Consider the following 57671-nt stretch of genomic DNA (forward strand, 5'->3'; position numbering starts at 1 on the left):
GACATCCTCGATCCCCGGCAGCGCGGCTGATGGCGAAACAATCCGATCTCGTGCTCGAAGTGAAGAACCTGAAGACGGTGTTCTTCACGAACTCCGGCCTGTTCAGGGCGGTGGACGACCTCTCCTTCACGGTGAAGCGCGGCGAGACGCTGGCGATCGTCGGCGAATCCGGCTGCGGCAAGAGCGTCACCGCGCTCTCCCTGATGCGGCTCGTGCCCGATCCACCGGGCCGCATCGTCGGTGGCTCTGTTACGCTCGAGGGTACCGATCTACTGGCGCTGGACGAAGCGCAGATGCGCGCGATCAGGGGAAACCGCATCTCCATGATCTTCCAGGAGCCGATGACCTCGCTGAATCCAGTGATCCGGATCGGAGACCAGATCGTCGAGGCGGTACGGCTGCATCGGAACCTGTCGAGCAAGGAAGCCGGCGATGTCGCGGTCGAGATGCTGCGTCTGGTGCGCATTCCCGAGCCGGCGCGGCGCGCGCGCGAATATCCGCACCAGCTGTCCGGCGGCATGCGCCAGCGCGCGATGATCGCGATGGCGCTGGCGTGCCGGCCGGCGCTGCTGATCGCGGACGAGCCGACCACTGCGCTCGACGTCACCATCCAGGCACAGATTTTGGCGCTGATCCTCGATCTCCAGAAGGAGCTCGGCACCGGGCTCGTGCTGATCACGCACGATCTCGGCGTCGTCGCGCAGACCGCGCAGCGGGTGATCGTGATGTATGCCGGGCGAAAGGTCGAGGAGGCCAGTGTCGAGGCGCTGTTCGCTTCGCCGAAGCATCCCTATACGCGCGGGCTGATGGCCTCGATCCCTGCGGTGCCGGCCTCGGGCGTCGCGGTGCAGGAGCGGCTGAACGAAATTCCCGGCACGGTGCCGTCGCTGGTGCGGCTGCCGAAGGGCTGCGCTTTCGCGCCGCGCTGCAAGCTCGCGGTGAAACGCTGCGAGGCCGAATATCCGCCGCTGACCGATTGGGGCGGCGGCCATCTCGCCGCCTGCTGGCGCGCGGCTGAAGTGGCGGAGGTGGCATGACCGAAGCCCTGCTCGAGGTCACCGACCTCAAGAAACATTATCCGGTGCGCGCCGGCGTTCTGCGCCGGCAGGTCGGCACCGTGCATGCGGTCGACGGCGTCTCGTTCTCGCTTGGCGCCGGCGAGACGCTCGGCCTGGTCGGCGAATCCGGCTGCGGCAAGTCGACGGTGGCGCGCAGCGTGCTGCGGCTGGTGGAGCCGACCTCGGGCCAGATTCGCCTCGAAGGCGAGGACATCACGCGCCTGTCCAAGACGGCGCTGCGGCCGCATCGCCGCTCGATGCAGATCGTGTTCCAGGATCCGTTCGCCTCGCTCAATCCGCGCATGACTGCAGGCGACATCGTCGGTGAGCCGCTGGCCGTGCACGGGCTCGCGACCGGCAAGGCGCTGGAGGCGCGTGTCGCAAAGCTGTTCGAGCAGGTGGGCTTGCGGCCCGACCAGATGCGCAATTTCCCGCATCAATTTTCAGGCGGCCAGCGCCAGCGCATCTGCATCGCGCGAGCGCTGGCGCTGGAGCCGCGGCTGATCGTTTGCGACGAGCCGGTCTCGGCGCTCGACGTCTCGATCCAGGCGCAGGTGATCAACCTCCTGATCGACCTGCAGCGCCAGCACGGCTTCTCCTATCTCTTCATTGCGCACGACCTCGCCGTGGTCGCCCATATCAGCCACCGCGTCGCCGTGATGTATCTCGGCCGCATCGTCGAGATCGCCGACAAGGACGAGCTGTTCCGCAACCCGCGCCACCCCTACACGCAAGCCCTGCTCGCCTCCGTGCCGATCGCCAATCCGCTGGCGAAACGGCTCGCGCCGCTGGTGGACGGCGACGTGCCGAGCCCGGTGAACCCGCCCTCCGGCTGCGCGTTTCACACCCGCTGCCGGTTTGCGATGGAGCGATGCAAGACGGAGCGGCCGGCGCTGGTGGACGCGGGCGACGGGCACCAGGTGGCGTGCTTGCTCAACGAGGGGACGGGGCGAGGCCAGTAGGCCGTAGCGCCCGGATCACCGGCCATGCCGCCAGCGCGGCGGAGAGGTGCTTGAGCGTGTGGCCCGAGACGAGGTGCCCTGTCGCTTCGTAAATGGTGGCGTCGCCGAGCTCGAAAAGCTTTGCGAGCACGTAGAAGACGATCACGCCGCCAAGCGGCACGCCGAGCGCACCGAGCCGAGGCTTCGTCAACGCCAGGCCCACGGCGAGCGCCATGCCGCCGAACTGCACGACCACCCATGGCGTGAGATTTTCGCGTGCCACCCAGGCCGCGAGCAGGCCCGCAACCATCATCAGCACCAGCACCGCCTCACCCGCGCGCACGCTGATGCGCTCGCTGGCCGCGATGCCGAGAAAGCCCGCGAACGCCACCGCCATGCCGAGGCGATCGGCGATGAGCCGTTGCGGCATGTCGGGGTCCAGATGATAGAACCCGGAGCCCAGGCAGGTGAGGATTAGTCCGACGAAAAGCCAGCTTGCACCCACCGGCGCATCCTTGCGGGCGCGCAGCCGCTCCGAACCCCAGACGCCCATCGCGAGGAAGGCGAGATTGCTCAGCACGTCGCCGGCGTTGGGCACCCCCAGCCAGCCACGGGTGTCGACGAAATGCGGGATGTGCCAACCGGCGGCCGGCAGCGCGGGCGCGAGAAGCGCCGCCATTGCGAGGACAAGGAGCGCGCCGAGCAGGTATTTTTCGTGGGCTTGCAGCGGCACAAAAGAGAGTCGGCGGGGCGCTGACAGAAGCGTGGCAGCCGTCGCTTGGGTGTGCTCATCGGTGCGAAACATGCGTGCCTCTAGATGAATTGAACAATGTTCAGTACATATACATCACAAATGAACAATGTTCAATAGAGATTATTCGCGCGGCGTTACGGTCTGTTTTCTTATTGAAATTACTTGTGTTTTTGACCACGCACGAGGTGCCGCAGGGTGGGCAAAGCGAAGCGTGCCCACCACCCTTCAATCATGGAGAGACGGAGGGCGGCGCTTCGCGCCTTTGCCCGCCCTACGAGACTGCGTTCGCCGCGCTAGCCGGCCCCGATCTCCGCGACGATCCTGCCTGTCGTGACCTGCTCGCCCTCAGCGACGTCGATCGCGGCGACCACGCCGTCGATGCCGGCCTTGTGGACGTGCTCCATCTTCATCGCTTCCAGCGTCATCACCGGCTGACCGGCGGTGACGCGGTCGCCCGGCTTGACCAGGACCGCGACGACGCGGCCGTTCATGGCGGCGCGGACCTTGCCGTCGCCGCCGTTGCTTGCGGCAGCCTTCGGCGCAGCGAGCGTGAGATCGATTACCGCGAGCGGGATGCCGCGATGCTGGACGTACAGGCGATCGCCATCGCGCAGGAACTTTGCGCTGTCCATCACACCGTCATGGCGGAAGCGGATCGCGTCGGGATCGAGCTGCCCGATCTCGAACCTGTCCTGCCGGCCGCCAGTTGCGACGGTAAAGCTGCCATCGCGCTCGCGGGTGATGTCGAGCTCGTGCGCGTGGCCGGCGATCTCGATCTTCGCCGGCAGGGGAAACGTCGCCGACAGGCTCCGGCCACTTTGCCATGACGGCGCGCGCGGATTGGTGACGTAGAGCAGCAGGCCCGCTAGCGCCGTATCGAATGCGGCATTCGCCGACGGCGCCAGCAGTTCATCGCGGTGCGCGCCGATGAACGCCGTGGTCGCCTCGCCCCTGGCAAAGCCGGGATGACGCAGGCACGACATCAGGAACGCCTGGTTGGTGGTCACACCAAGCGCCGTGAGCTGCTCGAGGCCGACGATCAGCCGCCCCCTCGCCTCCTCGCGCGTGGCGCCATGGCTGATCACCTTGGCGATCATGGAATCGTAGAACGGCGGGATCTCCGAGCCCGATTGCAGCGCGTGCTCGACGCGGACGCGGTCAGGCACCTGCCAGCGCGCCATGCGGCCGGACTGCGGCATGAAGTCCTGCGCAGCATCTTCCGAGCAGAGCCGCACCTCGATGGCGTGGCCTGCGAAGCGGATGTCCTGCTGCTTCACCGGCAGCGCCTCGCCGCGCGCGACGCGCAGCTGCAGCTCAACGAGATCGAGCCCGGTGATCGCCTCGGTCACGGGATGCTCGACCTGGAGACGCGTGTTCATCTCCATGAAGTAGAACTCGCCGCCTTGATCGAGCAAGAATTCCAGCGTGCCGGCACCCTCATAACGGAGCGCCTTGACCGCAGCGACCGCGACCTCGCCCATTTTTGCGCGCAACTCCGGAGTCACCGCGGGTGACGGCGCCTCCTCGATCAGCTTCTGGTGTCGCCGCTGCACCGAACAGTCGCGTTCGCCGAGATGAATGGCGTTGCCATGGCTGTCGCCGAACACCTGGATCTCGATGTGGCGGGGATTCTGGATCGCGCGTTCGAGGATGACCGTGGGATCGCCGAACGCCGCTTTCGCTTCGGACCGCGCGCTGCGCAGGGCATCGCCGAAGGAAGCCGCGTCAGTCACGAGCCGCATGCCGCGGCCGCCGCCGCCGGCAACCGCCTTGATCATCACGGGGAAGCCGATCTTCCTGGCTTCCCCGAGCGTCACCTCGTCGCCCTGATCAGTGCCCTGATAGCCAGGCACGCAGGGAACGCCGGCCTTCTTCATGATCTCCTTGGCGCCGGCCTTGTTACCCATCGCCTCGATCGCCTGCGGCGACGGGCCGATGAAGACGAGGCCGGCATCCTTGCAGGCCTGCGCGAAATCCTCGTTCTCGGCGAGGAATCCATAGCCGGGATGAACGGCGTCCGCGCCGCTTGCCTTGGCCGCGGCAATGATCGCGGGAATGTTGAGATAGGACTGCGCCGGCAGGGCTTCGCCGATGCGCACCGCCTGATCGGCCTGCTTGACGTGGAGCGCATCGCGATCCGCATCCGAATAGACCGCGACGACGCCGAGGCCGAGCTGCCGCGCGCTGCGCATCACGCGCAACGCGATCTCGCCGCGATTGGCGACCAAGACCTTGAAGAACGGCCGGTGCGGCACTGATCCGTTCCTCATGGGCGGGCCACCGAGAACTGCATGCGCTGGGGTGTGCGCGAATCCCCCTCGCGGCAGATCGCCAGCACTTCCGAGAGGACCGCGCGGGTGTCGCGCGGATCGATCACGCCGTCGTCGAGCACGCGCGCGCTGGTCGAGAACACGTCCATCTGGCCGTCGAACACGCCGACGATCTGCGCCTTCATGGCCTCTAACTTGTCCTTCTCGATCGGCTTGCCGCGGCGCGCGGCGGCGGCCTCGGTCACGATCGCCATGGTCTCGGCGGCCTGCTCGCCGCCCATCACGGCGGTCTTGGCGTTGGGCCAGGAGAAGCAGAAGCGCGGATCGAAGCCGCGCCCGCACATGCCGTAATTGCCGGCACCGAACGAGGCGCCGCAATAGATGGTGATCTGCGGCACCGTCGCAGACGTCACCGCCTGGATCATCTTCGAGCCGTGCTTGATCATGCCGGCTTCTTCATAGGCTCGGCCCACCATGTAGCCGGTGGTGTTGTTGAGATAGAGAATCGGCGTGCGGGTCTGGCAGCAGGCCTGGATGAAATGCGTCGCCTTGTTGGCGCCGGCGGGATCGAGCGGGCCGTTGTTGGTAATGATGCCGATCGCCTGGCCCTCGATGCGGGCATGGCCGCAGACGGTGGCCGGGCCGTAATTCGGCGCCATCTCGGTGAAATCGGAATCATCGATGATGCGCGCGATCACCTGCTTCATATCCACGGTGCGCTTGTGGTCCATCGGCATGATGCCGAGCAGCTCGTCCTGGTCGTAGCGCGGCGGCTTGAATTCCGGCAACACCCGGCCTGGCCGCTCCCATTCCAGCGCCGCCATGATCTCGCGCGCGATGCGCAGGGCGTCACGATCGTCCTCGGCGAGATAGTCACCGAGGCCGGAGATTTGCGTGTGCATCTCGGCGCCGCCGAGCTCTTCCTCGGTCGCGATCTCGCCGGTCGCAGCCTTCAGCAGGGGCGGCCCGGCGAGGAAGGCGCGGGTGCGGCCGCGTACCATGACGATGTAGTCGGACAACCCCGTCTGATAAGCACCGCCGGCGGTGGACGAGCCGTGCGTGACGGTGACGACCGGCAGGCCCGCCGCGGAGAGCCGCGCGAGATTGCGAAAGATGTTGCCGCCACGGACAAAGTCCTCGACGCGGTAGCGCAGCAGATTGGCGCCGGCGCTTTCCACGAGCTGCACGTAAGGCAGCTTGTTCTCCAGCGCGAGCTCCTGCACCCGCAGCGTCTTGTCGAGGCCGTAGGGCTGCAGCGCGCCGGCATCGATGCCGGCGTCATTGGCGCTGACCATGCAGCGGATACCGGAGACGAAGCCGATGCCGGCGATGACACCGCCGCCGGGCACGCTCTTGGCCGCATCCGGCACGTCGAACATGTAGCCGGCAAGCGTCGACAGCTCGATGAAGGGCGCACCGGGATCGAGCACCAGCGCGACACGCTCGCGCGGCAGCAACTGCCCGCGCTTGTGGAAGCGATCCTTCGCCGCCGCCGACGCCGCCCGCGTGCGCTCTTCCAGCGCGCGCATGCGGTCGATCAGAGCGAGCATGCCGTCACGGTTGGCGTGGTAGGTGGTGCTGCCGAGGGAAATGGTGTTTTCGAGAATGGACATAATTCTACCTTACCCGTCATTGCGAGGAGCGGAGCGACGAAGCAATCCAGACTGCCTCAGCGGAAAGATTCTGGATTGCTTCGCTTCGCTCGCAATGACGGCTGACGCCGCGCTTACCTGTTCGTCCCAAAGATCTTCCGCGCCTCGGCGGGGCTTGCGATCTCGCGGCCGGCGCGACGGGCGCAGGCGGCGATGGCCTCGATCAGCTGTCCGTTCGACGTCACCTTCTTGCCGTCGGCGAGATAGAACGCGTCTTCGAGACCGGTGCGCAAGTGACCGCCGAGTTCGGCGCAGCGCTGGTGCAGCGGCCAGATCTCTTCGCGACCGATGGCGGTGACCTGGAACTGCGCTTCGGGCCGCTTCAGCTTGATCAGGATCGGCAGCAGGTCGGGATCAGCAGGCATGCCGGACGCAACGCCCATCACAAAATTATATTCGAGCGGGCCCTTGTACATGCCGACCTGGTGATACATGCCGACGCAGCGGACGATGCCGACGTCGAAACATTCGAACTCGGGAATGGTGCCGACCGAATTCATGACGTCGAGATAGTCCTTCACCTTCTCGACCGCGTTGTCGAACATCATGGGCGGCCAGGCCCAGGTGTTGTCGGCCTTCACCTTCAGATAATTCAGCGAGCCGGCGTTGCAGGCGGCAATCTCCGGCCTGGTCTCGCGGATGCAGTCCAGCGCGCCGGAGTAGTTCGGCCCGGAGACACCCGAGGTGTGATTGATGATGACGCCGGGGCAGGCCTCGCGGATCGCCTGCTGGATCTCCTTGCTGACGGCGACCTCCCACGAGGGCAGGTGTCCCTTGCCCGGAGCCTGCTGGCGGAGATGGATGTGCATGATCGACGCGCCCGCATCGAACGCAGCCTTGGCCTCGCGCGCCATCTGCTCGGGCGTGACGGGCACGTTGTGCTGCTTGGGGTCGGTGAGCACGCCGTTCAGCGCGCAGGTGATGACGGCCGTGTCGCTCATGCCAAAAATATCTCGCACGTTGAGAATTCAACGCTGGCGATCATGTGATGCGGGAGCGTGCGGCTTCTTGCGCGGAGAAGCTGGGAAAAACGACGAATCGTAGGGTGGGTTAGCCGAAGGCGTAACCCACCACTGTCCTGCTCCGCGGAAGCAGAAGAGGTGGGTTACGCTGCGCTAACCCACCCTACGGGAGCGGGGCTAGCTCGCTTCCGCGAGCTTCACCGTCTCGTTGCTCCGATAGATCGCAAGGTCCCGCGAGCCGACGAAGATCGCGCGCGGCTTCAGGCCGTAGAAGCGGCGGATCGAATGGCTGAAATGGGTGCTGTCGGGATAGCCGATGTCCTGCGCGAGATGAGCGAGGTTAAGATCCTGGTTGGCGAAGTGCAGCAGATGCCGCGCGCGCTTCCAGGCCCGGAAGGAGCGGAACGAGATGCCGGTCTCCTCCTTGAACAGATGCAGGAAGCGCGAGGCGGAGAGGCCCGCTTCGGCCGCGCAGGTGTCGGCCGTCACCGGCTCGCCGGAGAAGCGTTCGATGCGGGCGACGGCGCGCGTCACGCGCGGATCGAGCACGCGGCGGGGCAGCGCCTCGCCAAAGCACATCTCGTCGAACTCGGCGGTGGTGATGTCGCCATAGCGGCGCTGGCGCAGCAGCGCGTAGGCGGCGAGGATTTTTCGGGCATAGACCGCGCGGTCCGGTCCCATCAGCCGCTGGGCCAGGACCTCCAGCACGCCATCCGGCATGCTCTCAGGCTCGAGCGTCACGCTGATCGCGGTGCGGTAGTCGCTGGCAATGGAATGCCGCTGGTTCGGCAGCGTGACGAACAGCTCGGCGGTGGCGAGGACGTCGTCGATGGTCAGGTGCAGGTTGCCCTTCACCGCCACATAAACATGGCAACAGCCCGGGGTCCGCTTGCGGGGCCGTCCGAGCAGGCCGGCATAGAACACCCGCTCCGGCGTGATCAGCATCAGATGGTCGGATTCGCGACCGTTATCTTCCATTGGGATCCTCCTCGCGCGGCTCTCTGGCCGCTGCGGACGGGGGTCACCTTAACGGAAATTTGGGCGCTGTCACGACGGGATAGCGCTGTCATGACGCGCAAAGCGTTGGCATTCCAGGACGGCGATGTGCCAGTCCGGAACTGTCATGAGACTGTAGTCCCAATCCGCAGGGCTTACGCCCTCACACGCGGCGCAACATTCTGCTCGGCACCGGCCTTCTGCTCCGCAGCAACCGCGCGTTTGAAGCCGTCGCGCTGCTGCAACCGCGCCCAATAGGCTGCGACATTTGGCCCGAAATCCTTGGCGAGGCCGATGTTGCTGGCAAGGCGGAGCGCGTAGCCGATGACAATGTCAGCGGCGGTGAAGCGATCCGCGCACAATGTATCGGCGTTCGCCGTCGCTGCCTCCACCGCGCGCAGCCGCCCCAGGAACCATTTTGCATAATCGGTGGCGACCTGTGGATTGCGGCGCTCTTCCGGCTCGAGCTGGGTGTAGCGGAGCACCAGCGTCTGCGGGAAAGTTAACGTGGCGTCGCTGAAATACATCCAGTTCAGGAACGCGCCATAGGCGGGATCCGCGACGTCCACCATCAGCGGCGTCGGGGCGTATTTGGTGCCGAGGTAATGGCAGATGCCGGAGGACTCCGTCATCTTCGTCTCGCCGTCGACCATGAAGGGAATGGTGCCGAGCGGATTGAGCGCAAGATATTCCTTGGCGAAGACGCGCGGCGGGAACGGCAGCATCTTCAGCTCATACGGCAGCCCCATCTCCTCCAGCATCCAGAGCGGACGGAACGAGCGCGCGGCGTCGCAGTGATAGAGCGTGATCATAAGGACTTCCCCCTAGAGCATGATCCGGAAAAGTGTGAAGCGGTTTTCCGACAAGATCATGCTCAAACTTTACGACTCCCGGGCAACGTACCCATCATCTTGCACAGGACCATTAGCATGACCTCGTCGGCGCCGCCGCCGATCGAGGTCAGGCGGCTGTCGCGATAGGCGCGGCTGACCGGCGTCTCGTTGGTAAAGCCCATTCCGCCCCAATATTGCAAGCAGGCGTCGGTGAGCTCGCGGCCGAGCCGACCGGCCTTTAGCTTGGCCATGGTCGCAAGCCGCGTCACGTCCTCGCCGGCGACCAGCTGCTCGGCGGCACGATAGATCAGCGCACGCAGCAGCTCGACCTCGGTCTGCATCTCCGCGAGCTTGAAGTGCACGACCTGGTTATCGAGGATGCTCTGGCCGAAGGCTTTGCGGTTGCGAGTATATTCGATGGTCTGATCGATGATGTACTCGTGCGCCTTGAGACACGCCGCCGCACCCCAGAGCCGCTCCTCCTGGAACTGGATCATCTGGTAGGTAAAGCCCTTGCCTTCCTCGCCGATCCGGTTGCGCTTGGGAACGCGGACATTGTCGAAGAAGATCTGCGCGGTATCCGACGAGCGCATGCCCATCTTGTCGAGCTTGCGCGCAACCGTGACGCCCTTGCACTTCATGGGCACGCAGATCAGCGATTTGTTGCGGTGAACGGGACCATCGCCGGTGTTGGCGAGCAGGCAGATCCAGTCGGCCTGCGTGCCGTTGGTGATCCACATCTTGCCGCCGGTGATGACGTAGTCGTCGCCATCCGAGCGCGCGCTGGTCTTGATCGAGGCGACGTCGGAGCCCGCGCCGGGCTCGGAGACGCCGATGCAGGCGACGTAATCGCCGGAGATCGAGGGGCTGAGAAACTCGCGCCGCACCTCGTCCGAGCCGAACCGCGCCAGCGCCGGCGTCGCCATGTCGGTCTGCACCCCGATCGCCATCGGCACGCCGCCACAGGTGATGGCGCCGAGCTCCTCCGCCATCATCAGCGCGTAGGAATAGTCGAGGCCGGAGCCGCCGAACTCAACGGGCTTGTTCAGCCCGAGGAAGCCGAGATTGCCCATCTTCTTGAACAGCTCATGCGCCGGGAAGATGTCGGCCTTCTCCCATTCATCGACGTGAGGATTGATCTCATTGGCGATGAATTTTTGGAGGGAACGGCGGATGTCGTAGTGGTCGGCGGTGAATAGCATCTCTTCCCTCTCGTCATTCCGGGGCATCGCGAAGCGATGAGCCCGGAATCCATTTCTCTACGGTACGTGCGGCCCGATGGATTCTCAGGTGCGCAATTGCGCACCATAGCTCGCGCTTCGCGCGCCCCGGAATGACGGGCTCACAACCCCATCTGCCTCGACGCCAGATCCTTCATGATCTCCTCGGTGCCGCCGCCGATGGCGTTGACCTTGACCTCGCGGTAGATGCGCTCGGCCTTGATACCGCGCATGAAGCCGGCGCCGCCAAAAATCTGCACGGCTTCCGAGGCGCAGAACGCCATGGTCTGCGTCGCCTGGTTCTTCATCATGCAGATCTCGGCGACCGGGCTCTCGCCCTGCTCCAGCCGCCAGGCCAGCAGCTCCAGCATTGATTGGGACGCAGCGACCTTCTGCGCCATGTCGACGATCTTGTGCCGGATGACCTGGTGCTGGGCGAGCGGCTTGCCGAACGTCTTGCGCTCCTTGGCATAAGTGACCGCCTCGTCGAGACAGACGCGCGCGAAAGCAGTGCAGCTCGCCGCCATACCCATGCGCTCGCTGTTGAAATTCCGCATGATGATCTTGAAGCCCTGGCCCTCCTCGCCGATCAGATTCTCGGCCGGCACGCGACATTCGTCGAAATGCAGCGTCGCGGTGTCGGAGGCCCACCAGCCCATCTTCTTCAGCTTGGTGCGCGACAGGCCCGGCGTGTCGCCCTCAATCAGGAGCAGGCTGACGCCGCCGGCGCCCTCGCCACCGGTACGCACCGCAACGGTCAGATAATCGGCACGCACGCCCGAGGTGATGAAGGTCTTTTCGCCGCTCACGACGTAGTGATTGCCGTCGCGCCGGGCCCGAGTGCGGAGGCCCGCGACGTCCGAGCCGCCGCCGGGCTCGGTGATCGCAAGCGCGGAAATCTTCTCGCCTGAGAGCACCTGCGGCAGCACGCGCGCCTTCACCTCGGGCCGCGCTGCGCGTGCGATCGGCGGCGAACCGATGGTGTGGCTCATCAGGCTGGCGCTGACGCCGCCGGTACCGGCCCGCGCCAGTTCCTGGCTCGCGACGATCTTCATGAACTGGTCGGCGGCGATCCCGCCATATTCCTCGGGAAATCCGAGCCCCAACAGGCCGATCTCGGCCGCCTTGCGATAGAGCGCGCGGGGAAATTCGCCGGCCTCGTCCCATTCATGGGCGAACGGCGCGATCTCCTTGTCCACAAAACGGCGCATCACGTCGCGGAACGCGTCATGCTCGGCGGTATAGAACGGGCTCTTCATCTCAGTCTCGCCCTGTTGGCGGATTCGTCGCATTCACCATGGCCGGAACCCCGGCGGCTCACTTGCGTGGAGTGGCTGACCACGAGCGTCACCCTGCGACGGTCAGGACCTAGCAACTCAACGCAAGACGATTTTCGCCCCTCGCAGGCCAACTCCCGGTCAAAAAAAGACGTGGTGCACAAACTCCGGCTGGCCCCAGGGCCATGCCGGGCCTAGTGCACGGCAAGTGGGACGAGAGGCGGCACAAGACCGCCGAGGGAGGGATTTTTGGCCGTTCGTTACTACGACTGGATCGCCCATCATGGCCGCCGCACGCCCGGCAAGGTCGCGGTTATCGACCTCGCGAGCGAGCGCCGCTTCACCTATTCGCAGCTCGACGCCCGCGTCGCGCGGCTGGCCGGCTTCCTCCGCGACACGCTCAAGGTCTCGCGCGGCGACCGCGTCGCGGTGCTGGCGCTGAACACGACCGATACGCTGGAGGTGCAGTTCGCCTGCGGCCGGTTGGGCGCGATCTTCGTGCCGCTGAACACCCGCCTCACCGTTCCCGAGCTTCAGTTCATCACCGGCGACTGCGCCCCAAAGGTGATGATCCACGACACCGACCTCGCCGAGACCGCCCTCGCCGTCGCAAAGCTCTGCGGCATCGCGACCAGCCTGTTGCTTGGCCCGGGCGGCGCCTATGACGCCGGCATCGCCGCGGCAAAGCCGCTCGACCGTGCCGAAGAGGTCACGCTCGATGACGTCTCGACCATCATGTACACGTCGGGCACCACGGGTCATCCGAAGGGCGCCACCATCACCCATGGCATGACCTTCTGGAACTGCGTCAATCTCGGTGGCCCCGCCTGCATCGGGCCGGCCTCGGTGCTGCTCACCGTGCTGCCGCTGTTCCATACCGGCGGGCTGAATTGCTACACCAACCCGGTGCTGCATGCCGGCGGCACCGTGATGATCATGCGCGCCTTCGATCCCGGCGCGGCGCTCGGCCTGATCAACGATCCCGCCCAGGGCATCAACGTGTTCTTCGGCGTGCCCGCGATCTATCAGTTCATGGCGCAGCATCCGGCCTTCGCGACCGCCGACCTGACCCGGCTGATCGTCGGCGGTGTCGGCGGCGCGCCGATGCCGGTGCCGCTGCTCAAAGTGTGGGAGGCGCGCGGTGTCGCGCTGCAGCAGGGCTACGGCATGACCGAGACCTCGCCGGCCGTGCTGGTGCTCGACCGCGAGGACGCGGCGCGGAAGGCAGGCTCCGCCGGCAAGCCCGTGCTGCACACGGAAGTCCGCATCGTTCGGCCCGATGGCAGCGATGCCGATACCGGCGAGCTCGGTGAGCTCTGGGTCAAGGGCCCGAACATCACGCCCGGCTACTGGAACCGGCCGGAGGCGAACAAGACCTCCTTCACCGACGGCTGGCTGCACACCGGCGATGCGACGCGCGTGGACGAAGAGGGCTTCTACTACATCGTCGACCGCTGGAAGGACATGTACATCTCCGGCGGCGAGAACGTCTATCCGGCCGAGGTCGAGAACGTCCTGCACCAGCTCACCGCGATCGCGGAAGCCGCGGTGATCGGCATTCCCGATCCACAATGGGGCGAGGTGGGCCTTGCCATCGTCGCGGCCAAGCCAGGCCAGCAACTGACCGAGGCGGATGTCTTCGCGCACTGTGCGGCGAATCTCGCGCGCTTCAAATGTCCGCGGCAGGTCCGCTTCGTCGATGCGCTGCCACGCAACGCCACCGGCAAGATCCACAAGCCGACCTTGCGGAAAGAATTCTCGGCAGCGTCCGAAGTCGACAAGAAAGTCGCCAACGCCTGATCAAAGCGCCCCTCGCGGGCGCTTTTGTTTTTCGACGTGCCTGCTCCACTCCAGAAGAAACCCAAAAGAAAACCCAAAGGAATTTTCATGAACAGGAAACTCTCCCTGCTTGCCGCAGCAACAGCAGTGGCGCTGCTTGCAGCCCAATCCGCCTATGCGCAGAAGGCGTACGACACCGGCGTCACCGACACCGAGATCAAGATCGGCAATGTCGAGGCCTATTCCGGTCCCGCCTCCGCCTACGGCATCATCGGCAAGACCGAGGAAGCCTATTTCAAGATGATCAACGACCAGGGCGGCATCAACGGCCGCAAGATCAACTGGATCTCCTATGACGACGGCTATTCGCCGCCGAAGACGGTGGAGCAGATCCGCAAGCTGATCGAGAGCGACGAGGTCTTCCTGGTATTCAACGCGCTGGGCACGCCGACCCAGACCGCCGTGCAGAAATATCACAACGCCAAGAAGGTGCCGCAGCTCTTCCTCGCCACCGGCGCCAGCAAGTGGAACGATCCGAAGAACTTCCCCTGGACCATGGGCTTCCAGCCCAGCTACCGGGTCGAAGCCCAGATCTTTGCGAAGTACATCCTGAAGGAGAAGCCGGACGCCAAGGTGGCGATCTTCTATGCCAATGACGATTTCGGCAAAGACTACGTCGCCGGCATCAAGGACATTTTCGGCGACAAGGCCTCGAAGCTGATCGTGGCCGAAGAGAGCTACGAGACCTCGGAGCCGTCGATCGACGCCCATATCGTCAAGCTCAAGGGCACCGGCGCCGACGTCTTCGTCAATATCTCGACCCCGAAATTCGCAGCTCAAGCCATCAAGAAGATCGCGGAGCTGGAGTGGAAGCCGATGCACCTGATGACCGACGTCTCGGTCTCCATCGGCGCGGTGATGAAGCCGGCCGGCCTCGAAGCCTCCGAAGGCGTGCTGTCCGCCGGTTACCTGAAGGATGCGTCGGACCCGCAGTGGAAGGACGACGAGGGCATGAAGAAGTTCATGACCTTCATCGACAAATACATGCCGGGTGCGAACATCTCGGACGCCAATCTGGTTTACGCCTATGCTGCGGCCCAGACGATGGTGCAGGTGCTGAAGCAGTCGGGCGACAACCTGACCCGTGAGAATGTGATGAAGCAGGCCGCCAGCCTGAAGGACTTCGTCCCCGACACGCTGATCCCGGGAATCAAGATCAACACCTCCGCCACGGACTTCGCGCCGATCGAGCAGCTCAAGATGTGGCGGTTCAAGAAGGGCCAGTGGGAGCTGTTCGGCGACATCATCAGCGCCGAGCCGAGCGGCTAGCTCGGGCTGAAAGTTGCTGATACGCGCGAGAATAGCGGCCGAAAGGCCGCTATTCTTTTGGCTGCTGTCACGTGAGCTCCAGAGCCACCTCGATGCCCACGACAATGGCGCGGGCCGCCGATTCGGACGCGGGTTCAGGCAGGCAGAAACAGCGCAAAAGACTCCTCGACGGTACGCCGAAGGTGATCGCGATACAGCTCGTAGTTCGCGTGGTCGGGCGTGATCCGGCCCACAACGGGATCGGCGATCGTCCGTGCCGGCACATAGGCTATCGGGGCCGCAACCGGCGTCAATTGCGAGCCGGCGCCCGCGCGGAGCGTCGAGATGATGCCGTACATCTCGCCGCTCACCGTCGGCCGCGACACCGTGATCACGCGATGCTGGCCGTGCTTGATGATGACGAGGTAGATGAAGCCCGACTGGTGCGGCACAGCAACCTCGCCAGTGTGCTCATAGGCCGCATCGGTCCGTTCGTCCTCGCGGAACACCAGTGACGAGACTTTCGGCTCCCAGACGATCTCCGTGCGATAGGCGAAGATCGCGTCCTTGGCGCCGAACGACGGCCGCAGCGTGATGTAGACGTCCTCAAGCCAGGTCACGGCGCGGTGCGCATAGGAGCCAAGGCTGTCGGGCGCGACGTCGTTTGCGGCCGGAGGCGTCGCCACGACGACGCTTTTGCGCAAGGAGACGCCCAGCGCCTGCTCCAGCCGGACCGTCGTCGCCAGCGTAAACGGCCGGCGCCCGCCGAGCACCTTCTCCAGCGTCGACAGGCTGAGCTTGGCCTGCTCCGCCAGCGCCTGCCGGGAGATCCGGCGCCTTGCGAGCTCCTCGCGAATGGTCTCCGCGATCTCGCGGCTCTGCTCGTCGGAAAGCTGCTTGTCGCCCTGCGTCTGCATCATCAACCCTGCTTTGGGAGTGCCACTCTAGCAGGGCGGACAAACCAGCACAAAACCGCACAGGGCCGCCCCGGAGGCCGCCCGCCCGGGCCGGCTGCGGCGGAACATTGCCGATCATTCTGCTCGCGACATCAGGCCCTCCCGACCGATGCTGAGGACCAGCAAACATCCTTCGGGAGCAGACCAAATGGATACCTACGACACAGCCGACAGCGACGAGCACCCCTTGCTGGGCCGGCTGATCAAGCTGGGATTGTTTCTTCTGGTGCAGGGCATCGCGGTGATACTGGTCGCCTTCGTCGCCCTGCTGGTGAGCTTCGAGCCGGGATGGTCGGCCACGACGGAGCAGGCCAGCCTGCTCCAGCCCCGCGACGCCAAATCCGGCAGCCTCCTCCTGAAGGAGGACGGCGCCTATACCGAAGCGATCCGCCTCGCGACCGATGTCGACGTCACGGTCTCGGGCCCAACGCTGCGCGCCCGCGTCACCCAGATCTTCCGCAACCCGACCAACGATTGGGTCGAGGCCACCTATGTCTATCCGCTCGCGACCAATAGCGCCGTCGACACGCTGAAGATGGTGGTTGGTGACCGCGTCATCGTCGGCGACATCAAGGAGCGCCAGCAGGCCCGCGTGATCTACGAGCAGGCGCGCGCCGCCGGCCAGAAGGCCGCGCTCACCGAGCAGGAGCGGCCGAACATCTTCACCAACTCGGTCGCCAATATCGGTCCCGGCGAAACCGTGCTGGTGCAGATCGAATATCAGGAGCCGGTGCACCAGGCCGGCAACGAATATTCGCTGCGCCTGCCCTTGGTGGTCGCCCCGCGCTACAATCCGGCGCCGATCGTGCAGAGCGTCGACTTCCGCAACGATGGCTCGGGCTGGGGCGCAACCACATCGAATCCGGTGCCGGATCGCGATCGCATCACGCCGCAGGTGCTCGACCCGGCCAAGAACGCGCCGGTCAACCCGGTCAGCATCACGGTGCGCCTGAAGGCCGGCTTTGCGCTCGGCGAGGTCAAGAGCCACCATCATAACGTCAAGACGGAAAGCCCAGACAGCACGACGCGTGTCGTCACGCTCGCCGACGGTGCCGTTGCCGCCGACCGCGATTTCGAGCTGAGCTGGAAGCCGGCTGCCGAGAAAGCGCCCTCGGTCGGGCTGTTCCGCGAGCGTGTCGGCGATGCCGACTACCTGCTCGCCTTCGTCACCCCGCCCAGCGCCGAGCAGGCGACGCAGAAGCCGCTGCCGCGCGAAGTGGTGTTCGTGATCGACAATTCCGGCTCGATGGGCGGCACCTCGATCGTTCAGGCCAAGGCGAGCCTGCTCTATGCCCTCGGCCGCCTCCAGCCCAATGACCGCTTCAACGTCATCCGTTTCGACGACACCATGGACGTGCTGTTCCCGACCTCCGTACAGGCCGACGCAGCGCATGTCAGGGACGCAACCGCGTTCGTCGACGCATTGCAGGCGCGTGGCGGCACCGAGATGGTGCCGGCGATGCGTGCCGCGCTGACCGACAAGCTCGGCGACACCGGCATGGTTCGCCAGGTCGTGTTCCTCACCGACGGCGCGATTGGCAACGAACAGCAATTGTTCGAGACCATCACGGCGATGCGCGGCCGCTCGCGCGTCTTCATGGTCGGCATCGGCTCCGCCCCCAATACCTATCTGATGACGCGCGCATCCGAGCTTGGCCGCGGCGCCTTCACTCATATCGGCTCGGTCGAGCAGGTCGAGGAGCGCATGCGCGGCCTGTTCGCCAAGCTGGAGAACCCGGCGGTGACCGGCCTCACGGCAAAATTCTCCGACGCGACAGCCGACGTGACGCCGGCGATCATCCCCGACGTCTATCGCGACGAGCCGCTGGTGCTGGCCGCAAAGCTCGACAAGCTCGCGGGCTCGCTCGAGATCAAAGGCCGCGTCGGCGACCGTCCGTGGTCGGTGACGCTGCCGCTGCAAAACGCAGCCGAAGGCAAGGGTCTGTCAAAGCTCTGGGCCAAGCGCAAGATCGGCGATGCCGAGGTCGCGCGCACCATGCGCGAGATGACGCTGGAAGACTCCGACAAGGCGATCCTGGCACTGGCGCTCGACCATCAGATCGTCACGCGGCTGACCAGCCTCGTCGCGATCGACAAGACGCCGAGCCGCCCCGAGGGCACGCCGCTCAGGCTGAGCGAATTGCCGATCAATCTTCCGGCCGGCTGGGACTTCGAAAAAGTGTTTGGCGAACGGCCGCAGCAGGTACCGACGCAGCTTCGCGAACGTCGTGCCGATGCGCGCAGCCAGCCGGCGGCAAGGCGGCCGACACCCGCCGCGCCCGATGCGATCCGCCTGCCCAAGACGGCGACCTCGGCCGAGCTGAAGATGATCGCAGGCCTGATCCTGATCGTGCTCGCCCTGGTCCTGTTCGTGTTCAACCGGCGTCGACCCTTGCTCACCGACGCCGCTTGAGAGAGGAGCCCCCCGAACTCCTCTGTTAGCGCGCGCGGCTGCCCGTCCCACACCAACGGCCGCGCGCGCCTTTTTTTCCTGGTGTCTCAATCGAATTCGTCATTGCGAGCCAACGGGTCCGCGCGAAGCGCGGCCCGATGACAGGCTCCGCGAAGCAATCCAGAGATCCATCCGCTGAGACAGTCTGGATTGCTTCGTCGCTTCGCTCCTCGCAATGACGGGAAATTGACACAATGCCCCGCCTCATCTCTCCCCTCGTTCTCGCGCTGATCGGCACCATCCTGTTCGGCGACGGGGCCTACATCCACGCCAAGGCCTGGCTGGCGCAGTTGCTGCTGGAGCGCGCATTCGACAAGAGCATCGCGACCGGCCAGCCGGTCAAGCCGTGGTCGTGGGCCGACACCTGGCCGGTCGCGCGGATCGAAGTGAGGCGGATCGGCGCCAGCGCGATCGTCCTGGAGGGGACAAGCGGCCAGGCGCTCGCTTTCGGACCCGGCCATATCCACCAAACGGTTGATGCCGGCGAGCGTGGTGTTGCCGTATATGCAGCGCATCGAGACACACATTTCCGCTTCCTGCGGAATGTTGCCATTGGTGATGTCATCGATGTCACGCGCAGTGACGGCAAACACTTTCGCTATCGGGCGGATTGCTCCGCCGTCGTTCGTTTCGATGAGTCCGGCATAGATCCCGCAGGGCAGGATGCCGAACTCGTGCTCGCGACCTGCTGGCCGTTCGACGCTGTCACGTCCGGCGCCGATCGCTACGTCCTGCATGCCACCTTGATTGTGACGGGTGAATAGCGGTTCGCAAATATCCGCCGCGCCTGCTCAACCTGACGACGTTTCCCCCGCGTCTGCGATTCCGGCAAATGCGCCGCGGATCGCAATGGTCACGCCCAGCTACAACCACGCGCAATATCTCGGCACCACGATCGAGAGCATCGTCACCCAGAACTATCCGAACCTGTACTACCACGTGCAGGACGGCGCCTCGATCCGGGATCCTGCAATACTGAACGGCAATGCGCGCCGTGATTCGGCCGATCGGTCAGGCAGTGATCACCAGCGTTTAATCACCCGCTCATTCCATCGCACGGCATACTTCGCAAGGTTGCCACTCCGAAGAACTCGCCATACAACTGCGTGACGCGCCACCAAGAACAACAACAGGTGAGGTCACGCCATGGAAGCCCAGGTACGTGCTGCGTCGGTTTCTTCACGCCCTTGGTCTCCAGCGCCTGACGCGAGCGACATCGTCAAACGCATCCACGCCATGCTGCACCCGCACAACATCGTGCTGGTGGGCGCAACCGACAAGCCCGGCAATTATGCCGAGCGCATTTGGAACAATCTGGTCAAATACGGCTACGAGGGCGGGCTCTATCCGGTCAACGCCAAGCGCGAGACCATCTGGGGCGTTCCCTGCTTCAAGGACTTTGCCAGCCTGCCGGAAAAGCCCGACCACGTGCTAGTGCTGGTGCCGGCGCGCTCTGCGGTGCAGGTGATCCGCGATGCCGCCGCGGCCGGCGCGCGGTCGGCCACCATCGTCACCTCGGGCTTCAGCGAATTGCAGGACGAGGAGAGCCAGCGGCTCGCCGCCGAATTGCAAGCCGCGATCCGCGAGACGGGGCTCGCCGTCACGGGGCCGAACTGCCTCGGCAATTTGAGCGCCGGCGAAAAGCTCTTCACCAATATCGACGACCGCATCGTCACCATGGAGCAGGGTGCGGTAGCGATCGCCGGGCAATCCGGCGCCATCGTGATGGCGATCCGCCAGGCGCTGGAGGATCGCGGCGTCGGCGTCGGCTACATGGTGACGACAGGCAACGAGGCCGGGCTCGAGACGCCGGACCTGATGCGCTATTTCGCCGAGGATCCGAGCATCAACGTGATCGTGGTCTATCTCGAGGGCGTGCGCAACACCAAGGCGTTTCGCGACGCCTGCAAGGCTGCGCGCGCCGCGAGCAAGCCGGTGATCGCGCTCAAGCTCGGCGCATCCGAAGGCGGCCGCGCGGCGGCGATGGCGCATACCGGCGCGCTGGCGGGCTCGATCGAGACCTTCGATGCCATTGCAACGCGCGAGGGCGTGATCCGCGTCAGCGGCCTCGACGAGCTGATCGAGACCACCGAATGCTTCGTCCACTCGGCCGTCCCCAAGGGCGACCGGCTCGCCGCGGTCACGCTATCCGGCGGCAAGCGCGGCATGCTGATCGACGCCTTCTACGCCGAAGGCCTGAATTTTGCGCCACTGAGCCCGCATGTCAGCGCGGAGCTGGCAAAAATGCTCGGACCGGGCTCGATCGTCGGCAATCCGCTCGACGCCGGCTTCGCCGCGGTGGTCGATCCCTCCGTCTACATGAAGTCGATCAAGCTGATGATCGACGACCCCGATATCGACATCGTCATCGTAGATGCCGAGTTTCCAAAAGTGCCGCACGAGCTGCGCGAGCGCAATCTGCGGATCGTCAACGAGATGGCGAGCCAGGCTGCGAAGCCGGTGATCTACATCAGCGCGATGTCGATCGGCTTCACCGAATTCACCAAAGGCTTGCGCAAGTCGCTGCCGCATCTCGCGGTGATGCAGGGCATGGACCGCGCGGTGACCGCGATCAAGTCGCTGCTCGCCTATGCCAGGCTGCGCAAGGAGGTGCCCGACATCGTCTCCAGCTCGAAACCGGCCGCACGCGCGGTGCTGGAGAAGGCGCTGAAAGCCGCGAACGGCGCCGCGCTCGACGAAATCGCCTCGAAGAAGCTGCTGAAGGCCTATGGCATCCCGATCTCGAAGGAGGCGATCGCGCAGACCGCGGCGGAGGCTGCGAAGATCGCCAGGCAGATTGGCTTTCCGGTCGTGGCAAAAGTCGTCAGCGCCGAGATCCTGCATAAATCCGATATCGGCGGCGTGGTGCTGAACCTCAACACCGCCACTGAGGTGAAGAAAGCATTTTCCGACATCACCGCGCGGGTGGCAAAGCTGAAGGGCAAGCCGAAGCTCGACGGCATTTTGATCGCACAGCAGGTCAAGGCCGATCTCGAGCTCGTGGTCGGCGCCTCGCTGGATGCCGAGATGGGGCCGGTCGTGCTGTTCGGCACCGGCGGCATCGACATCGAGCTGATGAAGGACGTCGCGCTCGCGGGCGCGCCGCTCGACGAAGCCGAGGCGCGGCTGCTGATCGGCCGCACCAAGGCCGGCATCAAGATGCGCGGCTATCGCGGCAAGCCGGCCCTGCACGAGAGCTCAGCCGTGAAGGCGCTGGTCGGCCTGTCCAATCTGATCGCGGATGCCGGCGACCGGATCGCCTCGATCGACATCAACCCGTTCCTGATCAACGCCAGGACGGGCGTGGCGGTCGATGCCCTGATCGTGCTGAACAACGCTGCGGCAAAACGCGCTGCAGAGCATTGAGGCGGTAAGGCGGATTAGCGCAGCGTAATCCGCCAATTCCATCCATCCAGGCGCGAGGCGTTGGCGGGTTACACTTCGCTAACCCGCCCTACGTACCATTGCATCCTTTCCACCTCCCCGCTTTGGCCGTAGAATCGCCTGATGGCACGCGCGAGCAATCTTGTGATCGGAACGGCGACGCTGGCGGCGATTGCCGTGGCGTTCGGCGGTATGCTCGGCGTGCAGAAATGGCGCACCATCCAGAGCCGCAGCCAATTGCGCGTGGTGTTCGAGGGCGGTTCCGCCAGCGGCTTGCGGCGCGGCGGGCCAGTCAATTTCGACGGCGTGCCCGCGGGCCAGATCCTGTCGATCAAGCTGGACAATCCGCGCAAGATCGTGGTGCTGGTGATGCTCGACAACACCGCACCGATCCGCGAGGACACCGCCGCAGGCATCGAGTTCCAGGGGCTCACCGGTGTCGCCGCGATTTCGCTGATCGGCGGCGCGCCCTCAGCCCCGCCGGTGCCGCTGGACTCCGACGGCATCCCCGTGCTGACCGCCGATCTCAGCGACGCCGAATCCATCGTCGACACTTTGCACAGTGTCGACCGCTCGATCGTGAGCAACGCCCCTGCGATCAAGGAAGGCCTGCGCACCTTCGAGGACACCACCGGCGACCTCAGGAGCAAGGGCGATGAGATCGATTCCGTCATGGCCAAGGTCGACACCGCCTTTGCGGGCTTCGACAAGGCGGTCACCAAGATCGAGAGCGTGGTGCCCGGTTTCGTCGACGGCAAGGCCGACGAGTTGTTCGAGAAGATCAAGGGATTGCACGAGCTCGCCGACACCATGAAGAAGAAATCGGCGAGCTTCCTCGAGGACACCCGCCGCAGCCTGCTCGACGTCAGCGAGGCCGCCAACAAGATGGCCGGCACGCCCTCTTCGCCTGCGGCAGCCGCCCCGCGCCCGCCGCGCAAGCCTCCGCAGAAGAAGCAGTGATGCACGTCCTTATCCGCCTCTGGAGGCGGAGGGTCGCCCGCCTCACCACGCGTAGCGGACGACGCCCTTGCCGGCGTAGGAGCGGGTGACGTTCGAGAACTCGCCCTCGAAGGTCGCGGACGCGGACCAGCCGTTCATCCAGTTCACCTGCAGCGCCGCCGTGGTCAGCGCAGAATCGCGCGCCTGCGCGGCGCCGTTCACGACGAAGGCCGCGCCCGGCAGCGTCTGGAACACGGCACCGATGGTGCGGTCCGGATTGAAGTCATGCGCCCAGGCGAGACGACCTCGCAGGGTCATCAGGCCGCCGGCCGCGGCGAACGATTTGTCCGCGCGCAGACCGAGCTCGGTGCGGGTGCTGGTCACGTCCTTGGCGGCATAGTTGAGCGCAAAGGCGTTGCTGCCGACCACCGCGAACTCCGAATAGTTCGGCAGGCTGAACAGGGTGGCCTGGGCCGCAGCATAGGGCGTCAGCCCGATCCATTGCGTCGCATAGCGATAACCGCCCTCGACGCGGCCCGAGAACGCGTTGGCGTTGAACTGCGCGCGAAGCCGATCGGTCCCGGCGACGGTGACGATGCGGTTGGTGGTGACATCCTGCCAGCCATAGGCCAGCGCGGCCGTGATATAGGCAGGTCCCGCCGTGTGACGTACGAAGGCGCCGGCCTGGAACAGGTCCGAACGGCCCCAGCCGAGCCCGTTGACGTTGAAGCCGGTGCCGCCGCCGGCGAGCGCGAAGCCGGCGATCGTCGAAGGCGAGAAGCGATAGTCGAGACCAACGGCAGTGCCATAGACGCTGCTGGTGGTGTTGTTCGAACCGATCACGGCGTTGCCGTCGGTGGCCTGCGAGCCGCCATAGCCGGCAGCCCACACATCCCAGCGCTGCTCGAATGCCGGCGGCGGCGCCTTGCGATGGATCGAGGCAAAGGCGCTACGCGCGCTCTTGTCCTGCGCGTTCTTGCCGGTTGCGGCATAGGCATTCGCGCCGGCGTCATCGGCATAAGGCGTCGCGCCGGCCTCGCCGCTCCGCCCCGAGCCGAACACATCGGTCAACAGGCTGAGGAACAGGTTCATCGCGTTGAAGGTCGTTTGTTGCGACCCTGTTCCCGATTCGCCGGAGGCCTGTGTGAGGCCGGCCGGCGAGAGCCCGGCGAAGGTACTGTTGATGCCGCCGTTGGCATTGAAGAAATTGACTAGCGTATTGGCGACGTTCGCCTGGTTGACGTTGAGTGCCGATTTCGCGCCATAGTCGAGCGCGAAGTTCAGGTAAACATTGCCCGCATCATAGCTGAGGCTCGCGGTGTAACTGGCCGCGCCGGGCACATCGACACCGCTGAAGGTGCCATTGCGCCCGCCCGCTGCGGTCAGGATGGTATATTGCTTCGCGAGGGTAGAGCCGGGTGCCACGCTCACTCCGACGGATCCAGACAGCGTCGCGGTCCCGGTCACGTTGGCGAGGCTCGATGTCGTGCCGTTGATGCCAATGAGATAGAGCGCGCCGGACTGGAAGGTCAGATTGCCGGACACTGTCATCGCCGTGCCCGGCGTACCGTTGCCTGGCAGGAAAATGCCGCCATTGGCGATCATGGTATTACCGACGGTGCCGACGCCCGTCAGCGCACCGCCGGCATTCACCGTGGTCAGGACCGACGACGCGATCGAGCCATCGACTTGCAGGATACCGCCATTGACGGTCGTGCTGCCGGTATAGGTGTTGACGCCGGACAGGACCAGCATACCCGCCCCGACCTTTTCGAGACTGCCCGGGCCCCGCCCACCGCAGCCGCACGGATTGGTGTCCGCGATCTCGCCGCTGACGATGGTCGACAGATTGTTGCCGCCGACCACCAGCGTGTTGCCGGCGCCGATGAAATAGGATCCGGAGCCCGCGATCGAGCCCACGGGAATGCGGCCGTCGCCGTTCGGCCCGAGGCTGCTTGAGAAATCGACAAAGCCGGTGCCATTGGTGATGAACTGCGCGCTGCCGCCGGTCGAGTTGTCGAAGAAGTAGACCGCACCGCCCGCATTGGTGGCGATGACCGCGTTGCCCGCAGTGGCGAAGGCATTGAAGTCGGTTTCGCCGCCATTGTTGTTGATGATGACGGCATTGCCCGCGGTCGGCGCGTCCGTGCCGAACGGCTGGCCGAACGAGGTAATTCCGCCCGTGTTGGTGATCTGCGCGCCCGCTGCCGACGATTGATCGGTGAACGCGGTTCCGCCGCCATTGCGGTTGGTGATGATGGCGGTACCGGCATTGGTCGACGCGGCAAAGATCGTGCCCGCACCATTGTTGTCGATATTGGCATTGCCGGCGGTCGCGGTGTCGGTGCCGCCGTTGTTTCCGAACACCGTGACGCTGCCGCCCCGGTTCCTGATCGTGGCGTTGCCGGCGCTGCTCGCATCGAAGAACCCAATCAAACCGACATTCTTGTTGATGATGGTCATCGTGCCGGCGGTCGTCGTATTCGTGAATGCGGTGAGGCCACCATCATTGGTCAGCGTCGTGATGCCCGAATTATTGGCGTTGACGAAGGCAAGGCGCCCTTCATTGGTGACGGCGCCTATGATCGAGGCCTTATGGGTGGAATCGCCGAGCACCAGGCTGCCGCAGGAGCAGATCAACGTGCCGCCGGTATAGGTGTTGGTGCCGAGCAGCGTGACGACGCCGACCCCACTGAACGTGCCATCCAACACCGTCAGCTTGCCGGGACCGTTGCCGTCACTGATGTTGCCGGCGATCGTCAGTACGGTGCCGTTGGCATCGATCGCGCCGCCGGCCAGCGTGTTGTTGATCCTGAAATGGTTGGCGATGGTCAGATCGGTGGTGCCGTCGGCCTGAAACAAGCCGCCGTCCAGCGTCACCGCGCCGGTACCGACCGCGCTGTTATCGCCAACCTGCAAGATGCCGTCGGAGATCGTGGTACCGCCCGTATAGGTGTTGGCGGCGGTCAACGTCAGCGTGCCCGTGCCGATCTTGACTAGCGAGCCGCCCGTGAAACCGCTGCCGTCGGAAATGATGCCGTTAACCGCCGTCGAAAGGTTGTTGCTGCCGACGGTCAGTTGGTTCTGGCCGAACATGAATGTCCCGCTGCCGGCGATCGAGCCGACAGTCAGCTTGTGATCATTGCTGGCCCCCGACGTGAACTCGAAATGGACGTTCGCAAGCGACCCCACATTCGTGATCGCGGCGCCCGCAGGGGAGCTCTTGTTGAAGAATTCAACCGAGCCGGTATTGGTTATGTCGGCACTTCCGGCGTCGCTCGTGTTGTAGAACAAGAATGAAAAATTGTTGGTGATGCTGGCCGCGCCCGCGGAGCTCGAATTATTGAACTGGAGGATCCCGTCGCTGATGATGGTGGCGCTGCCGCCGTTGACCGTGATGCCCGCGCCATTGAAAAAGAGCGCGCCGACAACATTCGACGTAAACGTATAGTTGGACGCTGCCGCGCTGAAGGTCCAGCCATCGAGGTTGGCGACCGTCGAGAGCGAAATATTGGTATTCGCCGACGCGCCAAAGGTTGCGGTGCCGGTCGGCACAATACCCGGGGTCCAGTTGGACGACGTCGAATAATTGCTGTTCGCCGCGCTGGGGGTGCCGCCGACCCAGGTGGCGTCCTGCGCCGACACTGGCGGGACTGCGATCACCAGGAGCGCCGTCGATACGGTCGCCACGCATATCGTCCCCGGCCGAACCCGGCCCGGTCTGGTCAATCGAAAACGCACGCCCCAACCCCATTCCCTTGAGCGCTCTGCGGCGCTACGCGGGCGATGGTTAGCACGTCGTGTTCCGTAGTTTTGCGGTTATGTTTCCAAATCTTGCCGCGCTGCCCGGAAAACGGGAACTTTCAGGCTCGGTGTTGTACCCGCGCAACGCTTATTCGGCAGCCCTCCGCAACCTGAGCAAGATTCCGCCGAGCCCCGGGGGACGACAGTGCCTCAATAATTACTCGGCCCCGCCTCGTTCGGGATGCCGTCGATCGGGCACTCGTCGGTCCCCGGCGTCGAGCGGGTCATTGCCTCGACCATGTCGCGCGTACCCTCGGGGTCCTTGATCCAGTTCTTATAGAAATCATAGGGGCACGCCGCGACGCCGCGCGGGCTGTCGCCGGAATTGATCATGCCGGTGTAGCCGCGGTGGACCAGCTTGTAGAGATGGTTCTGTGACTGGCCGTTGCGGCGCGCATCGCGGATCAGATGCTTCGAGAGCTGGGCATACTGGATGCCGTAATCCTCCTCGCCACATTCGCCGAGCGTGCGGCCATCGAAGCCGATGATCGCGGAGTGGCCGAAATAGGAGTAGACGCCGTCGAAGCCGGCGGCATTGGCGACCGCGACATAGACGTTGTTGGCCCAGGCCATGGCCTTGGAAATCATGACTTGCTGCTCCTTGGCCGGATACATGTAGCCCTGGCAGCGTACGATCAATTCCGCACCCTTCATGGCGCAGTCACGCCAGATCTCCGGATAGTTGCCATCGTCGCAGATGATCAGGCTGACCTTGAGGCCCTTTGGTCCCTCGGAGACATAGGTGCAATTGCCGGGATACCAGCCTTCGATCGGCACCCAGGGCATGATCTTGCGGTACTTCTGGACGATCTCGCCCTTGTCGTTCATCAGGATCAGGGTGTTGTAGGGCGCCTTGTGCGGATGCTCCTCGTGGCGCTCGCCAGTCAGCGAGAACACGCCCCACACCTTGGCCTTGCGGCAGGCCTCGGCGAAGATCGCGGTTTCTTCGCCCGGCACCACGGACGCGGTCTCGTACATCTCCTTGGAGTCGTACATGATCCCTTGCGTCGAATATTCGGGGAAGATCACGAGGTCCATGCCGGGCAGGCCGACCTTCATGCCGACGATCATGTCGGCGATCTTGCGGGCGTTCTCGAGAACCTCGGCCTTGGTGTGCAGGCGAGGCATCTTGTAATTGACCACCGCGACGCCGACCGTGTCGTTGCTGCTGGAAATGTCGCCGTGAAGCATGTTGAGCGCTCCTGTCTTTTATTCGTTTGAGGTTAGTGACTGATCATCCAGGGCCGCGCGGTGGGAAAGCCCTTGGCGCCGCTGTTGGTCTTGGTCATCAGCCGCGCGGGCTTCTTCTTGTCCGTCGCGCTCTTGTCCTTGACCGTCTTGCCCGATGAGCAGCAGCCGCAACCGGGGCCGTGCGAAGCCTTGTATTGCGCGAGCGTCTGCGGCGCGTGTGAGCTGCGCTCGTTGACGGCGTGCGCTTTGCGCTTGTCCGCCGGCATGCAGAAGAAATTCGGTGCGGTCAGGATGACGCGCGGCGCCATCGTCTCGCAGTGCGGGCAGCTTTGCGGATCGTCGCATTCAGCCATTGGCCTGATGTCCTTGAACGGACCGCAATCGTCACAGAGATATTCATAGACCGGCATCGTTGATCCCTACGCATTTGATGACCGCGTGTGCGGAGACAGCCCCTCACCCCGACCCTCTCCCCGCAAGAACGGGGAGAGGGAGCGCGGCGTCATTTGTCCGGCGAGATCGGCATCTGGATATCGCCTGTGATGTGCTTGATGGGCCCTGCCGCCGACGGCATCACGTCGAAGTCGAAGATCTCGGTCGGCAGCCACAGCGTGGCGCAGGCATTGGGGACGTCGACGACGCCGGAGATGTGGCCCTGGCACGGCGCGGTGCCGAGGATCGAATAGGCCTGGGCGCCGGAGTAGCCGAACTTCTTCAGATACTCGATCGCATTCAAACACGCCTGGCGATAGGCGATGTGGACGTCGAGATAATGCTGCTTGCCGGCCTCGTCGACCGAGATGCCCTCGAAGATCAGATAGTCCTTATAATTCGGCGTGATCGGCGACGGCTTGAAGATCGGGTTCTTGATGCCGTATTTCGACATGCCGTCCTTGATCACCTCGACCTTCAGGTGCAGCCAGCCGGCCATCTCGATCGCACCGCAGAAGGTGATCTCGCCGTCGCCCTGGCTGAAGTGCAGGTCGCCCATCGAGAGACCGGCGCCGGGCACGTAGACCGGGAAGTAGATCTTCGAGCCGCGCGAGAGATCCTTGATGTCGCAATTGCCGCCATGCTCACGTGGCGGCACGGTGCGCGCACCCTCGGCGCCGATCTTGGCCTTGACGTCGCCCTTGGCGCGACCGCCATGGGCGGTCGCCGCGAACGGCGGATTGGCGAGACCGGGCACGCGGGTCGGGTTGGTCGAGATCAGCTCGGCCTCGCGCTTGTTCCAGGTCTCCAGCATCTTGGGATCGGGCAGACAACCGATCAGGCCGGGATGGATCAGGCCGGCGAAGTTGACGCCGGGCACGTGACGCGACGAGGTGTAGAGGCCCTTGATGTCCCAGATCGACTTCTGCGCCAGCGGGAAATGATCGGTGAGGAAGCCGCCGCCATTCTGCTTGGAGAAGAAGCCGTTGAAGCCCCAGAGGCTCTCCTTCATCGGACCGACGTCGAGCAGATCGACGACGAGGAGGTCGCCGGGCTCGGCGCCCTTGACGCCGATCGGACCGGACAGGAAGTGCACGATCGACAGGTCGATGTCGCGCACGTCGTCGGCGGAATCGTTGTTCTTGATGAAGCCGCCGGTCCAGTCATAGGTCTCGATGATGAAGTCGTCGCCGGGATTGACCCAGGCCACGATCGGGATGTCGGGGTGCCAGCGGTTATGCACCATGTCATTTTCGTAAGCCGACTTGGTGAGATCGACCTTGATCAGTGTCTCTGGCATCGAGATGCTCCCCTTTTACTACGGTTGGTTAGACGGACAGATATTTCGAGACCTGCGCGGCATCGACTGCATCGCGCGGATCGTCGCGCACGATCTCGCCGTTCTCGATCACCAGCACACGGTCGGCGATGTCGAGCGCGAAGCTCAGGACCTGTTCGGAGACGACGATCGACAACCCCTTCTCGTCGCGGATGCGCTTCAGCGTGCGCGCCATCTCCTTGATGATCGAAGGCTGGATACCTTCGGTCGGCTCGTCCAGCAGCAACACCTTCGGCTTGGTCGCGAGTGCGCGGGCGATCGCCAATTGTTGTTGTTGCCCGCCGGAGAGATTGCCGCCGCGGCGGCCCTTCATCTCCAGCAGCACGGGAAACAGCTCGTAGATGTCGCCGGGCACCTCGGCGCCGCCTGACACGACGAGGCCCGTTTCGATGTTCTCCTTCACCGTCATGGTGGAGAAGATCATGCGGCCCTGCGGCACATAGGCGAGGCCCTTGGCCACACGCTCATAGCTCTTGAGGCTGCCGAGCTCGGCGCCGTCCATGGTCACCGAGCCGCTCTTGGCCGGCAGGATGCCCATCAGCGATTTCATCAGCGTAGTCTTGCCCATGCCGTTGCGGCCCATGATCGCAACGATCTCGTTGGGCGCGACCTTGACGTTGAGCCCGTGCAGCACCTCGCTCTGGCCGTAAGCGACGTGGAGATCGGAAATAGCCAGCATCGTCACGTTCCTTATTTCTTGTGCATGATCTTGTCCGGAAACCGGACGCCACTTTCCGGGATCATGCGCTAATGCCCCAGATAGACTTCGACGACCTTGGGGTCGTTCTTCACCTTCTCCATGGTGCCTTCCGAGAGGATCTGGCCCTGGTGAAGCACGGTGACCTTGTGCGCGATGTCCTCGACGAACTTCATGTCGTGCTCGATCACCAGCACCGACCGGTTCTTGATGATGCGGTTGAGGAGCTCGGCGGTCTTGGCGCGCTCGGACACGCTCATGCCGGCGACGGGCTCATCCAGCATCAACAGGTCGGGGTCCTGGATCAGCAGCATGCCGATCTCGAGCCATTGCTTCTGGCCATGGCTGAGCAGATCGGCGTTCATGTTCAGCCGGTCCTTCAGGAAGATCATCTCCGCGACCTCGTGCACCCGGTCGCGCACCGCGGCGTCGCGGGTGAAGGTCAGCGCGCCGAACACGGAGCGCCCGCGCGGGTACGAGATCTCCAGATTCTCGAATACGGTGAGATCGTCGTAGATCGACGGGTTCTGGAATTTGCGCCCCACCCCGGTCTTGACGATCTCGTTCTCTCGCATCCGTGTCAGCTCCTTGCCGCGGAACTGGATCGAGCCTGATGTCGCTTTGGTCTTGCCGCAGATCAGGTCGAGCACGGTGGTCTTGCCGGCGCCGTTGGGGCCGATGATGACGCGGATCTCGTTCTCGTCGACGTAGAAGGAGAGATCGTTGACCGCCTTGAACCCGTCGAACGAGACGGTCAGGGCTTCGACGGCGAGCAGGAATTCCTTGGGCTGATGACCGACGAGCATGATCTATCTCCTCACTGCCAGCGTGGCATCGGCATCGCGATGACCGACGAGCATGATCTATCTCCTCACTGCCAGCGTGGCATCGGCATCGTGATGACCGACGAGCATGACGATCTCCTCACTCCGCCGGGGCGCCGTCGGCGACCGAGCTGTCGGTCCAGCCTTCGGGTTTCGGTTTGCGCGACGAGATCAGGCGATCGATGCGCGGCTGTACATAGTCGCCCCAAATCCCGGCAAGGCCGTTCGGGAAGGCCAGGACCACGGCGATGAACAGGCCGCCGAGGCCAAACAGCCACAATTCGGGGAAGGTCTCCGACAGGCTGGTCTTGGCGAAATTGACCAGCAGCGTGCCGTAGATGGCGCCGAGGATCGACAACCGGCCGCCGACCGCGGTGTAGATCACCATCTCGATCGACGGCACGATGCCGACGAAGGACGGCGACATGAAGCCGACGTTGAGCGCGAACATGGCGCCGCCGACCGCGGCGAAGACGGCGGCGATGCAGAAGGCGAAGATCTTGAAGTTCGCGACGCTGTAGCCGGAGAAGCGGACCCGGTCCTCCTTCTCGCGCATCGCGACCAGGATGCGCCCGAGCTTGGAGTGCCGGACGAACTGCGCGATCATGATGCAGACGAACAGGCAGCCGACCTCGAAGAAGTACAGCACGACCTTGGCGTGGTCCGGCCGGATGTCCCATCCCTTCAGGGTGCGCAGGTCGGTCATGCCGTTGATGCCGCCGGTGTAGCCCTGCTGGCCCACGATCAGGATGGTCAGGATCGCCGCGACCGCCTGGGTGATGATGGCGAAATAGGTACCGCCGACGCGGCGCTTGAACATCGCGGTGCCAATGATGAGAGCGAAGATGCCGGGCACGAGAATGATGGCGGCGATGGTGAAGGTGAGGCTGTTGAACGGCTTCCAGAAGAACGGCAGTGCCGTGATCTGATTCCAGTCCATGAAATCCGGAATGCCGGGGGTCGACTGGATCTTGGTGTTCTCGACGCTCGATGCCTCGAGCTTGAGGAACATCGCCATGCAGTAGCCGCCGAGGCCGAAGAACACGCCCTGGCCGAGGCTCAGGATGCCGCCATAGCCCCAGCAGATCACCAGTCCGAGCGCGACGAAGGCATAGGTCAGATATTTTGCGACCAGGTTGAGCCGGAAGACGTCCAGCGTGAGCGGCAGGACCACCACGAGGAAGACCGCGAGCACCAGAATTCCGATCAGCTCCGATCGATTGAAGAACCGATTGTCGGTCATAACATCAGCCCCACTTTCTCACTTGCGGACCTTGAGGGCGAACAGCCCCTGCGGCCGCAGCATCAGGATTCCGACAACGGCGAGCAGCGTCAGCACCTTGGCCATCGAGCCGGACATGAAGAACTCGAGGGTCGATTGCGTCTGCGAGATCGAGAAGGCCGAGGCGATGGTGCCGAGCAGGCTCGCGGCGCCGCCGAACACGACCACCAGGAAGGTGTCGACGATGTAGAGCTGTCCGGAGGTCGGCCCGGTCGAGCCGATCATGGTGAAGGCGCTGCCGGCGACACCGGCGATGCCGCAACCGAGGCCGAAGGTGTAACGATCGACTTTCTCGGTGTTGATGCCGACCGCGCCGGCCATGATGCGGTTCTGTACGACGGCGCGCACCTGGCGGCCCCAGCGCGACTTGTACATCACGTAGGCGACGGAGATCGTGATCAGCACGGTCAGGCACATCACGAAGACGCCGTTGATCGGCACTTCGATGCTGTCGGTGACGTGCAGCGACCCGAGCATCCATTGCGGCAGATCGACACCGACCTCGCGTGCGCCGAACACGGAGCGATAGGCCTGCTGCAGCATCAGACTGAGGCCCCAGGTGGCGAGCAGCGTATCCAGCGGGCGCTTGTAGAGGTGCCGGATCAGCGCCCATTCCACCAGCATCCCCAGTGCCCCGGATGCGACGAAGGCCAATATCATCGCGAGGAAGAAGTAGCCGCCGAACAGGCTCGGCATGTAGCTCTGGAACAGATTGGAGGTCATCCAGGTGACGTAGGCACCGAGGATCATGAACTCGCCATGGGCCATGTTGATGACGCCCATCTGGCCGAAGATGATGGCAAGCCCGAGCGCCATCAGGACGTAGACCGAGAACAGGATCAGTCCTGCAAAACCCTGCATGACGAAGATCGAGCCAAGATCACCAAGCGAGTAGTCGCCGAACATCGATGTCCTCCGTCGGGGATAAGGGTCCCGCGTCGCGATGCAGGCTCGCGACGCGGGGGTCTTGGGCGTGGGTTTGCTGTCCACGCCAGGGAGAGGCTGAACTTTTGAGGGAGGCCGCGACTGACGCGGTGTCTCTTACTGGTAGCCCTTCGGGAACGGATCGGGCTCGACGAGATCGGCGGTCTCGTAGATCAGCTCGAACTGGCCATCGAGCTTGGCGCGGCCCACCCGGGTCTTCGACCAGAGGTGATGGTTCTCGTGGATGCGCACATAGCCTTCCGGCGCGCCCTTGAACTCGACGCCGGGCGAGGCCGCCGCGATCTTGTCGACGTCGAAGGAGCCGGCCTTCTCCACCGTCAACTTCCACAGCCACGGGCCGAGATAGGCAGCCTGGGTGACGTCTCCGATCACGGTCTTTTCGCCCCAGGCCTTCTTGAACGCCGGCACGAACGCCTTGTTGTTGGGATTGTCGAGCGACTGGAAGTACTTCATGCAGGCATAGGCGCCCGCGATGTTCTCGCCGCCGATGCCGTCGATTTCGTCCTCGGTGACCGAGATGGTCAGCAGCGGCTGCTTGGCGAGGTCGATGCCGGCGGCCTTGAGCTGCTTGTAGAAGGCGACGTTCGAGCCGCCGACGACGTCGGTGAAGATCACGTCGGGCTTGGTCAGCTTGATCTTGTTGATGACCGAGTTGAACTGGGTCGAGCCGAGCGCGTAGTACTCTTCGCCGACGACCTTGCCCTTCAGCACGTTCTCGACGTGCTTGCGCGCGATCTTGTTCGAGGTGCGCGGCCAGATGTAGTCGGAGCCGATGAAGAAGAACGATTTCGCGCCCTTCTCCTTGGCGATCCAGTTCAGGCCGGCGAGAATCTGCTGGGTCGCTTCCTGGCCGGTGTAGATGACGTTCTTGGACTGCTCGAGGCCTTCGTAGAAGGTCGGGTAATAGAGCATGCCGTTATACTGCTCGACGACCGGCAGCACTGCCTTGCGCGAGGCCGAGGTCCAGCAGCCCATGATCGCCGCGACCTTGTCGTTGACCAGCAGCTTCTTGGCCTTCTCGGCGAAGGTCGGCCAGTCGCTGGCGCCGTCTTCCTGGATGAACTTGATCTTGCGCCCGAGCACGCCGCCGGCGGCGTTGATCTGCTCGATGGCGAGCTTTTCGGCTTCGATCGAGCCGGTCTCGGAGATCGCCATGGTGCCGGTCGCCGAGTGCAGAATGCCGACCGTGACCTCGGTGTCGGTGACCGCGAGGCCCGTGGTGTTGACCGCCGAAGTCGCAGGGGCCTGCGCAAAAGATGCGCGCGGCAGCATTGTCATGGCCGGCACAGCGGCCATTCCCATCAATAGTTTGCGCCGGAGTGGCGACAACAGGCCCTTGTTTGCTTCGTCTGACATGAGCACCCCACTGTTTGTTCGAGGACACGCGATTGGTGCCGTGAGGATGGCTCGAATTTGTGCAGCGCAAGCATACGCAAGATCGCGTATACTGCACCGCAAAATACCGACGTAGGCTTTTGGTACGGGATTTGCGAGGGCTCCGGGTCCATATCGGGAGTGGAGTAAAGCGTGGCAGGGCGGCAGCGAATAGACCGCGTCAGGCGCCAGTACAACCAATGGGTCGCCAACCAGACGCTGGAAGACTACGCGCTGCGCTTCACCGCCAAGGGCGCGCGACGCTGGTCCGCCGCCCGCGTCGCCAACACCGCGCTTGGTGCCATCTCCTTCCTGGTGCTGGAGGCGATCGGCGGCACCATCACCCTCAATTACGGCGTCACCAACGCCACCGCGGCGATCCTCGTCGTCTCGACCATCATCTTCTGCTGCGGCGTGCCGATTGCCTATTATGCCGCGAAATGCGGCATCGACATCGACCTGCTGACCCGTGGCGCCGGCTTCGGCTATATCGGCTCGACCGTGACGTCGCTGATCTATGCCTCCTTCACCTTCATCTTCTTCGCGGTCGAGGCGGTGATCCTGGCGACCGCGCTGGAGATGTGCCTGGGAATTCCGCGCCCGATCGGCTACCTCATCAGCGCGGTCGCGATCATCCCGCTCGTGACCTACGGCATCACGCTGATCAGCCGCTTCCAGCTCTGGACGCAGCCGCTCTGGATCGTCCTGCACATCCTGCCGTTCATCGCGATCGCCTGGGCCAGCCCGCACTCCTTCACGGAATGGCAGAAATTCTCCGGTGAGCACGGTGATCTCGGCGGCCATTTCGATCTGTTGCTGTTCGGTGTCGCATCCTCCGTCGTGTTCTCGCTGGTGGCCCAGATCGGCGAGCAGGTGGACTTCCTCAGGTTTCTGCCGCGCGACCGCCGCGCCTCGAAGGCGTCATGGTGGATCGCGCTGATGAGCGCCGGGCCGGGCTGGATCGTGCTCGGCGCGCTGAAACTGATGGCCGGCTCGTTCCTCGCCTTCTTTGCGCTGAGCCACGGCATCCCGCCCGAGGAGGCTGCCGAGCCTGCGCATATGTACCTCGTGGCCTTTCGCTATGTGCTGTCGGAGCCGGACCTCGCGCTGGCGCTGACCGGCATCTTCGTGGTGCTGTCGCAGATCAAGATCAACGTCACCAACGCCTATGCCGGCTCGATTGCCTGGTCGAATTTCTTCTCGCGCCTGACCCATAGCCATCCCGGACGCGTCGTCTGGCTGGTGTTCAACGTGATGGTGGCGCTGCTGCTGATGGAGATCGGTGTCTACAAGGCCCTGGAGCAGACGCTCGCGCTCTACTCCAACGTCGCGATCGCCTGGGTCGGCGCGCTGGTCTCCGACCTCGTGATCAACAAGCCGCTCGGCCTGCGTCCGCCGCAAATGGAGTTCAAGCGCGCGCATCTCTACGACATCAACCCGGTCGGTGTCGGCGCGATGACGCTCGCGATCATCGTCTCGATCGCGGCATTCTATGGCCTGTTCGGCCCGACCATGAAGGCGCTCGCCGCCTTCGTCGCGCTGACGGTCGCCTTCGTCACCGCGCCCGTCATCGCCTGGCTGACGGACGGGAAGTTCTACATCGCCCGCAAGCCGAAGAAGAGCTGGGCCAATATCGAGGCGATCCAGTGCTGTATCTGCGAGCACAGCTTCGAGCCCGAGGACACCACCTCCTGCCCCGCTTATGCCGGCCCGATCTGCTCGCTTTGCTGTTCGCTGGACGCGCGCTGCCACGATCTCTGCAAGCCGCACGGGCGCGCGCAGGTGCAATTCTCCGAGGCGCTCGGCAAGATCCTGCCGCAGCCGATCTATCAGCGGATCAACTCGCAGTTCGGCCATTACGTCGGCGTGTTCGTGATCTCCGCCGGCCTCGTCGCGCTGGTGCTGGGGCTGATCTACCTCCAGACCTCGGCGAGCGTGCATGGCGAGAACATGCTGGTCTCCAACGTGCTGTGGAAGGTGTTCTTCTCGCTCAGCATCATCATCGGCGTGGTGGCTTGGCTGTTCGTGCTGGCGCAGCAGAGCCGCCGCGCCGCCGAGGCCGAGACCCGGCGGCAAACCGCACTGCTGATCCAGGAGATCGACGCGCACAAGCGCACCGACGCCGAGCTGCAGCGCGCCAAGGAAGTTGCCGAATCCGCCAATCTCGCCAAGAGTCGCTACGTCGTCGGCCTCAGCCACGAGCTACGCTCGCCGCTGAACGCGATCAGCGGCTATGCGCAGCTACTGGAGCAGGATTCGACGCTTCTCACCAAGCCGCGCGACCAGGTCCGCGTCGTCCGCCGCAGCGCCGACCATCTCTCCGGCCTGATCGACGGCATCCTCGACATCTCCAAGATCGAGGCGGGACGGCTGTATCTGTCGCGCGACGAGGTGCGCCTCAGCGACTTCCTCGACCAGCTCGTCGGCATGTTCCGCCTTCAGGCCGCCGCCAAGGGCATCGACTTCGTGTTCAGGCGGCCGGCGACATTGCCGACGGTGGTCTATGCCGATGAGAAGCGGCTGCGCCAGGTGCTGATCAATTTGCTCTCCAACGCCATAAAATTCACCCAGACCGGCAGCGTGCAGTTCGTGGTGCACTATCGCAGCCCCGTTGCCGAGTTCGAGGTGATCGACACCGGCCCCGGCATCCAGGGCGACGATCTCGAGCGCATCTTCGCGCCGTTCGAGCGCGGCGCGCTCGGCGTCTCGCAGCCGCAGACCGGCACGGGCCTCGGCCTCACCATCAGCCGGCTGCTCGCCGGCGTCATGGGCGGCGACATCAAGGTGACGAGCAGGGTCGGTACCGGCAGCACGTTCAAGGTCAAGATCCTGCTGTCGGAGGTCATTAATCCGCAGCGCATCGCTCCGGTGGAGGCGCCGGTGTCCGGCTATCATGGCGCGCGCAAGACCATCCTCATCACCGACGACGATCCCGTCCATCGCGACCTCTTGCGCGAGGTGCTGGCGCCGCTCGGCTTCATCCTGCTCAGCGCCCCCGACGGCGCCGGCTGCCTCGCGCTGGCGCAACATTGCCGGCCCGACCTGTTCCTGCTCGATATCTCCATGCCCGCCATGGACGGCTGGGCCGTGGCGGAGGCGTTGCGTGCGAGCGGCCATCACCAGGCCCGCATCCTGATGGTATCGGCGAGCGCCCTGGAGGCTCACGGCACGCCGCTGGCGCAGCCCTTCCACGACGGTTATCTGATGAAGCCGATCGACATCCCGCGGCTGCTGGAGACGATCCGCCAGCTTCTCAAGCTCGAATGGCAATACGGTTCGGACGAGATCGCGGTGCCGTTCTGGCGGCCGGAGAGCGGATCGAAGCCGCCGCTGCGCCATGTCGAGGCGCTGATCGGGCTCGGCCAGATCGGTTACGTCAAGGGCATCCAGCTGAAGCTCGACGAGATCGGCAGCGAGCATCCTGAACATGCCGATTTCGTCGCGCAGATGCGCTCACTCGTCGATAGCTTCGATCTCGACCAGTACATGGCCACATTGAAGACGTTGCATGCTTATGAGCATTGAGCCGAAAAAGCGCGACGTCGCGCTCGTTGTCGATGACTCCCCCGAGACGCTGCGGCTGCTCACCGACGCGCTCGACGGCGCCGGCATGACGGTGATGGTGGCGCTCGACGGCGCGGCCGCGATGCGCATCGTCGACCAGATCACGCCCGACATCGTACTGCTGGATGCCGTGATGCCCGGCATGGACGGGTTCGAGACCTGCCGCCGCCTCAAGCGCGACACAGGTCTCGCCAATGTCCCCGTGATCTTCATGACCGGTCTTGCCGAGACCGAGCACATCGTCCGCGGGCTGGACGCCGGCGGTGTCGACTATGTGACCAAGCCGATCGTGATCGAGGAGATGCTGGCCCGCATCCGCGTCCATCTCGGCAACGCCCGCCTGACCCAGAGCGCCCGCACCGCGCTCGACGTCTCCGGCCGCTTCCTGTTCGCGGTCAACCGGCAAGGTCACATTCTGTGGGCGACGCCGCAGGCGCAAAAGCTGCTGGCCGATCATCACGGTGCGCAGGCCGACGACTTCGTCCTGCCGCCGTCGCTACTGCAATGGCTGGAGCAGGTGAAGGGCAAGGGCAGCTCGAAGTCGCAAGCCGCCTCCCTGCCCGACAATCCGCAGCTCCGGTTCTATTACATGGGCGAAACCGCGCCGAACGAGTTCCTGCTGCGGCTGTCCAGGGAAGCCGGCACGGCGCCGCCGCCGGAGTTCACCAGCGAGCTCGGCCTCACCACCCGCGAAGGCGAAGTGCTGGCCTGGCTCAGCAAGGGTAAGACCAACCGCGACATCGCGCAGATTCTGGGATTAAGCCCCCGCACGGTCGACAAGCATCTGGAGCAGATCTACGCCAAGCTCGGCGTGGAGAACCGGACCGCGGCGGCCGCAATTGCCACGAATGCGACGCGGAGGAATTCTTAAGCCCGCGCGGGCTGGAGGCCTTAAGCCTCGCGTACGACGGTCTTCAGATAATTATACGCCTTGATGATCTCGATCAGGCGATCTTCGGTCGAGCGGTCGCCGCCATTGGCGTCGGGGTGGTGCTGCTTCACCAGCGCCTTGTACTTGGATTTGACGTCGGCGAGCGTGGCGTCCGGGCCGAGGCCCATGACCTGGAGGGCCTTGCGCTCGGCGTTCATCACCTTGCGCGTCTCGGCCTTCGGCTGGGCGTCCGGGCCCTTCCGCCAGCTGGCGCGGCCGTTGATCTCACTGAACATGCTGAACGGATCGGACGCCATATCGATCTCGGCTTCCGGACCCTTCTTGCCGCCATTGGCGCCCATCTTCCAGGTCGGGCGGTGGCCGGTCAGCGCATCCTTCTGGTAGCGCGCGACAGCGTCAGCATTCATGCCGGAGAAGAAATTGTAATTCTGGTTGTACTCGCGCACATGATCGAGGCAGAAGTGCCAATATTCGCGCTGGTTCTCACGCCCCTTCGGTGCGCGGTGCGCGCCCTTGTTCTGGCATCCGGCCCACTCGCAACCCACCACGGTCTCCCGCGGCTTTACTTCCGGCTGCTTGCCTCGCGGCTTCACGCGGATGGAGTCGAAGAACTTTGATGAATCGATCGGCATGACAGACTTTGACTACGCAATGCAAAAACCTTCAAGTCTTGACATTGCAATTAGCGTGACACCCCGGGGATTGACGGGGTGCGATGACGCGCCTTAATGGCGCACATGGTTATGAAAGACACTATCAGCAACAAGTTGCAGGAAGCTTTCACGCCGGAAAGCCTGCAGGTCGTCGACGAGTCACATTTGCATGAGGGCCATGCCGGCCATCGGCCGAGCGGCGAGACGCACTTTCGCGTTTATATCGTGTCTCAAGCCTTCAAAGGGAAGACCCGGGTCGACCGCCATCGCATGATAAATTCGGCGCTGGCCGCGGAACTTTCCGGCAGCGTGCACGCCCTCGCGATCCATGCGCAGGCGCCGGGGGAAGGCTGAGGCGCGACAAGTCGCCTCGTCATGCCCCCGCATAGTCCGCAATTGCGCACGGGGGCGGGGCATCCTGGTGGCGGTTAGAACGACGTCCCGGCCCGTCTCGGCTTCGCCTCTTCCATATCCGCATCGCGCGGCACCGGCGAAATGCGGAGTGCGGTGATACGGTTGCGTTCGCGGCGGAGGACACGGAAGCGGAAGCCGTGGAACGTAAAGCTCTGGCCGCGATCGGGGATTGAGCGGGCCTCGTGAATGACGAGGCCGGCCACCGTGGTTGCCTCTTCGTCAGGCAGATGCCAGTCCATGGCGCGGTTGAGATCGCGGATCGGCACTGAACCGTCGACCACCACCGAGCCGTCCGGCTGGGCGCGTACGCCCGCGACCACGACGTCGTGCTCGTCGGAGATGTCGCCGACGATCTCCTCCAGAATGTCTTCCAGCGTCACAAGACCTTCAACTTCGCCGTACTCGTCGACGACGAGCGCGAAATGGGTCTTTCGCCGGCGGAATGCCTTGAGCTGCTCGGACACGGGCCGCATCTCCGGCACGAACCAGGGCGGCAGCGCGATGGTGGAGACGTCGATGCGCGAGGTGTCGCCGTCGGAGGCGCGGATCGCGCGCAAGAGATCCTTGGCATGGAGCACGCCGATGATGTTTTCCGGCTTCTCGCGCCAGAGCGGGATGCGGGTGTATTCGGTCGCCAGCACCTCGCGCACCAGCTCCTCCGCCGGCAGATCGGCGTTGATCATCATCATCTCGGTGCGATGGATCATGACGTCGGAGACCTGGAGCTCGCGCAGGTCCAGAAGGCCGCCGAGCATGTCGCGATCCTGCTTCTCGACCTTGCCTTCATGGTGCAGCAGGTCGACCGCGCCGCGCAGGCGCTCGGTCGGTGACAGGATCGCCTGGTGCTCGCCGGCGAGGCCGAACAGACGCATCAGCAGGCGGACGATGACCTCGACGATCCGCAGCAGCGGCCCCAGCACGTACATGGTCAGCCGCATCGGGCGCGCCACCGCGAGCGCCATGCGGTCGGGCGCATTGATGGCGATGGTCTTGGGCAGCACCTCGGCGAAGATCACGACCAGCGCCGTCATTACGCCGGTGGCGTAGAGCACGCCGACGTCGCCGAACCAGGACGTGAAAATGGCGGTCGCGAGCGCGGAGGCGCCGATATTGGCGATGTTGTTGCCGAGCAGCAGCGCGCCGATCAGGCGCTCGCGCATGTCGAGCAGGTCCGAGACGACGTCGGCGTCGCGATTACCCTGCTTGGAGAGCCGCAGCATGCTGGCGCGCGAGGCGCCGGTCAGCGCGGTCTCGCTCGCGGCGAAGAACGCCGAGACCAGAAGGCAGAGGACGACGATGGTGAATCCGAGCCAATCCATGCATCACTCAACAGAGCCGCGTATCACGCCTTGAGGGCGAGCTTGTCCTTCAGGAAATCGCGCACCGGGGTCGGCTCGACGTCCTTGGCGATGACGGCGCGCCCCACCGCTTCCAGCAGGATGAAGGTGAGCTTGCCACGCTTGACCTTCTTGTCCTGCGCCATCAGCGCCATCAGCGCGTCGGCATCGGCGAGCCCTTCCTGCGCAAAGCCCGCGATGTCCTGCAGGCGCGTCGGCAGGCCGGCCTCGATCAGATGCCGCTCGACGCGCGCCGCCTCGGCCTCGCCGATCATGCCGAGCTGCGCCGAGAACTGCGCCGCCAAGGTCATGCCGATCGACACGCCCTCGCCGTGGAACAGACGGTCGGAGAAGCCGGTCGCCGCTTCCAGCGCGTGGCCGAAGGTGTGGCCAAGGTTGAGCAGCGCGCGCTCGCCGGTCTCGCGCTCGTCGCGCGAGACGACACCGGCCTTGGCGCGGCAGGAGGTCGCGATCGCATGCTCGCGCGCCGAGCCGCCCTTGAAGATGTCGGAATGGTTCTTTTCCAGCCAGGAGAAGAAGGCCGCGTCGCCGAGCACGCCGTATTTGGCAACCTCGGCATAGCCGGCGCGGAACTGCCGCGGCGATAGCGTGTCGAGCACGGCGGTGTCGGCAATGACAAGCACCGGCTGGTGGAAGGCGCCGAGCAAATTCTTGCCCTGGGGCGAGTTGATGCCGGTCTTGCCGCCGACGCTAGAATCGACCTGCGCCAGTAGCGAGGTCGGCACCTGCACGAAATCGATGCCGCGGCGCAGGATCGCGGCCGCAAAGCCGGCGAGGTCGCCGACAACGCCGCCGCCGAGCGCGATGACGAGATCGTTGCGCTCGATCCTGGCGGCGATCAGGGCCTCGCTGACTTTTTCCAGGCCCGCATAGGTTTTCGAGATCTCGCCTTCCTCGACCACGACGCGCGAGGTCGGAATGCCGCTGGCTGCAAGCGCGGCTTCCGTCGGCTCGAGCCAGTATTTTGCGACGGTGCGATCCGTCACGATCGCGGTGCGCACGCCGGGGCGCAGAGCGGCGATCCGTTCGCCGAGCGAAGCCAGCACGCCGCGGCCAATGACGATCTCATAGGCGCGATCGCCGAGCGCGACGTCGACGTTGACAGGATCGAAATGTTTCAGGGGCGCAGTCATCGTACGGCACTCGCGACGTCGGCAGGTGGTTGGGGTGCGGATTGCTCGCCGCAGAGATGGGCGTGCAGCGTCTCGATGCACTCCTCGACGATCTTGTCGTGCGGCACGTCGCGCGAGGCGATGGTGAGGTCGGCCTTGCCATAGACCGGCTCGCGCTCGGTGAGCAGGCGCGTCACGGTTCCCTCGGGATCTGGCGTCTGGAGCAGCGGACGGTCGGCACGGCGGCGGACGCGGCGCATGATGACGTCGTGATCGGCCCTGAGCCAGATCGAGATCGCCTTCGCCGCGATGCGGGTCCGCGTCTCCTCGCGCATGAAGGCGCCGCCGCCGGTTGCCAGCACCACCGGGCCGCCGTCGAGCAGGCGCGCGATCACGCGGGCCTCGCCGTCGCGGAAATGCGCCTCGCCGTGACGCTCGAAGATCTCCGGTATGGTCATGCCGGCCGCCGCCTCGATCTCGGTATCGGCGTCGACGAAGGGCAGCTTGAGACGGGCGGCCATGCGGCGGCCGATGGTGGATTTGCCCACCCCCATCATGCCGACGAGCACGATCGAGCGCGCCCCGAGCGCCGACAGGATGTCGGCCTCGGGGGAAGCTGGTATCGGCAGGGCGGCGTCGGACATTATTTCGCTCGATTGGATCTCGCTCAATCTGCCGCCAAAGGCGGCATCTGGGCCACCTATACGACCCCACAAGGGGCCTCGCCAGAGGACTCTTGCCACGAAACGGCGAACATGTTGGATGATTTCATTGGTTAATTTGCAAACCTGAGACCTCGTCGAGACCCTTCCCGATGCCCAGCCTGTTCCGCTTCCTGACGGTCGTCGCCGTGATCGCCGGCATCGTCTATGGCGTCGTGTTCGCGCTGGCGAATTTCGTGAGCCCCAAGTCGCGGGAAATGACGGTGACGATCCCGCCGGATAAGTTTCTCAAGAAATAGGAGCTAGCCTCGGGGCATGCGCGCAAAGCCCTCAGATGCCAAGCTCACCGGCCTGTTCCTCGACATGCTCGCGGCGGAACAAGGCGCCGGCCCCAACACGCTCGATGCCTACCGCCGCGATCTCACCGATTTCTCGGAATTTTTGGGCCGCGTCGGTCATACGTTTGCGGACGCCGAGACGCAGACGCTGCGCGATTATCTCGCCGATCTCGATACCCGCGGCTTCAAATCCACCAGCGTCGCGCGGCGGCTGTCGGCGATGCGGCATCTCTACCGCTTCCTCCTGAACGAGCGCATCCGCGGCGATGATCCCGCGGCGATCCTGTCCGGCCCCAAGCGCGGCCGCGGGCTGCCGAAGGTGCTGTCGATCGCGGACGTCGACCGCATGCTCCGCCGCGCCAAGGAATTGAGCGAGGCGGAAGATGCCTCAGCTTCGAAGCGGCTGCGCGCCTTGCGGCTCTATTGCCTGCTCGAGGTGCTCTACGCCACCGGCCTGCGCGTCTCCGAGCTGGTGGCGCTGCCGCGCTCGGCGGCCAAACGCGACGCCCGCATGATCGTGGTGCGCGGCAAGGGCAACAAGGAACGCCTGGTGCCTCTGAACGACGTCTCGCGGCAGGCGATGGCGGATTATCTCGGCGCAACGGAAGCCGCGAAGACAGAGAAGAAGAAAGACAGCCTCGCCGCTGCGAAATGGCTGTTTCCTTCCTTCGGCGAGAGCGGACATCTCACGCGGCAGCATTTTGCCCGCGATCTGAAGGAGCTCGCGGTCGCCTCGGGGCTGCAGGCCCGGCTGGTCTCCCCGCACGTGCTGCGTCACGCCTTCGCCAGCCACCTCCTGCACAACGGCGCGGATTTGCGCATCGTGCAGACCCTGCTCGGCCACACCGACATCTCGACCACGCAGATCTACACCCATGTGGTCGAGGAACGGCTGAAGAGCCTGGTGCGCGACCTGCACCCGCTGGCGGAGAAGTAAACAGGCTTGGAGCCCCGGACGCAGCTTTCGTAGCCCGGATGAACGCAGCGACATCCGGGATCGGTGCCTGAGGCACGACCTATCCCCGGATATCGCTCCGCTCATCCGGGCTACGAGCTAAGCGGACGACAGCGGAGGGAACGAAACCGCCTTGACTTCGGCCACATCTCCGCAGAAAGAGCCGTGGCCTCACGCATGATTTGGCGGGCTCCCGGGAGCGCACAAGCCAACTCATTGAAGACGCTACATTTCTTTCCGCGGCCCCAACCTCGCTTCGCTCTCTCGCCCCGTCCCCCTATATTGAGTTGATGCCAGACCAGATGCGCAGCTATCTCGACTTCGAAAAGCCCGTCGCCGAGCTCGACTCCAAGGTCGACGAGCTCAGGACGTTAGCTGCCTCCGGCACCGACATCGCCGAGGAGATCGGACGGATCGAGGACAAGGCGGCGCAGGCGCTGGCCGACCTCTATCAAAACCTGACGCCGTGGCAGAAGACGCTGGTCGCGCGGCATCCGCAGCGGCCGCATTTCAACGACTTCATCAAGGGCCTGATCACCGAATTCACCCCGCTCGCCGGCGACCGCAAGTTCGGCGAGGACGAGGCGCTGGTCGCCGGCTTCGGCCGCTTCCGCGGCGAGCCGATCTGCGTGATGGGCCAGGAGAAGGGCGATTCCACCGAGAGCCGCATCCGGCACAATTTCGGCATGGCGCGGCCCGAGGGCTATCGCAAATGCGTGCGGCTGATGGAGATGGCCGAGCGGTTCGGCCTGCCCGTGCTGTCGCTCGCCGATTCCGCCGGCGCCTATCCCGGCATCGGCGCCGAGGAGCGCGGCCAGGCCGAGGCGATCGCGCGCTCGACCGATGCCTGCATGGCGCTGACCGTGCCGAACGTCGCCATCATCACCGGCGAGGGCATGTCGGGCGGCGCCATCGCCATCACCACCGCCAACAAGGTGTTGATGCTGGAGCACGCGATCTACAGCGTGATCTCGCCGGAAGCCGCCTCCTCCATCCTCTGGCGCGACGGCTCCAAGGCGCAGGAAGCCGCCAACAACATGAAGATCACCGCCCAGGACATGCTCCGCTTCGGGGTGATCGACGCCATCCTGAAGGAGCCGGTCGGCGGCGCCCACCGCGACCCCGCCGCCATGATCGCCACCACCGGCGACGCCATCGCCAAGGCCTTTGACGAGCTCCGGGGCCTCGACGGCGACGCCATCCGCAAGCAGCGGCGGCAGAAATTCCTCGATATCGGCCGGAAACTGGGCTGATTCGGGCTGATTCCGGTGTCCCGGACGCGGTGCGGCACGAAGTGACGCTCCGCAGAGCCGGGACCCATCTCCCAGGCTGGGCCCCGGCTCTGCGTAGCACCGCTGACGCGCTGCGCCGCGTCCGGGGCACGAGAGACCGCCCCAAACCACCCCGGTAACGCCCCGTTAACCCTTTTTTTGCCCAAATCGGCGATCTGAGTCCGGTCCGGGCCGAAAAGCCCAAGTACGGCCCAAAGTCGCGTCCATTTAGCGTCTGTTGACCATGCCACTGGGCCAACGGGCTCGTGATCCCCGCTCGGGTTGCGACCGCATGACCCAGAGGTTAGAATTTTAATCAATGGCTTCAGGGCATAAGCGCTGGAGCATGGTTGCGAAAAACCCGTCGTGACGGGCCCGGTTGTCCGGTCGGATCATGCTCTAACGAATTGGGGTTCGCGCTCTCTGCCCGGCACGGTGTGGGGTCCATCTTGATTTCTCGTACGCTTGCTCGCGCGCTCTTGGCTTCGGTTGCGCTGATGACGGCCGGCGTTCTGCTGACCGGCTGCGACACCGATCAGGTTTCGCTCGCGACCAACGCCAAGGCCAACCAGCCGGTGCCGCCAAAGCTTCTCGCCGCGATGGTCGAGAAGGACATGGATCTGCAATCACCGATCCTGGTGCGCCTGTTCAAGCAGGAGGCCGAGCTCGAGGTCTGGAAGCAGGCCCGCAACGGCCAGTTCGCGCTGCTCAAGACCTATCCGATCTGCCGCTGGTCCGGCGACCTCGGACCGAAGGTGCGCGAAGGCGACCGCCAGGCGCCGGAAGGATTCTACTCGATCAATCCGAGCCAGATGAATCCGCAGTCGGCCTATTACCTGTCGTTCAACACGGGCTATCCGAACGCGTTTGACAAAGCGCTCGGCCGTACCGGCTCGCAGCTGATGGTGCATGGCGATTGCTCGTCGCGCGGCTGCTACGCGATGACGGACGAGCAGATCGCCGAGATCTATTCGCTCGGCCGCGAGTCCTTCTTCGGCGGCCAGAAGGCGTTCCAGCTGCAGGCCTATCCGTTCAAGATGACGCCGGTGAACATGGCCAAGCACCGGAACAATCCGAACATGGCGTTCTGGAAGATGATCAAGGAAGGCTATGATCATTTCGAGGTGACGCGGCAGGAGCCGAAGGTCGATTTCTGCGAGAAGAAGTACGTCTTCGACGCAGCGAAGACGCCCGACGCCAAGCGCGATCCGGTGTTCGACGCCTCGGCCAAGTGCCCGGCCTATGTGATCCCCGAAGACATCGCCAGCGCCGTGCGCGAGAAGCAGCAGCAAGACGATACCGCCTACGCCAAGCTCGTTGCCAAGGGCACGCCGATGGCGCGCATGAACACCGGCATCGACGGCGGCATGAACAAGATTTTTGCCGCGAAGATTCCGGAAGGCTCGACCGGCCTGTCGGAGGAAGCCGAAGGCTCGACCTTGCAGATGCTGGCGATGGCGAAGGCGCCAGGCACGATCCCCGGCCACGTCAATCCGCCCAAGCCGAATCTCGAGGCGGTCGCAGCCGCGCCGCAACAGGAGCCGGTCGTCGCCGTCAGCGCGCCCGCCGCCAACACCCGTGTCGCCGCAGCCGCGCCGGCCGAGAAGTCTGAAGGCGGCGGCTTCTTCTCCAATCTCGGCCGCAAGATGGGCCTCGGCACCGCCGACACCACGGCGACCACGCCTCCGCCGCAAGCTGCCGCGTCCGCAACCCCGGCCACGACGCCGCCGACCGCAGCATCCCGGCTGAAGGCCGCAGTGACCCGCTTCGTGCCAGGCCACGACAAGTCCAAGGACGCCGCAAAGGATGCGCCGAAACCGGCCGTCGCCGCCACCAAGCCCGCCGAGGCGCCGAAGCCGCAGCGGCCCGACACCCGCCTCGCCGCGACGCGTCCGGCGCTGAAGCCGTCGGTGAGCGACGGCGCCGGTGATAGCGGCCAGATGGCCGGTGCAGCACCGGTGGTCTCGTCGAACTCGTTCGACAGCCGGTTTGGCGCGGTGAAGTAAGGATCGACTTAGTCTCCGACGAAAATCCGCTCGTCCCGCGTGTTAAGCAGCTAGATTACGTCTCGTCCCCCTCACTGATACCATCAAGATCTGAGGAACCGAGACTTGGATCGGGAACACGCTGAAGGGGTCGCCGGAACACCGTGGACGGAGAGCGAGATCTCCACCGTCGTTGACAGCTATTTTCGGATGTTGGCTCTCGAGAGAGCAGGCGCGGCTTACAGCAAAGCGCAAAATAGGCGACAGCTCTTAACCACTGTCCATCGCTCTGAAGGGTCAATCGAGCGAAAGCTCCAAAACATCTCCGCTGTTCTCGATATGCTCGGAGCTCCGTGGATCAATGGCTACAAGCCCTTGGCGCATTATCAGGATGCCCTGGTGGCTGCAGTCGAGCGCAACGTCAGCCGGACGCCGGATTTCCTTTACCCTGCGATGACCGACACTCGACCGCTGACGCTCAACGACGATCTCGTTTTTGTTGCACCACCGTTTGCTCCAGACTTCGACAAGGCGCTGACGCCGGCCGTACGCCGACTGGTCGGGAAATTCGATCCCGCCGAGCGCGATGCGCAGAATCGCAGCTTGGGGAAAGCCGGCGAAAAATTTGTCGTGGAATTCGAGCGCGACCGTTTGCGACTCGCCGGACGTGAAGACCTCGCAGAGAGGGTTCGCTGGGTTTCTGACCTGGACGGCGACGGCTACGGATACGACGTCCGGTCCTTTGAGGCTGACGGCCAAGAGCGGCTATTGGAAATCAAGACAACGTGCGGGCATGAACGAACGGCGTTTTGGCTCACGAGGCGAGAAGTGGAAGTTTCAGCGCAGCAAAGTGACAAGTACCGGATCCGGCGTGTCTTTCACTTTCGTAACCGCGCGCAGATGTTCGAGATAGCTCCACCGCTCAAGCATGCGCTCTTCATGACGCCGGCAGCTTATATGGCCGAACCGCGATAAGGCGATCTCCGACTTTTTTGGAAGAACCTAACCGTCCGTCGGGCGAAACACCCCATTTCCCCAATGCAACCCCTTCGGATAAAGATAATTCTATTTACCCGAATCTCGAAACACTTTATTGTGCCCACCATCTCATCCCTCCGGAAGGGGCGGGTCGCGATCGTCACGGTTCGTGGGGTGAGTTGCGGTGGACGCGGGCGGCGTTGGCGTCGAGGCGGTTGCAGGGCGGGTGGTCCCCGTGAGCGATTGGCCGGCGCTATCGACAGACGCAGCCTGCGTACGGCGAAATCGTGTGGTCCTGACGCCCGGGGTCTGTGCGTCAAGTCTTGTGGTGATGTGAGCTGTCCGACCGGACGGGCGCATCAGCCATCTGCAAGGCGACGGGGGCAATAGTGCATCGCTCCCCGGGGAGAGCGCGACATAAGCCGTTTCAACCACTGCGCAGGGAAGGCCGGTTATCGGGCTGCACCTGTGTTTCCCCTGTGAGCGACTACCTACGCATCATGCACAGGGGCTCGTGGGTACCAGCCGGTACCCGGTCTTCCCTGCGCCCTTCCGGTTCGAAGGGCATGAGCGAGGCAAAAACCCGGGCACGGTGTGCCGCGGGATCGCGATGTTGTGGCTATTTGAAAATTGAATCGGGAACGATCGGAATCAAGCGAGCCGAACGGAGCTCGTTAAGCCGAGAAGCCGCGGCGCGTCCGGCGCTGAAGCCGTCGGTGAGCGACGGCGCCGATGATAGCGGCCAGAAGGCGGTGCAGCACCGGTGGTCTCCTCGAACTCGTTCGACAGCCGCTTTGGCGCGGTGAAGTAAGGGCGAACGTTCTCCCTCCTCGACCGACAATCTTTCACCGTCACCCTGAGGCGGCCGCTTCTTCAGCGGCCCTCGAAGGGCGACGGCCCGGCTGCCAGCTTGGCCGTGCATCCTTCGAGGCTCCCGGCGCGATGCTTGGCATCGCGCCACTCGCACCTCAGGATGACGGAGCTGGCAGGGGTGTACGCTGTGAAGATCTGAAACTGACGGCGGCCCTATCCTACGGCGCCAGATACCGCATCAGCTCCGGATTGCCTCTCACCTCACCCGCCTCGCCTTGCAGCGCGACTCTTCCGCGATCGAGCACATAGGCGTAATCGGCGACACGCAACGCGAGGTCGAGGTGCTGCTCGACGATGATGACGGCGATCTCCTTGGCGAGATCGATCAGGCGCTCGGTGATCTCCTCGATCACGCCGATCCAGACGCCTTCGGTCGGCTCGTCGAGCAGCAGCAGTTTTGGATCGCCCAGCATGGCGCGACCGATGGCGAGCATCTTGCGCTCGCCGCCGGAGAGGGTGCCGGCGGGCTGGTCGAGGCGCTGGCCGAGTTTGGGGAAGATCGTCAGCACGCGGTCGACGGCGGACGCATCCCTGGCTGCGAGCGATCCGACGGCGAGATTGTCGCGCACCGACAGGCGCGCGAACACCGAATGCTCCTGCGGGACATAGCCGATGCCGGCACGCACGCGCTCCTCGGTGCGGCGACGGCTGATATCGCGGCCGTCGAAGGCGACTTCGCCCTTCCACGCCGGCAGCTCGCCGACGATGGTCTTCATCAGCGTGGTCTTGCCGGCGCCGTTACGGCCGAGCACGGCGACGCCGCCGCGCCAGGGGATGCCGAGGGTGACGTCGAACAGGACCTGGCTGCGGCCATAGCCGGCGTCGAGATGCTTGATGTCCAAAAATTCAGGCACGGCGCAGATAGATCTCCTGGACGGATTTGTTGGCCTGGATCTCGGACACGGTGCCCGACGCCAGCACCTTGCCCTGATCGAGCACGGTCAGCCGATCGCAGATGTCGCGGATGAAATCGAGATCGTGCTCGACGATGACGAGCGAGCAATGTTGCTTGATCGGCTGAAGCAGTTCGCCGGTGACGCGGCGCTCCTCCAGGCTCATTCCGCCGGTCGGCTCGTCCAGCAGCAGGAGCTTCGGCTTGCCCGCCAGCGCCATCGCGATCTCCAGCCATTGCTGCTGGCCGTGCGACAGCGCCGCCGCCGCATCGAAAGCGCGATCGGCGAGGCGAAACTGCGTCAGCATGGTCATGACCTGATCGTGCAGAGCGCCGCGCGTGCGCGAGAACACGAGGTCGAACAGCGAGGACTGCGCCTGCAGCGCGAGCAGGATGTTGTCGTAAAGGGTCAGCGAGGGCAGCACGCTGGTGATCTGGAATTTCAGGCTCATGCCGGCCCGCGCGCGCTCCGTCGGGGTAAACGCGGTGATGTCGGTGTTGACGAAGGAGACCTTTCCCTGCGTCGGCACTTCGGCGCCGGCAATGCACTTCATCAGCGTGCTCTTGCCGGAGCCGTTCGGGCCGATCAGGCCGTGGAACTCGTTCTCGCCGACGGTGAGCGCGGCGCCGTCGAGCGCAGTGAGCTTGCCGAAGACTTTTTTGATGCCGGCGGCTTCAAGGAGCATTGCGCTTCTCCTTTACGCTCTCCTTGGGTTTGGCGCCGAAGCTGCCGACACGCTCGCGCTCGCCAAGCACAAAGCTGATCAGGCCGAGCGGCCGGAACAGGATCACAAGCAGCAGCAACAATCCCAAAATGATCGGCCAGATGTCGCGATAATTGTCCGACAGCCAGAAGCTGACGCCTTCGACGATGACAGTGCCGATGACGGCGCCGATCAGTGTGCCGGAGCCGCCGAACAGGACGTAGAGCACCACTTGCGTCGAGACCACGACGCCAACCATGTTGGGCCAGACAAAGCCCTCGTGGAAGGCATAGAGGCTGCCGGCGAGGCCTGCGATGGCGCCGCCGATCGCAAAGATGATGGCCTTCAGATGCTGCGCCTTGTAGCCGAAGAAGGCGATGCGCTGCTCGTTCTCGCGCAGGCCGGCGAGCGCGAGGCCAAACTGCGAGCGCACCAGGAAGCGGCAGAGCAGGTAGACCACCACGAGGATGCCGAGCACGAGATAGTAGAAGGCCGGCCCTTCCGTGAACTCGTAACCGCCGAGCGACATCGGCGCGATCGAGGGAATGCCGTTCTGGCCCCCGAGATAATACCAGCCGCGCGCGAGTCGGTCGGCGGCATAGGAGCCGGTGAGCGTGCCCAGCGATACGAAGATCACGCTGGAGGGATGCCGTCCCAGCAGCAGGAAGCCGCCGAGCAGCAGCGCGGCGGTGAGGCCGATCAGCGTGCCCGCCGGCAGCACCAGCAAGATGTTGGTGATGTCGAGGTCGCGCGCGAGCAGCGCCACGCCATAGCCGGCCGAGCCGAAGAACAGGGCCTGGCCAAAGCTCATGATGCCGGCATAGCCCCAGACCAGGTCGAACGACAGCGCGAACAGCGCCAGGATGATCACGCGCGTCGCGAACACCGTGAGATAGTCCTGCAGCACCAGCGGCGCGGCCAGCGCGGCGACGAGCACCACGCCCTCCACGATCGGCAGGACTTTTCGCCCCGCACCAGCTTTCGCCACCGTTCCGCTGCTAGCCATGACGGCGTCCGCCTCCCCGCCGATCTCGGCGGGGACCGCCTGCTTCACTGCGCCCATCGACTTCGGCATTCTACCCTAGCATTCCTTGGGATCGACGAGCCCGTTGCTGCGCGCAACGATCTCGTAATTCCCGCCCTTGGCGACCGCGGTGTACATCTTCATCTTGCAGTGCCGCTTGCCCGGTACCATCTCGGCCGGTCCGCCCGGACCTTCCGCGATCTTGGCGTGATCGAGCGCCGCGGCAACCGAATCGCGATCAACCTTGCCGGCTTCCTTCACCGCGGCCTCCCACAGCTTCAGGCCGCGATAGGTGCCGGTGGCCGCGCTGCCCGCCGCGAACAGGAAGTTGCCCGGAAAATCCTTCTCGTAAGCCGCCTGGATTTTTGCGTCGAATGGGCTCTCCTTGGTCAGCACCTTGAAGTAATCGAGACAGCTCGCGAGACCCTCGATCTCGGCGGCCTGGTTGATGTTGAGCGTGTTCTCGTCATAGTAGACGCAGGCGAGACGGCCGCCGTTCTTAAGGAAGCCGGCTTCATAGAGCTGCTTGAAGAAGGGGCCGACACCCGGCGGAATGACGGTGTTGAAGACGACATCGACCTTGTTGGAGATGATGCGGTTGACGGTCGCGGAGAAGTCTACCTGGTCGAGCGGATAATACTCCTCGAACACGACCTCACCGCCGTTCGATTCGATCACCTTGCGGGCATAGACGTTGAGCGTGTGCGGCCAGACATAATTGGCGCTTGGCAGCGCGAACTTCTTGCCGCCGTTCTTGATCAGCCACGGAATGAACTCGTCGCATTGCTGCGCGGGCGTCGGCCCGGTGCAGAACAGATAGGGCGTGCACTCCTTGCCTTCGTAGAGCTGCGGATAGATGTAGAGCGTCTTGCCGCGCGCCACGATCGGGTCCTTGATCGCATTGCGCATCGACGAGGTGATGCCGCCCAGAACCATGTCGACCTTGTCGCGCTGGATCAGTTTGCGGACGTTGCCGACGGCGACGGATTCGTTGGAGGCGGTGTCTTCGATGTAGAGCTCGAGCGGACGGCCGAGCAGGCCGCCGGCCGCATTGATCTCCTTGATCACCATTTTTGCGACGTTGGCGTCGGCGTTGCCGGCGTACGCGATCGGGCCGGTGAGATCGGTCGCGATGCCGACCTTGATCGGAGCTTCGGCTGCATTGGCCCAGGGCGCAGGGATCACCCAGCTGCCGACACCGGTTGCGACCGCGCCGGACGCAAAAGCGAAGTTGGAGAGAAAGCGGCGGCGTGAGAGCTGAGTACGATCGAACATGTGACTAAACCCCTTTTCCAGCGATGAGGCCCTGTGGCCGGAATTTGATGAAGACAATGGCGAGAACGAAGACGAGGACGTCGGCGACGACGGGCGCCATGATCCACGGCAGCGCGGCGCTGAGCGTGCCGATGACGCCGGCACCCGCAACGGGTCCGATGAAGGAGCCCACTCCGCCGACCATCACCGCAACGAAGCCTTGGATCAGGAAGCGCAGGCCGAGATCGGCGTAGAGGCTGAACACCGGCACGATCAGCGCACCGGCGAGGCCGGCGAGCGCCGAGCCGAAGGCAAACGTGGCGCCGTACATCAATGGCGTGGAAATGCCGGAGGCACGCGCCAGCGCCGGATTTTCCAGCGTGGCGCGCATGCGCAGGCCAAAGCTGGTGCGCGACAGCAGGAGATAGCAGCCCGCCATGACCAGCAGCGTGATCACGATGATGGTGAAGCGCCAGGCCGAGATGTGGATCGTGCCGAAATCGATGGAGCCGCCGATCGGCTCGGGCACGGTGAGATAGAAGCCGCCGATCAGGCCGCGCACGGCCTCGCGGATGATGAGGCCGAGAGCGTAGGTACCGAGCATCGCCACGATCGGCGCGGCGTAGAAGCGGCGGATGATCAGCGCCTCCAGCACGAAGCCGAGTGCGCCGACCACGAAGGGCGCCGCGACCATGCCGGCCCAGATCGGCATGCCCTTGGCGTAGGCGAGATAGGTGATGTAGGCCCCGAGCAGGACGAACTCGCCCTGCGCGAAGTTGAAGATGCCCATCATGCTGGCGATGATCCCGAGCCCCAGCACGATCAGGACGATGATCGCGCCGAAGCTCAGGATTTCGAACGCCGCGACGAACGCGTTAGCCATGCGATGCCGTTCCGTCCGTCTTCATCAGAGTCTCGCTCACATCTTCTTCCAGTCGCCGACCTGCTCGAAGGCATGCGCGGCGCGGTAAATGGTGGATTCCTCGAACATCCGCCCGACCAGCATCAGGCCGACGGGGAGGCCGTCGACCATGCCGCAAGGCAGCGACATCGCGGGATGATGGGTGATGTCGAACGGCGCGGTGTTGGCGATCATCTCCAACGCGCGGGCGACGTAATCCTCGCGGCTCGCGGTCGGCTCCGGCAGCTTCGTCGCCTTCATCGGCGTGGTCGGCAGCAGAAGCAGGTCGTAATCCCCAAAGGCCTTGTCGTAAGCCGCGGTCAGGCGCCGCGAGATGTTGAGCGCCTTGCCGTAATAGCGCGGGCCAAACGTGTTGTTGATGTAGGTGCCGAGCAACAGGAACAGCTTTGTCGTTTCGGACAGCGAGTCCGCCTGCCGGCGCCAGCCGCGATGGAAGTCCATCAGCGAGGTCGAATAGAGATCGGCACGGCTGAGGCCATAACCGTCGCCATACATCATAGTCTGGGTCATGCCCTCGGTGCCGATCGGGGTCCAGATCGCGGGACCGACGAGATGCATCGGGATCGAGACGGTCTCGACGGTCGCGCCGAGGTCCTTGAAGCGCTTTGCAGCCTCGCGGACGCTTTCGTTGACGGCGGCTTCGGCGGTCGGCTGCTCAAAGCCTTCCTTCAAGATGCCGATCTTCATGCCCTTGACGCCCTGGCCGAGCGCCTTGGTGTATTCTTCGACCTTCGGCGCCTTGATGCGCGGATCGTAGCCGTCGTCGCCGGCGAGCACTTCGAGCAGGAGCGCGTTGTCGGCCACGGTCGCCGTCATCGGACCGGTATGGTCGACGAAGATCTCGATCGGCATGATGCCGGTGTAGGGCACGAGGCCCCAGGTCGGCTTCATGCCGTAGGTGCCACAGAACGAGGACGGCATGCGGATCGAGCCGCCCTGGTCGCCACCCATCGCCATGTCGGCCTCGCCGAGCGCGACGACGACGCCTGAGCCCGAGGACGAGCCGCCGGCGGAATAGCCCATCTTGTAGGGATTATGCACTGCGCCGACCGCTCCGGTGTGGCTGCCGCCGGACATGCAGAAGGACTCACAGTGAGTCTTGCCGAGGATTTCCCCACCGGCGTCGAGGATACGCGTAACGACAGTGGCGTCGAAGTCGGGGACGTAACCTTCCAGCGTCGCCGAGCCGTTCATCATGGGAACGCCGGCGAGCATGATGTTGTCCTTCAGCGCGACGGTCTTGCCCTTGAGCTTGCCGCTGGCGGCGCCCTTCACGGTCGATTTGCGATACCAGGCGTTGCGCGGGTTCTCTTCCGCCGACGGCCGGTAGCCGGGCGTGCGCGGATATTTCACCTCCGGCACCTCGTCCGGCATCGCGCCGACGAGATTGTAGGCTTCGATCGAGCCCTGCATCAGGCCACGGAACGAGGCGACGTCGTCGTCGGTGAGCGAAAGGCCGCACTGCTCGGCGACACTGCGAAGCTGGGCTGGCGTAGGAAGGACAACTGTCACGGCGCTCTCCTGAAGTTTCTTGAGACGAACGTTGGGCGTGGCCACCCCGGCGCGACGCACGCACCACCGGCCTCGCTGAAACATTCAAAACGGAAATATTTTCCTTTTCAAGTATTATTTTGTGACGTCGCGGGCACGGATTGCCGCGCTCCCTCAGACGGGTTTGATCAGCTTGAAGTCGAGGCCGTCGGCCTCGGCGAGATACATCTGCATCCGGGCATGTCCATTGCGAACGGTGACCGGCCCGCGCGCGCCGCCATAGACGATGTTGCGGCCGGCCGCGAGCATCTGCGCCATCGACAGCGATCCGGCCTTGTTCGCGACAGCTTCGAGGAAGCGCAGACCCTCATAGCTGGACTGCCCAAGCGAGCCGATCGGCGGAGCGTTCGGTCCGAACATCGCGCGATAGCGGATCTGGAAGTCGTCATTGGCCCGCGAGCCGATCCAGGAAAAATAGCCGGAGGCGCAGAACATGTTCTCGCTGTTGTCGGCGCCGATGCCGAGCAGCACGGTCTCGTCCATCGCGCCGGCGAGCCGCAGCGTCGTGGCGCCGAGGCCGCATTCACCGAAGGCGCGGTTGAAGGTGACGCTGTCGGTGCCGATCAGGGAGATCAGCACCACGTCCGGCCGCGCGGCGCGGATGCGCGCCAGATGCGGCTCGTGATTATCCTCGCCGAGGGGAACGAATTCCTCGCCGACGACGTGGCCGCCGGTTTCCTTGATGTAGTTCTTCACGGCGCGGTGCGATTGCCAAGGCCAAACATAGTCGCTGCCGATCAAATACCAGCGCGAGGCCTTCTTGACGTCGGCAAGCCAGTGGATCGACGGCCGGCTCTGCCAGCGCGGCGTCTCGCCGATCGCCATCACGCCGGGCGTGCGCTCGCCACCCTCGTAGACCGGCGTGTAGATGTAGGGAATGCGATGACGCGTGGTGACGTCGCGGAGGCCAACGCGGACCGCACTGGTGTGCAAGCCCACAATCAGATCGACCTCGTCGAACGCGATCGCCTGCTCGGCGCGGTTCAGGACCTCATCGAGCGGCCCGCCGGCATCGTAGATCGACAGCTCAAGCTCGCGGCCGAGAATGCCGCCGCGCTTGTTGATCTCGGCGACGGCGAGCTGCGCGCTGTTGGTGGCGCACGGACCCCAGACTCCGGGCGAGCCGGTGCAGCAGATAAAGCCGCCGATGCGCAGCTTGTTGGCACCGCGACGCCGGAAGAGTGCGTGATCGCTCGGCGACAACGCACCGTCAGCCGCCGCCGACGACAGATTCCTGAACAGCAAGGACGGCGGCAACGCCGGACCGCCGTGAGCCGGGAAGTTTACCGTCGCGCGCACGCCAACTCCTGTCTGGTGCCAGACTTGAAAGCCTATTGAGCAGGCGGCCGCGGCTTCCGCCCTTTTGTTGGGCAATCATCCTATTTTGAAAATATTGAATATTCAACAATTGAAGTGCATATAGATGCAGCATTGATTGCAAGACATTCACTCATTTGGGTCAAGACGAAGTCTTAGCCGTGGCAAAATCCAACGCTCCAATCACCGAACACCTCGCTTATCTGCTCGCGCAAGCCAACCGGGAGATCAACCGGCAGCTGGAACTGCGGTTGAGCAAGGAGGGCGTTCCCGTCGAGCAGTG

Annotated in this window: 48 protein-coding genes (2 of these 48 only partly in view); 19 read left to right on the forward strand and 29 right to left on the reverse strand. The window is 64.4% G+C overall.

What is annotated here, in order from left to right; translation table 11 throughout:
• The 3 genes in view from RAD16_RS15445 to RAD16_RS15455 are tightly spaced (each overlapping or abutting the next) and all read left to right on the forward strand, a layout consistent with a single transcriptional unit that may run on beyond the window.
• Nucleotides 1–30, forward strand: the final stretch of a protein-coding gene (locus tag RAD16_RS15445) for an ABC transporter permease (protein WP_458158739.1). Its footprint begins 864 nt before the window's first position; the window shows 30 of its 894 coding nt (coding positions 865–894); its start codon lies beyond the left edge, outside the window; the stop codon is at nt 28–30.
• Nucleotides 30–1037, forward strand: a complete 1008-nt coding sequence (locus tag RAD16_RS15450; RefSeq protein ID WP_458158740.1) for an ABC transporter ATP-binding protein — start codon at nt 30–32, stop codon at nt 1035–1037. Before RAD16_RS15445 ends, RAD16_RS15450 begins: the two co-directional genes overlap by 1 nt.
• On the forward strand, nt 1034–2020 hold the full coding sequence (locus tag RAD16_RS15455; RefSeq protein ID WP_458158741.1) for an ABC transporter ATP-binding protein: 987 nt from the start codon (nt 1034–1036) through the stop codon (nt 2018–2020). Before RAD16_RS15450 ends, RAD16_RS15455 begins: the two co-directional genes overlap by 4 nt.
• Here the strand turns inward: RAD16_RS15455 and RAD16_RS15460 are convergent.
• The 8 genes from RAD16_RS15460 to RAD16_RS15495 all read right to left on the reverse strand — a co-directional run bounded on the left by RAD16_RS15460 (nt 1992) and on the right by RAD16_RS15495 (nt 11945).
• Nucleotides 1992–2804 carry a hypothetical protein gene (locus RAD16_RS15460; protein WP_458158742.1) on the reverse strand — a complete coding sequence of 271 codons (813 nt, stop codon included), beginning with the start codon at nt 2802–2804 and terminating at the stop codon, nt 1992–1994. The genes RAD16_RS15455 and RAD16_RS15460 overlap by 29 nt on opposite strands.
• A 242-nt stretch (nt 2805–3046) precedes the next feature.
• Nucleotides 3047–5023, reverse strand: coding sequence for an acetyl/propionyl/methylcrotonyl-CoA carboxylase subunit alpha (locus RAD16_RS15465; protein ID WP_458158743.1), 1977 nt, complete (start codon nt 5021–5023; stop codon nt 3047–3049).
• Nucleotides 5020–6636 carry an acyl-CoA carboxylase subunit beta gene (locus RAD16_RS15470; RefSeq protein ID WP_458158744.1) on the reverse strand — a complete coding sequence of 539 codons (1617 nt, stop codon included), beginning with the start codon at nt 6634–6636 and terminating at the stop codon, nt 5020–5022. Before RAD16_RS15470 ends, RAD16_RS15465 begins: the two co-directional genes overlap by 4 nt.
• 113 nt (nt 6637–6749) lie before the next feature.
• Entirely contained in the window at nt 6750–7616 is an 867-nt protein-coding gene (locus RAD16_RS15475) for a 3-keto-5-aminohexanoate cleavage protein (RefSeq protein WP_458158745.1), read from the reverse strand.
• A gap of 198 nt (nt 7617–7814) precedes the next feature.
• Nucleotides 7815–8615 carry a helix-turn-helix domain-containing protein gene (locus RAD16_RS15480; protein ID WP_458158746.1) on the reverse strand — a complete coding sequence of 267 codons (801 nt, stop codon included), beginning with the start codon at nt 8613–8615 and terminating at the stop codon, nt 7815–7817.
• Nucleotides 8616–8788: 173 nt separating this feature from the next.
• The gene (locus RAD16_RS15485; RefSeq protein ID WP_458158747.1) at nt 8789–9445 is read right to left on the reverse strand and encodes a glutathione S-transferase family protein; all 657 of its coding nucleotides are present in this window, start codon (nt 9443–9445) and stop codon (nt 8789–8791) included.
• 62 nt (nt 9446–9507) lie between these two features.
• A complete protein-coding gene (locus tag RAD16_RS15490) occupies nt 9508–10668 on the reverse strand; it encodes an acyl-CoA dehydrogenase family protein (protein WP_458158748.1) in 1161 nt (386 codons plus the stop codon).
• Between the two features lie 140 nt (nt 10669–10808).
• Nucleotides 10809–11945 carry an acyl-CoA dehydrogenase family protein gene (locus RAD16_RS15495; RefSeq protein ID WP_458158749.1) on the reverse strand — a complete coding sequence of 379 codons (1137 nt, stop codon included), beginning with the start codon at nt 11943–11945 and terminating at the stop codon, nt 10809–10811.
• Nucleotides 11946–12212: 267 nt separating this feature from the next.
• Here RAD16_RS15495 and RAD16_RS15500 point away from each other — a divergent pair, with 267 nt between their 5' ends.
• Nucleotides 12213–13763, forward strand: coding sequence for an acyl-CoA synthetase (locus tag RAD16_RS15500; RefSeq protein ID WP_458158750.1), 1551 nt, complete (start codon nt 12213–12215; stop codon nt 13761–13763).
• Between the two features lie 87 nt (nt 13764–13850).
• Entirely contained in the window at nt 13851–15071 is a 1221-nt protein-coding gene (locus RAD16_RS15505; RefSeq protein ID WP_458158751.1) for an ABC transporter substrate-binding protein, read from the forward strand.
• 134 nt (nt 15072–15205) lie between these two features.
• On the opposite strand, the gene RAD16_RS15510 is transcribed toward RAD16_RS15505, so the two are convergent.
• Nucleotides 15206–15967 carry a helix-turn-helix transcriptional regulator gene (locus RAD16_RS15510; RefSeq protein WP_458158835.1) on the reverse strand — a complete coding sequence of 254 codons (762 nt, stop codon included), beginning with the start codon at nt 15965–15967 and terminating at the stop codon, nt 15206–15208.
• A 187-nt stretch (nt 15968–16154) separates the two neighbouring features.
• Between RAD16_RS15510 and RAD16_RS15515 the strand changes: the two genes are divergently transcribed.
• From RAD16_RS15515 to RAD16_RS15535, 5 genes are all read left to right on the forward strand, one after another.
• Complete coding sequence (locus RAD16_RS15515) at nt 16155–18419, forward strand: marine proteobacterial sortase target protein (RefSeq protein ID WP_458158752.1); 2265 nt, start codon at nt 16155–16157, stop codon at nt 18417–18419.
• Nucleotides 18420–18652: 233 nt separating this feature from the next.
• On the forward strand, nt 18653–19222 hold the full coding sequence (locus RAD16_RS15520) for a class GN sortase (RefSeq protein ID WP_458158753.1): 570 nt from the start codon (nt 18653–18655) through the stop codon (nt 19220–19222).
• Nucleotides 19223–19307: 85 nt separating this feature from the next.
• The gene (locus RAD16_RS15525; protein WP_458158754.1) at nt 19308–19568 is read left to right on the forward strand and encodes a hypothetical protein; all 261 of its coding nucleotides are present in this window, start codon (nt 19308–19310) and stop codon (nt 19566–19568) included.
• Between the two features lie 36 nt (nt 19569–19604).
• The gene (locus RAD16_RS15530; RefSeq protein WP_458158755.1) at nt 19605–21824 is read left to right on the forward strand and encodes an acetate--CoA ligase family protein; all 2220 of its coding nucleotides are present in this window, start codon (nt 19605–19607) and stop codon (nt 21822–21824) included.
• A 141-nt stretch (nt 21825–21965) separates the two neighbouring features.
• Nucleotides 21966–22802, forward strand: coding sequence for an MlaD family protein (locus RAD16_RS15535; RefSeq protein ID WP_458158756.1), 837 nt, complete (start codon nt 21966–21968; stop codon nt 22800–22802).
• Between the two features lie 42 nt (nt 22803–22844).
• Here the strand turns inward: RAD16_RS15535 and RAD16_RS15540 are convergent, their stop codons facing one another.
• From RAD16_RS15540 to urtA, 9 genes are all read right to left on the reverse strand, one after another.
• The gene (locus RAD16_RS15540) at nt 22845–25877 is read right to left on the reverse strand and encodes an autotransporter outer membrane beta-barrel domain-containing protein (protein WP_458158836.1); all 3033 of its coding nucleotides are present in this window, start codon (nt 25875–25877) and stop codon (nt 22845–22847) included.
• An 858-nt stretch (nt 25878–26735) separates the two neighbouring features.
• On the reverse strand, nt 26736–27776 hold the full coding sequence (locus RAD16_RS15545; protein ID WP_458158757.1) for an aliphatic amidase: 1041 nt from the start codon (nt 27774–27776) through the stop codon (nt 26736–26738).
• Between the two features lie 32 nt (nt 27777–27808).
• Nucleotides 27809–28186 carry an FmdB family zinc ribbon protein gene (locus tag RAD16_RS15550; protein WP_458158758.1) on the reverse strand — a complete coding sequence of 126 codons (378 nt, stop codon included), beginning with the start codon at nt 28184–28186 and terminating at the stop codon, nt 27809–27811.
• Between the two features lie 92 nt (nt 28187–28278).
• On the reverse strand, nt 28279–29508 hold the full coding sequence (gene fmdA, locus RAD16_RS15555) for a formamidase (RefSeq protein ID WP_018316778.1): 1230 nt from the start codon (nt 29506–29508) through the stop codon (nt 28279–28281).
• Nucleotides 29509–29536: 28 nt separating this feature from the next.
• Entirely contained in the window at nt 29537–30226 is a 690-nt protein-coding gene (gene urtE, locus RAD16_RS15560) for an urea ABC transporter ATP-binding subunit UrtE (RefSeq protein WP_326896436.1), read from the reverse strand.
• Between the two features lie 68 nt (nt 30227–30294).
• Nucleotides 30295–31050 (reverse strand): urea ABC transporter ATP-binding protein UrtD, encoded by a 756-nt coding sequence (urtD, locus tag RAD16_RS15565; RefSeq protein WP_100235890.1) that lies wholly within the window; start codon nt 31048–31050, stop codon nt 30295–30297.
• 118 nt (nt 31051–31168) lie between these two features.
• Complete coding sequence (gene urtC, locus RAD16_RS15570; protein ID WP_458158759.1) at nt 31169–32311, reverse strand: urea ABC transporter permease subunit UrtC; 1143 nt, start codon at nt 32309–32311, stop codon at nt 31169–31171.
• A gap of 18 nt (nt 32312–32329) precedes the next feature.
• Entirely contained in the window at nt 32330–33256 is a 927-nt protein-coding gene (urtB, locus tag RAD16_RS15575) for an urea ABC transporter permease subunit UrtB (protein ID WP_458158760.1), read from the reverse strand.
• A 135-nt stretch (nt 33257–33391) separates the two neighbouring features.
• Nucleotides 33392–34651: an urea ABC transporter substrate-binding protein gene (gene urtA, locus RAD16_RS15580; RefSeq protein ID WP_458158761.1), complete on the reverse strand. Its 1260-nt coding sequence runs from the start codon at nt 34649–34651 to the stop codon at nt 33392–33394.
• Nucleotides 34652–34822: 171 nt separating this feature from the next.
• On the opposite strand from urtA, the gene RAD16_RS15585 reads away from it, so the two are divergent.
• Both RAD16_RS15585 and RAD16_RS15590 read left to right on the forward strand, forming a co-directional pair.
• Nucleotides 34823–38194, forward strand: a complete 3372-nt coding sequence (locus tag RAD16_RS15585; RefSeq protein WP_458158762.1) for a hybrid sensor histidine kinase/response regulator — start codon at nt 34823–34825, stop codon at nt 38192–38194.
• Nucleotides 38178–39104 carry a response regulator gene (locus tag RAD16_RS15590; RefSeq protein ID WP_458158763.1) on the forward strand — a complete coding sequence of 309 codons (927 nt, stop codon included), beginning with the start codon at nt 38178–38180 and terminating at the stop codon, nt 39102–39104. Before RAD16_RS15585 ends, RAD16_RS15590 begins: the two co-directional genes overlap by 17 nt.
• Nucleotides 39105–39124: 20 nt before the next feature.
• Here the strand turns inward: RAD16_RS15590 and RAD16_RS15595 are convergent, their stop codons facing one another.
• A complete protein-coding gene (locus tag RAD16_RS15595) occupies nt 39125–39757 on the reverse strand; it encodes a J domain-containing protein (protein ID WP_458158764.1) in 633 nt (210 codons plus the stop codon).
• Between the two features lie 105 nt (nt 39758–39862).
• On the opposite strand from RAD16_RS15595, the gene RAD16_RS15600 reads away from it, so the two are divergent.
• Nucleotides 39863–40132 carry a BolA family protein gene (locus tag RAD16_RS15600; protein ID WP_458158837.1) on the forward strand — a complete coding sequence of 90 codons (270 nt, stop codon included), beginning with the start codon at nt 39863–39865 and terminating at the stop codon, nt 40130–40132.
• Nucleotides 40133–40206: 74 nt separating this feature from the next.
• Here the strand turns inward: RAD16_RS15600 and RAD16_RS15605 are convergent, their stop codons facing one another.
• Genes RAD16_RS15605 through RAD16_RS15615 form a run of 3 tightly spaced genes read right to left on the reverse strand, consistent with a single transcriptional unit; the run spans nt 40207 to nt 43306 of the window.
• Nucleotides 40207–41511, reverse strand: a complete 1305-nt coding sequence (locus RAD16_RS15605; RefSeq protein WP_458158765.1) for an HlyC/CorC family transporter — start codon at nt 41509–41511, stop codon at nt 40207–40209.
• 23 nt (nt 41512–41534) lie between these two features.
• Nucleotides 41535–42683 (reverse strand): 3-dehydroquinate synthase, encoded by a 1149-nt coding sequence (aroB, locus tag RAD16_RS15610; protein WP_458158766.1) that lies wholly within the window; start codon nt 42681–42683, stop codon nt 41535–41537.
• Complete coding sequence (locus tag RAD16_RS15615; protein WP_458158767.1) at nt 42680–43306, reverse strand: shikimate kinase; 627 nt, start codon at nt 43304–43306, stop codon at nt 42680–42682. Before RAD16_RS15615 ends, aroB begins: the two co-directional genes overlap by 4 nt.
• Nucleotides 43307–43476: 170 nt before the next feature.
• Here RAD16_RS15615 and RAD16_RS15620 point away from each other — a divergent pair, with 170 nt between their 5' ends.
• From RAD16_RS15620 to RAD16_RS15640, 5 genes are all read left to right on the forward strand, one after another.
• Nucleotides 43477–43623, forward strand: coding sequence for a hypothetical protein (locus RAD16_RS15620; RefSeq protein WP_014439243.1), 147 nt, complete (start codon nt 43477–43479; stop codon nt 43621–43623).
• 16 nt (nt 43624–43639) lie between these two features.
• On the forward strand, nt 43640–44599 hold the full coding sequence (gene xerD / locus RAD16_RS15625; RefSeq protein ID WP_458158768.1) for a site-specific tyrosine recombinase XerD: 960 nt from the start codon (nt 43640–43642) through the stop codon (nt 44597–44599).
• Nucleotides 44600–44907: 308 nt separating this feature from the next.
• Complete coding sequence (locus RAD16_RS15630) at nt 44908–45870, forward strand: acetyl-CoA carboxylase carboxyltransferase subunit alpha (protein WP_458158769.1); 963 nt, start codon at nt 44908–44910, stop codon at nt 45868–45870.
• 515 nt (nt 45871–46385) lie between these two features.
• Complete coding sequence (locus tag RAD16_RS15635; RefSeq protein ID WP_458158770.1) at nt 46386–47894, forward strand: L,D-transpeptidase family protein; 1509 nt, start codon at nt 46386–46388, stop codon at nt 47892–47894.
• 105 nt (nt 47895–47999) lie between these two features.
• Nucleotides 48000–48848 (forward strand): DUF3883 domain-containing protein, encoded by an 849-nt coding sequence (locus RAD16_RS15640; RefSeq protein WP_458158771.1) that lies wholly within the window; start codon nt 48000–48002, stop codon nt 48846–48848.
• A gap of 1034 nt (nt 48849–49882) precedes the next feature.
• Here the strand turns inward: RAD16_RS15640 and RAD16_RS15645 are convergent.
• From RAD16_RS15645 to RAD16_RS15675, 7 genes are all read right to left on the reverse strand, one after another.
• Nucleotides 49883–50578 carry an ABC transporter ATP-binding protein gene (locus RAD16_RS15645; RefSeq protein WP_458158773.1) on the reverse strand — a complete coding sequence of 232 codons (696 nt, stop codon included), beginning with the start codon at nt 50576–50578 and terminating at the stop codon, nt 49883–49885.
• A complete protein-coding gene (locus RAD16_RS15650) occupies nt 50571–51302 on the reverse strand; it encodes an ABC transporter ATP-binding protein (protein ID WP_458158774.1) in 732 nt (243 codons plus the stop codon). The genes RAD16_RS15645 and RAD16_RS15650 overlap by 8 nt, the downstream gene beginning before the upstream one ends.
• On the reverse strand, nt 51292–52395 hold the full coding sequence (locus RAD16_RS15655) for a branched-chain amino acid ABC transporter permease (protein WP_458158775.1): 1104 nt from the start codon (nt 52393–52395) through the stop codon (nt 51292–51294). Before RAD16_RS15655 ends, RAD16_RS15650 begins: the two co-directional genes overlap by 11 nt.
• Before the next feature lie 6 nt (nt 52396–52401).
• Entirely contained in the window at nt 52402–53619 is a 1218-nt protein-coding gene (locus tag RAD16_RS15660) for a substrate-binding protein (protein ID WP_458158776.1), read from the reverse strand.
• A gap of 4 nt (nt 53620–53623) precedes the next feature.
• A complete protein-coding gene (locus RAD16_RS15665; RefSeq protein WP_326896455.1) occupies nt 53624–54481 on the reverse strand; it encodes a branched-chain amino acid ABC transporter permease in 858 nt (285 codons plus the stop codon).
• A 36-nt stretch (nt 54482–54517) separates the two neighbouring features.
• The gene (locus RAD16_RS15670) at nt 54518–56032 is read right to left on the reverse strand and encodes an amidase (protein WP_458158777.1); all 1515 of its coding nucleotides are present in this window, start codon (nt 56030–56032) and stop codon (nt 54518–54520) included.
• A gap of 153 nt (nt 56033–56185) precedes the next feature.
• Nucleotides 56186–57370, reverse strand: coding sequence for a substrate-binding domain-containing protein (locus RAD16_RS15675; RefSeq protein WP_458158778.1), 1185 nt, complete (start codon nt 57368–57370; stop codon nt 56186–56188).
• A 179-nt stretch (nt 57371–57549) separates the two neighbouring features.
• Between RAD16_RS15675 and RAD16_RS15680 the strand changes: the two genes are divergently transcribed.
• Nucleotides 57550–57671, forward strand: partial view of a MarR family winged helix-turn-helix transcriptional regulator gene (locus tag RAD16_RS15680; protein ID WP_057747431.1) — the 5' end (the start) only. The gene runs 313 nt beyond the window's last position; the window shows 122 of its 435 coding nt (coding positions 1–122); its start codon is at nt 57550–57552; the stop codon falls past the right edge of the window.

The organism is Bradyrhizobium sp. 18BD (genome assembly GCF_054185225.1).

Bases quoted from the DNA above. Each gene is read 5' to 3' on its own strand.
- RAD16_RS15450 (WP_458158740.1), top strand. From the start codon at position 30: ATGGCGAAACAATCCGATCTCGTGCTCGAAGTGAAGAACCTGAAGACG.
- RAD16_RS15455 (WP_458158741.1), top strand. From the start codon at position 1,034: ATGACCGAAGCCCTGCTCGAGGTCACCGACCTCAAGAAACATTATCCG.
- RAD16_RS15460 (WP_458158742.1), bottom strand. From the start codon at position 2,804: ATGTTTCGCACCGATGAGCACACCCAAGCGACGGCTGCCACGCTTCTG.
- RAD16_RS15465 (WP_458158743.1), bottom strand. From the start codon at position 5,023: ATGAGGAACGGATCAGTGCCGCACCGGCCGTTCTTCAAGGTCTTGGTC.
- RAD16_RS15470 (WP_458158744.1), bottom strand. From the start codon at position 6,636: ATGTCCATTCTCGAAAACACCATTTCCCTCGGCAGCACCACCTACCAC.
- RAD16_RS15475 (WP_458158745.1), bottom strand. From the start codon at position 7,616: ATGAGCGACACGGCCGTCATCACCTGCGCGCTGAACGGCGTGCTCACC.
- RAD16_RS15480 (WP_458158746.1), bottom strand. From the start codon at position 8,615: ATGGAAGATAACGGTCGCGAATCCGACCATCTGATGCTGATCACGCCG.
- RAD16_RS15485 (WP_458158747.1), bottom strand. From the start codon at position 9,445: ATGATCACGCTCTATCACTGCGACGCCGCGCGCTCGTTCCGTCCGCTC.
- RAD16_RS15490 (WP_458158748.1), bottom strand. From the start codon at position 10,668: ATGCTATTCACCGCCGACCACTACGACATCCGCCGTTCCCTCCAAAAA.
- RAD16_RS15495 (WP_458158749.1), bottom strand. From the start codon at position 11,945: ATGAAGAGCCCGTTCTATACCGCCGAGCATGACGCGTTCCGCGACGTG.
- RAD16_RS15505 (WP_458158751.1), top strand. From the start codon at position 13,851: ATGAACAGGAAACTCTCCCTGCTTGCCGCAGCAACAGCAGTGGCGCTG.
- RAD16_RS15510 (WP_458158835.1), bottom strand. From the start codon at position 15,967: ATGCAGACGCAGGGCGACAAGCAGCTTTCCGACGAGCAGAGCCGCGAG.
- RAD16_RS15515 (WP_458158752.1), top strand. From the start codon at position 16,155: ATGGATACCTACGACACAGCCGACAGCGACGAGCACCCCTTGCTGGGC.
- RAD16_RS15520 (WP_458158753.1), top strand. From the start codon at position 18,653: ATGCCCCGCCTCATCTCTCCCCTCGTTCTCGCGCTGATCGGCACCATC.
- RAD16_RS15525 (WP_458158754.1), top strand. From the start codon at position 19,308: ATGGTCACGCCCAGCTACAACCACGCGCAATATCTCGGCACCACGATC.
- RAD16_RS15530 (WP_458158755.1), top strand. From the start codon at position 19,605: ATGGAAGCCCAGGTACGTGCTGCGTCGGTTTCTTCACGCCCTTGGTCT.
- RAD16_RS15535 (WP_458158756.1), top strand. From the start codon at position 21,966: ATGGCACGCGCGAGCAATCTTGTGATCGGAACGGCGACGCTGGCGGCG.
- RAD16_RS15540 (WP_458158836.1), bottom strand. From the start codon at position 25,877: ATGTTCGGCCAGAACCAACTGACCGTCGGCAGCAACAACCTTTCGACG.
- RAD16_RS15545 (WP_458158757.1), bottom strand. From the start codon at position 27,776: ATGCTTCACGGCGACATTTCCAGCAGCAACGACACGGTCGGCGTCGCG.
- RAD16_RS15550 (WP_458158758.1), bottom strand. From the start codon at position 28,186: ATGCCGGTCTATGAATATCTCTGTGACGATTGCGGTCCGTTCAAGGAC.
- fmdA (WP_018316778.1), bottom strand. From the start codon at position 29,508: ATGCCAGAGACACTGATCAAGGTCGATCTCACCAAGTCGGCTTACGAA.
- urtE (WP_326896436.1), bottom strand. From the start codon at position 30,226: ATGCTGGCTATTTCCGATCTCCACGTCGCTTACGGCCAGAGCGAGGTG.
- urtD (WP_100235890.1), bottom strand. From the start codon at position 31,050: ATGCTCGTCGGTCATCAGCCCAAGGAATTCCTGCTCGCCGTCGAAGCC.
- urtC (WP_458158759.1), bottom strand. From the start codon at position 32,311: ATGACCGACAATCGGTTCTTCAATCGATCGGAGCTGATCGGAATTCTG.
- urtB (WP_458158760.1), bottom strand. From the start codon at position 33,256: ATGTTCGGCGACTACTCGCTTGGTGATCTTGGCTCGATCTTCGTCATG.
- urtA (WP_458158761.1), bottom strand. From the start codon at position 34,651: ATGTCAGACGAAGCAAACAAGGGCCTGTTGTCGCCACTCCGGCGCAAA.
- RAD16_RS15590 (WP_458158763.1), top strand. From the start codon at position 38,178: ATGCTTATGAGCATTGAGCCGAAAAAGCGCGACGTCGCGCTCGTTGTC.
- RAD16_RS15595 (WP_458158764.1), bottom strand. From the start codon at position 39,757: ATGCCGATCGATTCATCAAAGTTCTTCGACTCCATCCGCGTGAAGCCG.
- RAD16_RS15600 (WP_458158837.1), top strand. From the start codon at position 39,863: ATGGTTATGAAAGACACTATCAGCAACAAGTTGCAGGAAGCTTTCACG.
- RAD16_RS15605 (WP_458158765.1), bottom strand. From the start codon at position 41,511: ATGGATTGGCTCGGATTCACCATCGTCGTCCTCTGCCTTCTGGTCTCG.
- aroB (WP_458158766.1), bottom strand. From the start codon at position 42,683: ATGACTGCGCCCCTGAAACATTTCGATCCTGTCAACGTCGACGTCGCG.
- RAD16_RS15615 (WP_458158767.1), bottom strand. From the start codon at position 43,306: ATGTCCGACGCCGCCCTGCCGATACCAGCTTCCCCCGAGGCCGACATC.
- RAD16_RS15620 (WP_014439243.1), top strand. From the start codon at position 43,477: ATGCCCAGCCTGTTCCGCTTCCTGACGGTCGTCGCCGTGATCGCCGGC.
- xerD (WP_458158768.1), top strand. From the start codon at position 43,640: ATGCGCGCAAAGCCCTCAGATGCCAAGCTCACCGGCCTGTTCCTCGAC.
- RAD16_RS15630 (WP_458158769.1), top strand. From the start codon at position 44,908: ATGCCAGACCAGATGCGCAGCTATCTCGACTTCGAAAAGCCCGTCGCC.
- RAD16_RS15635 (WP_458158770.1), top strand. From the start codon at position 46,386: ATGACGGCCGGCGTTCTGCTGACCGGCTGCGACACCGATCAGGTTTCG.
- RAD16_RS15650 (WP_458158774.1), bottom strand. From the start codon at position 51,302: ATGCTCCTTGAAGCCGCCGGCATCAAAAAAGTCTTCGGCAAGCTCACT.
- RAD16_RS15655 (WP_458158775.1), bottom strand. From the start codon at position 52,395: ATGCCGAAGTCGATGGGCGCAGTGAAGCAGGCGGTCCCCGCCGAGATC.
- RAD16_RS15660 (WP_458158776.1), bottom strand. From the start codon at position 53,619: ATGTTCGATCGTACTCAGCTCTCACGCCGCCGCTTTCTCTCCAACTTC.
- RAD16_RS15665 (WP_326896455.1), bottom strand. From the start codon at position 54,481: ATGGCTAACGCGTTCGTCGCGGCGTTCGAAATCCTGAGCTTCGGCGCG.